The sequence below is a fragment of the Mangrovibacterium marinum genome (assembly GCF_003046625.1).
GTDB lineage: Bacteria > Bacteroidota > Bacteroidia > Bacteroidales > Prolixibacteraceae > Mangrovibacterium > Mangrovibacterium marinum.
Map to the genome: position 1 here is coordinate 173,015 of NZ_QAAD01000002.1, position 56,783 is coordinate 229,797.

Below are 56,783 nucleotides of genomic sequence, written 5' to 3' on the forward strand. Positions count from 1 at the left end.
CTTCCATGCCATATTCGCGGGTGTTAAAGCTCAGGGCGTTATTCGAGATCATGGCTTCCTGCCGCTCCCAGGCACTCTTAAGGGTTACATTCAAAATCTCGGCTCCGTGAAAAAGGTTCAGATGCTGATAATTCAGGTTGCCCGCCACCCCCAGGTTCCCCGACGAATTGGTGCCTTCCACCTCAACCGAGAAACCTTGCCGCGGCGCAGGCGACAGCTGAATATTGCAATCCAGCACCCCTATTGAATCATTTCCCAGGCCAGCTACCGGCTCAAAATTCAGGTTAACCAGCTTAAACTGTTGTATTTGGTTCAACGAGCGAAAAGTCTTCTCAGCATTGCGAAGCGAATAATAGGTGCTGTCCTTCATTCGGTTCAAATTTTCGAGCAACGTGGGCTTGTAGCGCAACTGATCCTTGTAAATAAAAGTGTAGGGCGGCTCAAATATCGTGTCGTAAGCCAACTGTTCGGAGTCGTCCAAAAACTGAGGCGGCACAAAATCGGTATTAAAGCGAAAGTTGCGGAGCACAAATTTCCGATGATGTTTAAGACTATCGGTTTGCTGTTGAAAATCCGCATCAGCAACCTCAATCTCTAAGTCCACTTGTTTATTACTTAAGGCCGTATCGGCCACAAACTGGATATGGTCGCTTGTAAAATTAAAATAGCCGTGATTTTTCAGGATGGTTGCCAGGCGCCGCCGTTCCTTGTTTAGCTGATCAACATCGAAGATATCTCCGTTTTTCACAACTTGCCCGGCGCTGTCGGCATAAATTAAGGGGGCTATTCGCGGATCGTCAATTCGGTAGGTATAGCGCTTAACCCGGTAGGGTATTCCCGCCTCGACCCGGATTTTAAGATCAACTTTTCGTCGCTTTTCGTGCACAATCACCGTGTCCTCAATCACGGCATCGTAATATCCCTTGTTACGCAGATAAACCTTGAGGTACTCAACAGAACGCTGCGCCTGAAACTCCTGATAAACCACCGGAGCTTCACCTATTCGCTTAAACCAATCATTGCTCTTCTTGCGCGACGAAAGATTATACATGGCCAGGTGAAACTTGAAAAAGCCCAGAATGGACAGGTTTTCCTTCTGACGAACCTGCTTTTTCAACTCCTCTTTATTGATTTGCTTATTGTCGACTTTCACATCAACATCATTCAACAAATAGCTTCCCTCTGGCACAAACTTCGTAGCCGAACAAGCTACCAACAAAGCTGCAAGAACCGCAACCAACATCCGTCTGACCAATAACAGCGTTCTACCCTGCATAAAGCGAATCATGTTTTCTGTTTCTCATTCATAAAGTGTCTGCACAACTCCTTACCGATGCCAAAATTCGTTCCTCAACCGCGGTTAAGCTTTTCATGAAGCATGAAGCCACAAGCGGAATTTGCGGAGTATCATTTGAGGCACCCAACAGCACAATTCTTCAAAGATGTGAAGTTTTTTGCAAACAGTGCTTTCTCCGCGAAATATTTGCCGGATTCAGCTCAATACAAAAATAATTACTCTGAAAGGCTAACAAATCTTTCGGGCTTTATATTTTTACCATTCCATTGCAAAATCCAGCCATGCTAAGTAAAAACAAGTTGAAATACATCCAATCGCTGGCCCGCAAAAAGAACCGGGAGGCGGAAAAAGTTTTTTTGGTTGAAGGCGACAAAATGGTTGCTGAAGCCTTACAATCGGGCTTACAGGTGAAACTACTTTGTGCTACAAGCCGTTTTTCAGCTGGTCACCCCGGGCTTTCGGCATCGGCAATGGAGACCATTGAAGTAACCGATGATGAACTGCGCAAACTTAGCCTGCTGCAATCGCCACAAAATGCGCTGGCCGTTGTAGCCATGCCTGTGGTTCCTTTTTCGCAAAAGGAGCTGGAAAATAAATTGAGCCTGGCGCTGGATTTCATTCAGGATCCCGGCAATATGGGCACCATCATCCGGCTGGCCGACTGGTTTGGCATTGAACACCTACTATGCAGCACAACCACCGTCGACTGCTATAACCCCAAGGTAATACAGGCCAGTATGGGCGCTATCTTCCGGGTTAAAATTCACTACGTAGATTTACCACAAACCCTGGCCGAGCTGCAACAACAAGGCCTGCCAACTTACGGCGCATTTTTGGAAGGTGAAAACATTTACAACAAAGCACTCGCGCCCCAAGGTATTTTGGTGATGGGCAACGAAGGCAACGGCATCAGCAAAGATGTAGAGCGGGTAATTAGCGATAAAATTCATATTCCTTCCTTTGCTACAAACGGCTCCGGCAGCGAATCGCTGAATGTTTCCATGGCAACAGGAATTTGTTTATCGGAGTTTCGGAGAAGAAAGTCGTGAGTTCATTAGACACGAAATAGGGATAACGATCACTCTCGTCAGGCTACCCCCAAAAGCGTGAAGTTTTCGCCCATAAACCAAGGATACGATTCCTCGTTCTTCCAATCGTAAATGGTAAATTGCTAAACCGTAAATCCTTTTCCCTTTTAACTTTTGACTTTTAACTTTTGACTTTTCTCTTTCAATCGCTACCCCTTCAGCGTCTCAACCAGTGCATCCGCACAACGTTCGCCATCAATGGCCGACGAAGCAATCCCTCCGGCATAACCGGCTCCCTCGCCGCAAGGATATAAGTTTTTGATACGGATATGCTCCAATGTCTCCTCGTTACGGGGAATACGAACGGGCGACGATGTGCGCGACTCCACACCAACAACCACTCCCTGATCGGTATTGAAACCACGGGCTTTCCGATCCATCTGCTGAATACCTTCGCGCAGACGCGAGCTGATACGTTTGGGTAATTTATCGTGTAGTGCTGATGACACCAAGCCGGGACGATAGGATGTTTCCGGCAAATCGGCCGACTTACGGCCTGCCACAAAATCAGCAATTCGTTGTGCCGGTGCAAACTGGCTGTGTCCGTTTAACTGAAAACAAAGTTGTTCCACCGACTTTTGAAATTCGAGCCCGGCAAAAACACCGTACTGCTGAAACTCGCGCAAATCTTCAGGACGAACCTCAACCACGAGGCCTGAATTGGCAAAGGGCGAATTGCGCTTAGACGGCGACATACCATTCACCACCAGCTCGCCCGGAGCTGTTGCTGCCGGAACAATAAAACCGCCGGGACACATACAAAAGGAGTAAACACCACGATCGTTCACCTGCTCGACAAACGAATAACTTGCGGCCGGCAAATAGGGTCCTCGATTCGGTTGATGGTACTGAATGGAATCGATTAAAGCCTGCGGATGCTCAATGCGAACGCCGACAGCAAAAGGTTTCGACTCCAGATTTACGCCGCTACGGTAAAGCATTTCGTAGATGTCACGCGCTGAGTGCCCTGTGGCTAAAACCACCGCTGCACAATCCACGCGCTGACCGTCGTTCAGCACAACCCCGCGACATTCGTCGCCTTTTAAAATCAAATCCGCTACCCGGCTGTTAAAATGGATTTCACCACCACTAGCGATAATTTGCTCGCGTATGTGTGCAATAACACCCGGTAGTTTATTGGTGCCGATATGCGGATGGGCGTCGATCAGAATTTGAGGATCGGCACCAAATTGAACGAGGATTTCAAGGATCTTAGTAACACTTCCCCGCTTCTTGGAACGCGTATACAACTTCCCGTCCGAGAAAGTTCCGGCACCTCCTTCGCCAAAGCCATAGTTGGAATCGGGATCAACCAAATGCTCACGGTAAATTTTGGCGATGTCGCGCTTGCGATCGTGAACATTCTTCCCGCGTTCGAAAATAACGGGCTTATAGCCCAACTCGATCAAACGCAGCGCGGCAAACAATCCGGCGGGGCCGCTCCCCACAATGCCAACGGGAGTTTTTCCGGCTACGTTTCCGTAATCATAAATCTTCCGTTCGGGCTGTGGCTGTTCACCCAAATAAACAGCAACCCCCAGGTTGATTTTTATTTGCCGCTGTCGCGCATCAATCGAGCGCCGGCGAACAACAATGGCCGTAATTTCTTCAGGATCCACGCCCATTTTCGATGCAATAATCGGGCGGTAATAAACTTCATCGGACGCCTGTTTCGGCGTAAGTGATAAATTGAAATCTTTCCTCATTCAAAATCAAATAACTAAAGCGCAAAAGTAGGATAAATGCTGAACTTTGCCGCTTAAAACTATTCGAAATGAAAGCTCAGTGTAAAAATATGGGAGTAAATACTTTTGATAGCATCGGAATAGTACTCACGTTGTTCCACCGGTTTGTCGCCCACCAGGTTATTCAGGCCCAGGCTAACCTTAAATTCGGTTGAAAAGCGGAAAAAACGCAGGTAGCTGTCCAGCCCAATACCGGCTTCCAGAAACAAGCTGCCACGTTTGGGCTGCAACAAATCTTCCTCGCCTGTTTTCGAAATATCGATCCGATAAGCAAGCCCTCCAATAATGTAAGGCCGCTGATTATTCAGTCGGCTCGATTTGTATTTTATCAAAACAGGAATATCAATATAGGTTGATTTCACACTCACATAGCGCAAATCATTATTTCCGGCATAAACATCGTAGACCGGCAAATATTCGCCGTTTTTGGTATAAACAAGTCGCCTTTCGCCAAAAGAAAGTCCCGGTAAGATCCGAAGGTCAAAGTACTCTCCCAATCGAAAATTGGAGACAACCCCAACGGTTAATCCCGGGTTTAACGAGGCAATATCCGATCGCACCGTATCGGTCTTCACCACTTCTCCGGCACCGGGCATTCCGGGTTCTGCTTCCGAAAACACCGGATTGCGCCCAATAGGCGACCAGTGTGTTAAACGAAAATCCTGAACATTAATCCCCAGCGTAAACCCAAAATGTACTTTCTTATTATCGAAGTTCGTTAAGTGCAGCACATGCGGCTTTTGCCCGAAGCCAGTCAGGCCAAGCATCATAAATACGATGATGAACAGTTGTTTTTTCAAAGGATAAACGTTTGTATTCTTATTCAAAACAAGAATTTGACAAAAATATTGTTCACATTGCCGTGAAATGAAAATTTATTTCTGCCCCAAATAAATCGTTGCAATACCCAAACTAAGGCGCCATTGCCGGCTTTCGGCGAAACCTGTTTTCTTCAGGATATTCAGGAAGTCCTGATCGTCGGGAAAAGCCATCACCGACTCGGGCAAATAGCTGTAAGCCGACGCATCCCTGGAGATCAAGCCGCCCAGACGGGGCAAAATGTGAAAGAAATAAAATTTGTAAAGCTGCTTAAACGGAAAATATTTGGGCTTCGAAAATTCCAGGACAATAGCTACCCCACCGGGCTTCAGCACCCGATAAAACTCCTGCAAGCCTTTCTCCAGGTTTTCGAAATTACGAACGCCAAAGGCCACGGTAATGGCATCGAACGATGCATCGGCAAAAGGCATATTCTCCGAGTCGCCCTTCCGGAAACTAATCAGGTGATCAAGCTTTAGCCTTTTCACTTTTTCGGCTCCCACCTTAATCATCTGCTCCGACAGGTCGAAACCGACAATTTTCTGCGGTGCTATTTTCGATGTTGCAATGGCAAAATCGCCGGTACCACTGGCTACATCCAGCACACTTTGAGGTTTGTAACCACCTAAAATACGAACGGCTTTTTTACGCCACAATTTATCAATACCCAAACTTAAAAAATGATTCAGGAAATCATATTTGGGAGCAATATTGTCGAACATCTGCTCGACCTGCTGCTTTTTATTTTTATCGGAACCCTGATAAGGAGATACAGTCATTTAAGCTAATGGATTCATTTTATCAATAAAACCGAACGATTCATCATCAATCCGGATTTCGCCACGGGTAATATGTCCCAGTGCGAAGAAGGGTATTTTTGTTGTTTGCATATAATCCACAAAATCATCGGCCTTTTCCTGTGGTACCCCTACAATCAGGCGTCCCATGGCCTCGCCAAACAAAAAGGCGTCGCGTCTGATTTCAGCATCGGTGGTGATGTCGAAGCCTAAACCGGCAGGCATACCTGCACGCATCAGGGAGAAGAACAAGCCTCCTTTTCCGACCGGGCTAGCCGAAGTGATCAGTCCTTTCTCAATCAATGCATCCATTGCTTGGTGCAGCTTCACCTCAACGTCGAGATTGAAAACCGGCAGCGGTGAATCGCCTACCTCGTGATAAAACTCCAGATATTCCGACGAGTTGATGCACTCGTGCGATTTGCCCAACACAAAAATATTGTTGCCTTTACTTTTAAAATGATGGGTCAGCACTTTTTCTTTGTCCTTTACACTCCCCATCATACTGATGATAATAGTTGGCAGCACCGGGCCGTGGTTCGAGAAATAGTCGAAACGAATCTTGCGGTCCGACACCTTAATCCCAAACTTTTCCGCTGCATTTTCCAAGCCTTTTTTGGCGCCCGAAGCAATAAACTGCCCGTTTGGATCGGCAATATTAATATGGTACAGGAAAGCACTAACAGCTTGTGGTTTGGCTCCAAAACAAATCATGCGTCGGGCAGCACGACTAATCAAAATTTCGGTTGCTGTCTGCGGATCACGTTCCAGATGATGATGGAATGCATGGGTTGTCATCGACATCAGATCGCCACTGTCGGTGGTGAAAATACCCGAATCATCAGTCTCGTCGCTTGCCAGATTCTCCAATTGAACACCTTCGTCACTAAAATCATTAAAATAGTTGACCGGCGCCAAATTTGGATTCACCATTAGGTTAAAAACAATATCATGAATATCTTTGGGCTCTTCAATCTGATCGATTGAGAATACCTCTTTATTTTCAGTCACTTCAGCCATAATGGTTTTGTTTTAAAGCGTATATAATGAAAACAAAAATAGTCAAGTAGATGATTTTTCCATAACCTTTGGAAGTTTAATTTACCGCTGACCAATTCAATTCAAGTAGATATGACCAAAAAAATTGCCTTAATTACCGGAGCAACAGCTGGAATCGGACTGGAATCAGCCCGGATACTGGCAACAAACAACTTCAACTTGATCTTAACAGGCCGCCGTGCCGAGCGGCTGGAGACCATCAAAACAGAATTAGAAGCCTCCGGGGGGCGGGTTCTCTGTCTGAACTTCGATGTTCGCGTAAAATCGGAAGTTGATGCTGCACTAGAGTCCATCCCTGCAGCATGGCGAAAAATCGATTTATTGATCAACAATGCCGGATTAGCTGCCGGAATAGACCCTGTTGCCAGCGCCGATGTTGCCGACTGGGAACAAATGATCGACACCAATGTGAAGGGTTTGCTCTACATCAGCCAACCGGTATCGAACTGGATGATCGAGCAGCAAAAAGGGCACATCATCAACCTCTCGTCGATCGCCGGGAAAGAAGCCTATCCGAACGGATCGGTGTATTGCGGTACCAAGCACGCCGTTTCGGCCATCAGCAAAGCCATGCGCATTGAGCTGGCACCGCACAACATTAAGGTAAGTACAATATGCCCCGGTGCCGTAGAAACGGAATTCTCGCTGGTACGCTTTAAGGGCGACGAAGCAAAAGCGGCCAAAGTATACGAAGGCTTCGATCCGCTGACGGCCAAGGACATTGCCGAGACCATCTGGTTTATGGCTTCGCGCCCGGCACATGTCAACATCGACGACCTGCTGATTATGCCCACAGCACAGGCCTCGGCCCGCGATTTTGTAAGAAAATAGGAAAAAGTAACAAGTCTCGAGTCGTGAGTCATTCGTAAAGAAAGAAAAGCTGAGGTCATCCAGAACTTGCTATTCGAAAGAAAACAGGGTTTCAGAATCTCACACATTTCGTTTCTCAAGACTCATATCTCACGACTCATGTCTAACATTAAGAAAAATGACGATATCTGCATCATACTTAAAAGAATTTACCAAACAGGTATTTGTAAAAATGGGTTGCCCCGAAGCACAAGCCGAAGTGGCCGCCAACTGTTTAAATCAAGCCGATTTGCGTGGCGTTGACTCGCACGGCGTTGCGCGGCTGAGTGGCTACATTCGCCTGTGGGAACAAAAGCGCCTGAACGCCACCCCCAACATGAAGATTGTGCACGAAACACCTTCAACGGCGGTGCTCGACGGCGACCTGGGCCTTGGCTTAGTTACCGCGCCCGAGGCCATGCGCATTGCGATGGAAAAAGCGAAAACCGCCGGTAGTGGCTGGGTAGCAGTGAAAAACTCGAACCACTTCGGTATCGCCGGATTCCATGCCATGCTGGCGCTGGAGGAAGACATGATCGGCTTTGCGCTAACCAACGCCAGCCCGTTGGTATCGCCGACCTTCTCGCGAAGCCGCTACCTGGGAACAAACCCGATCGCAGTGGCAATTCCTGCGGCCAGCCAACCACCGGTGGTCATTGATATGGCTACCACAACCGTTGCCAACGGAAAGCTGGAAGTGCTGCAACGTAAAGGTGAAGAAATGCCCGTAGGCTGGGCGCAGGATAAAGATGGTAACCCAACCACCGACCCGACCATTCTGAAACAGGGCGGATCGATGTTACCATTGGGCGGCGACCGCCAACATGGCGGACACAAAGGTTACTGTCTGGGCTCGATGGTCGATATTTTCTCGGCTGTTTTGTCGGGTGCCAACTATGGCCCTTGGGTTCCTCCCTTTGTTGCCTTCCTCGATCCTCCGGCCAATCCGGTGGGTGAAGGAATTGGCCACTTTGTGGGTGCCTGGCGCGTTGATGCTTTCCGCCCGGCCGATGAATTTAAAGCACACATGGACAACTGGATCACAACCTTCCACAACGCTGAAGTAGCCGATGGACAGGAACGTGTTTTAGTTCCCGGAGATCCGGAGCGCGAAATGACTGAAGAACGCCTGAAAAACGGTGTTCCCGTTCAGCAAGCAGTGATCGACGACTTGAAATCGCTGGCCGATAAATTCGAGCTGACCTTCGACCCAAAATAGTTGAACACAATCGATAAATCATCAAAAAGGCTTCCTTTACGAGGGAAGCCCTTTTTCTGTTAAAGTCTTACCACGCAAAGGTGCTAAGTCGCAATGCCAATAACTGGTTTTGACTGGAGGAGGAGCGACAACCCGACAACTTTTGAAAACAACGACAACAGTATCGTTGAAAAAATCCTCAACTTTCATTCCTGCACGAATTTCCGCGAAATCGAATCTTGGCTGCTATCGGCTTAGCTCATTGCCAACAACTCCCCGGCACATTTGATAGCGACAAAAACGATTCTCTCCACACAGATCGATATCAATGATCTGCAATCAAAAAATTCAATTAACCCTTCGTTCGAAATATCGTAACTTAGGGGTAGTATCTAAACTTAAATATTCTCTAATATGGACAATCACACACATGCGCATGGCAACGGTGGAGGCAAATGCCCGGTTACCGGTCATGTAGGCACACACACTTCAGGCGGAGGAACCACCAACAAAGACTGGTGGCCCAATCAACTAAATCTGAATATTCTTCGGCAAAATTCGTCGCTGTCCGACCCGATGGGAAAGGATTTTAACTATGCCGAGGAATTTAAGAGCCTCGACCTGGCAGCAGTAAAAAAAGACCTGACCAAACTGATGACCGACTCAAAGGAGTGGTGGCCTGCCGACTTTGGCCACTATGGCCCCTTGTTTATCCGCATGGCCTGGCACAGCGCCGGAACCTACCGCACCGGCGATGGTCGTGGTGGTGCCGGTGCCGGACAGCAGCGTTTTGCACCACTGAACAGCTGGCCCGACAATGTGAGCCTCGACAAAGCCCGCCGCCTGATTTGGCCCATCAAACAAAAATATGGTAAGAAGATTTCCTGGGCCGACCTGATGATTTTGGCAGGGAACGTAGCACTCGAAACCATGGGGTTCAAAACATTTGGCTTCGGTGGCGGCCGCGAGGATGTGTGGGAACCCGAGCAGGATGTATATTGGGGAACCGAAACGACCTGGCTCGACGACAAGCGTTACGAGGGAGAGCGTAATCTGGAGAACCCGCTGGCTGCCGTTCAAATGGGACTGATTTATGTGAACCCGGAAGGGCCCGACGGCAATCCGGATCCACTGGCAGCAGCCAAAGATATCCGCGAAACTTTTGCCCGCATGGCCATGAATGATGAAGAAACCGTTGCGCTGATTGCCGGTGGACACACCTTCGGGAAAACCCACGGTGCCGGCGATGCCGCTCATGTCGGTCCCGAACCGGAAGCAGCCCCGCTCGAAGAACAAGGGCTGGGCTGGAAAAGTAGCTTTGGCACCGGCAAAGGTGGCGACACCATTACCAGCGGACTGGAAGTCACCTGGACCAAGACCCCCACCAAGTGGAGCAACAATTTCTTCGAGAACCTATTTGATTACGAATGGGAACTGACCAAAAGCCCGGCGGGAGCCCATCAGTGGAAACCACGGGGCCAAGCCGGTGCCGGCAGTGTTCCGCACGCCCACGACCCGGAAAAACGAATCGCTCCGGCCATGCTAACGACTGACCTCTCCCTACGCTTCGATCCGATCTACGAAAAAATATCGCGTCGTTTTTATGAGCATCCCGACGAGTTTGCCGATGCCTTTGCCCGCGCCTGGTTTAAGCTGACCCACCGCGACATGGGCCCACGCGCCCGCTATCTGGGGCCCGAAGTACCTGCTGAAGAGTTGATCTGGCAGGACCCTATTCCGGCAGTGAAGCATCAGTTGGTTGATGAAAAAGATGTTGCCGAACTGAAAAAGAAAGTATTAGACTCCGGCTTGTCGGTTTCCGAATTGATCGCTGCAGCCTGGGCGTCGGCTTCAACCTTCCGGGGTTCCGACAAACGAGGAGGAGCCAATGGTGCCCGCATCCGCCTGGCACCCCAAAAAGATTGGGCAGTAAACAATCCGCCGCAACTGGCCAAAGTACTCAGCACGCTCGAGGGCATCCAAAAAGCATTCAACCAATCGGCAAGCGGAGGCAAACAAATATCGCTGGCCGATACGATTGTGCTGGCCGGATGTGCCGCCGTGGAAAAAGCAGCAGCCGATGCGGGGCACAAGATCACGGTGCCATTTACTCCCGGACGGGCAGATGCCTCGCAAGAGCAAACCGATGTCGAATCCTTTGGCGTGCTTGAACCCCATGCTGATGGTTTCCGCAACTACCTGAAAGGAAAATATTCGATTCCGTCCGAAAAATTACTGATCGACAAAGCTCAGTTGCTCACGCTCACACCGCCGGAACTCACCGTATTGATTGGTGGTATGCGGGCTCTGGATGCCAACTTCGATCATTCGAAACATGGTGTATTCACCGACAAGCCCGGCACGCTGACCAACGATTTCTTTGTGAACCTGCTGGATATGGGCACGGTTTGGAAACCAACGTCCCAAGAACGGGACTTGTTTGAAGGGCAGTGCCGCAACACCGGAAAATTGAAATGGACCGCCACCCGCGTAGATTTGGTGTTTGGATCGAACTCGGAACTACGGGCACTGGCCGAGGTTTATGGTAGCGCCGATGCACAGGACAAATTCGTCTGCGACTTTGTTGCTGCCTGGAACAAAGTGATGATGCTCGATCGGTTCGACATTCACTAATTCGCGCTCAGAAAACCCATAAAAGGCTCCGATCTCTTGTCAGACCGGAGCCTCTTTGATTTTGGCAAGCTACACTTCAGTTTGCCTGATAGTCGAAGTAGTCGAAGACAGCCTCATCGCGGCAGGGCTGCCCGTTTCCGGTGGCATACATTCCCACATACACGCCGGTAAACCAGCCCACTGTTTCGGAACTCAGAAAGCGCAGGTTTACCTTTTCCAACGGTACTTCGAAGCCGTCCTGAGTATATGCAAAGGTGAAATCTTCCCCCTGGCAAGCCACCATCAACTGCACAGGCCCGGGCTTCAGGGTCGCAGTTTTGGAACGATAGCTGATATTTCCAAAATGCAGTTCAACGTAAACAATGCGGTCGTTGCCCGACTTTTTCACCAGCAAATCGAAATGCTGGCCATTGTTCACCAAAGTCAGTCCGGCTGTTTCATTCTCGGTTTGGGGGTCGAACTGAAGGCTGCTGCTGGCCGTAAACTGCAAGTCCTGCAGCCGCCGGCCTACAAAAGCCGATGCACCGAAAGTGCTAATCTGCTGTGGCAATCCGGTCAGATGCAGGGCTCCGTCTTTCAACCTGAAAAAAGGAGCATCAGCCGTTGGTGGCTGAATAAAGTTCCAATCCGCCCCAAGTGTCGCAGCATCAAACTCGTCGCGGGTTGGCTTGGCCACAACCGGCTTTAACGGCAATGTGGGACAGCTCATAGCCACCGTTACGGTGCCATTTCCATTAACCACCGGCCAACCGTTCCGGGGCCACACCACCGGCGCCAGGCAGGTTTCGCGCCCCAGGATATGATGAGCCGGATAACCAACCGATTTGCGGTAACCATGAAAGACCATCCACCACGATCCATCGTGCGCCTGGATGATATCGGCATGGCCAACACCTTGAATCAAGCTGTTTTGCCCGGCAGCATTGGCGTGTGCCAAAATCGGATTAGCCGGATTCCCCACATAAGGCCCCCAAATTGAATTACTTCTGGCAATACATTCCGAATGGGCTTCCTCGGTGCCACCCTCCGCCGTCATCAGGTAATAAAAGCCATCCTTTTTGTACAGGTGCGGCCCCTCAGCATAACGCCCGCCGTTTCCGTACCAAACTTGTTTGCCTTCGGTCAACAGTTCGCCCGATTGCAGATCGATCCGGAAAAGCTTAAACTCGGACGAAATCACATAAGTCTTGCCATCCTCATCGAAGAACAGATCCGGATCGATGCCGGGCACGTCAATCCAAACCGGATCGGACCAGGGGCCTGCCGGGTTGGTGGCTGTAAGGTAAAAATTGCCCCCTTGCCCCGTATTGGTCGTTATCAGGTAGAAGGTGCCTTTGTGGTAACGAAGCGTTGGCGCAAAAATATTGATGCCCCGCGGCAGTTGCGAAGGCCGGTCGATGCCATGGCCAATCTGCTCCCAATGGATCAGATCCTGACTGTGGAAAACCGGAATACCCGGGAAATATTCGAAGCTACTTGTCGCCAGATAATAGTCGTTGCCAACACGGCACACCGTGGGGTCGGAATAGAAACCGGGAATAACCGGATTGCGATAAGTAAGCTGTTCGCCGGGATTGGCAGCGGCCGCAAACGGATTGGGATTGGGATTGATCTGGGCATGGAGCCCAAGGCTGCAACAAAGTAGTAGCCAAAGGATGTGTCGTTTCATCGGTGTTGGGTTTGTTATGTTTTCGATGCCTAAAGCTAACGAATTTGCCCGAGCTGATGCTGCCCTTTAACCCATGATACCCCGTTTGGAAACAAACAGCCCCCTGTTTCCTTGCCTAAGCCGAACGCTTATTCATCTTGGTTCACCTGTTTCGTACGCCGGCATCCCCGCAACTTTTGCTTTTGTGCCTTTATTCTTTCAAGCGAATGGCCAGCATCTCGCCGGTTGCGCAAAGGGTGCCATTGGCGGTCAGAGTCATGTCGATCCAGGCTTTGCGACCTTGGAGACTGCGAAGCTTGCCTTTCAATTCCAGTTCGACACCCATGGGAGTCATCGCTTTGAAGTCGACTTTTAGCGAAGCAGTCACACAACGAACCGGAATTGGAGCTTGCAGAGGAATATTTTCGGCCTGACAGATAAAAGCAGCTGCCGATCCGGTTCCGTGGCAATCGAGCAGCGAGGCAATTAAGCCCCCGTACACACTGCCGGGAATCGCCGTATATTGCTCACCAGGCGTAAAGTGAGCGATGGTTTCGTTGCCCTCGAGGTAAGTTTTTAACTGAAATCCGTTCGGATTATTCTTGCCGCAGCCGTAGCAGTGCGCCAAATTTTCGGGATATAAATCCTGTATTGCTTGTGCCATTGGTTGTTCGTTTACCCACAAAACTAGGAAAATTGACATTCAGAAAAAACATTCATGATTCCGGGGAATCACCAACAGGAATGAAAATTTAGGATTTTCCGACGATACTGTTATCGTTGTTGTCACGGGTTGTCGGGTTGTCATTCCACATAGCATCAATGCCGCTTGATAATCCGGCCGCCCTTTATCGAAGGTGAGAAGTAAAACGCAAGCTCAAAGCAATCCCGGAGGGATGACATTTGGGTAGCTTTAGTATGTCCGTGGGCAAAATTCCGTCCCTACGGGACGGTACAATCTACCTCAGATCTTTAGTGCTACCTAAACATAATGGCTAAAGCCATTGCTGAGAAGAAATGACCCCCCGTCCGGTAGGACAAAATATCCTCTTTTATACAAATTAGAATTGACAGAACACTCGCTTAAGCGTCGAAAAAGGAACTTTCATAAAAAAGCTCCGGCCTTTCTCCAAGACCCGAGCTTTTTCTGCGCACTCGTTTATTCGAATATTTCAACGCTTCGATGCTAGCGATCCACCGTGTGTATTTTTCCGGTAAAGGCCAGCAGTTGCTCATAGCTGGGGTAACCTTCACTATCGCCACGCACCAGGGTTGCCATGGCTCCCACTCCGTTGGCATAGTCGCCCGCTTCCTGAATCGACAAACCTTTCAGACGGCTGCTCAGGTAGCCAGCGGCAAAACCATCGCCGGCGCCAACGGTATCCTCCAGTTTTTCGACAATATAGCCGGGGACAAACTCGCGTTGTGTTCCATCGGACACCATGCAGCCCTTCTTGCCTAATTTAAGGGCAATCTCGCTCACCCCCATCGCATGAAAGGCCTTAAAAATCTCGTCGGTATCGGTAGTTCCCAGCAACAGTTCCGACTCATCGATTCCGGGAAACAAGATATCCACCTCCTTACAAATTTCGAGGATGGTTGCCTTGGCCTGCTCGGCACTCCACAGTTTCAGCCGTATATTCGGGTCGAAGGACACCTTCACTCCCGCAGCTTTAGCAATCCGAATAGCCTCGAAAACGGTTGCCCGAGCCGACTCGCTGATGGCCGGAGTAATGCCGGTCAGGTGCAAAATCTGAGCTCGCTGGATGTATTCCCGATCCAGGTCGGCGGGTGTCAGGAAGCTGGCCGCCGAGTTTTTGCGATAGTAATACACATTGGGGTTCACGTGCTCGAACAGTTCTTTAAACAAAAGCCCGGTTTGATGATCCGGATCTTCAATCACCCGCGACACGTCGACCCCCTCGCCACGAACCATAAACTGAATGTAGCGCCCAAACTCGTCGTGCCCTAGCTTGGAAAACCAGCCCACCCGGTGGCCCAGGCGTGCCAGGGCAATAGCCACATTGGCTTCGGCCCCTGCAATCGATTTTGTAAAGTTATGAATGTGCCGCAAGGGGCCTTTATCGCCCGGACTAAACAGCACCATTGATTCACCAAATGTAATTACCTCCAGATTCTTATCCATTTTTAGCTACTCCTCCGTTTTAATTTTCAATAAGCAGATCGGTTCAGTTTGCTCCAATTTCGGAGGGTAAAGCTAAGCGATATTTCAGAAAAATGGTGCCGAAACGAGTTGTTATATAACAGAACGGTAACGTTAACGAAATAGGTAAAACAACGATTACCGCGTTTACTGTACGCTACAGCCCCAATCGTCGAAGCAGCTATTTCATCCCTTGGTGTAAGCCCTTGGAACCAATTTCGGAACATTTATTTCCTTAACAAATCAGGCGCTTTATTTAGCTTTTCTCCTTAATCTCCCCTGCCCGTTTAAGCGACATCCGCGAGGCAATGGGGCCAATAATTTCATGAATCAGGGCCGCACCAATGACAATGCCCATAATGGTTGATCCGGTATCGGCAAAAGCAGGTTCGTTGGTCAACAACAGCGCCAGACCAATCACAATTCCGCCTTGAGGCAGCAAGCCTCCGGCTGTGTAGCGTGTTACCTTCCGATCCATCCTGAAGAACAACGTTCCGGCGTAAATACCGGCAAATTTCCCCATGCCTCGCGCCAGAATATAGATGCCGATCAGCAGGGCACTTCCCCCGAGCGAAGCCAACTGAAGATGCAAACCCGAGAGGGTGAAAAAAATCACAAAGATGAGCTCGTCGGTATAGCGTTCGATCAATTTGAAAATCTCATCAGCAATCGGATTCCAATTGGTCACTACCGCTCCCAATGCCATAGTTGCCAGTAACGACTCGAAGCCAAAATATTCGGAAATGCCGTAACTCAGACTAACCAAGCCAAAGGTCAGCACAATAAGCGTTCCTTCGGGCTGCCGGGGAAACAAACGCACAATCCAGCCAAATCCCCAGCCCAACATAGCGCCAATGGCCAGGGCTCCTCCCATATTGGTCAAAAGCTGCAGGATGACTTTCCCGATATCGGGTTCTCCCTGCCCCACAAAAAAAACGGCAAAAGCGGTGACCAGCGTGTAAATCATGATGCCCACCAAATCGTCGAAAGCAGCAATTTCGAGCATAGTCGAGCTAACTGCTCCCCGAGCTTTGTACTCGTGAATAACCGCCAAAGTGGCCGACGGATCGGTTGGAGCAGCCAACGAAGCCAGAACCAGGCTCACGGCCAGACTGATGTTCACCGAGTGGAACAAAGGCAGAAAAAAACGCAGACTCAAAAAAACCAAGGCAAAAACCAATACAAAAGCAAACAGCGATTCCAACAAAGTTAAGGTCAACAGCTTGCCTCCGGTTTTTCGCAATTGGGCTGCCGAAAGCGATCCGCCAATAGAAAAGGTAATAAAAGATAGCGCGATCGTTAACAGCGGATCGGTATGTTCAACAAAGGAACTGGACATGATGCCGGATAAGTCGGGGTTGAGCAGAACTCCAGCCAAAATGTAACCCGATATTTTCGGCAGCTTGATTTTGGAAACCAGCTCGCCCAGGATGTAACCGGTAAAAATTAAAATTCCGATACTTAGAATGATGTTCATAGCATAAACTCCTTCTGTTGATTTCAACACGACTAAAGTTAGCCAGCAGGCATGACAAAGAAAAACTGAACACCAATTATTTACCGTCGAATGCAAAAACCTTCGTCCCCAAAACAAGTATCTTTAATTAAAAAGCAAACGGTATTAACACGGAACGAATGGCAAACAGTCTGGCAACCGAATACCTGCGACACAGCCGGCGCTTTCTGAAGTACCTGGATTACTGCCGTAGCAGGTTGAATGAAAAAAATATTCATCAGCTGCGCACCAGCCTCAAACGCCAGCTTTGCTTTGTGAAGTTTTATGGCTTGATGGCGCAACAGCCCGATGTGCTGGTCGAAGCAAAAAGTGCGATTGCAGGCATCTACAAAACGGCTGGTGCCATCCGCGAACAGCAGCTTAACAGCCAGCTCAGCCAACGCCTGCTTGCCACAACCGACAAAGCTTACCTCCGGCAACTGGAACAAGCAGAACAGCTGTATCGGGAAGCGATGAAGCAGGAGCTTGCAGCCTTTGACACCACCAGCTACCGAAAACAGCTTAGCCGAATGGCCCGAAGGATGAGGTCTGCGTCGGAAGCCCTGCTCTGCCGGCAGGCTCAGGCTTTTGTCGGGCAAAAAGTTGAAAAAATTAACCAACTGCTCAGTTTCCGCACCGACGATGAGCGGTATCATGCCTGCCGGAAACACCTGAAACAAACAGCTTTCATGATTCTATACCTGGGCAGTGCTCACGGCTGTATGCCGCTGCCCGATTGGGGAGATCGCTTCAAAAAAATCGACTTGCTGATCGGCCATTGGCACGACTGCCAGCAATTTCAACACAGCTACAACCAAGCCATGCGGACTCATCGCCAGCCCCACAAGCCAGCGCCCGTTTTAAGGGCCATGCGAAAACTGAAACGGTCCAACGCCAAGCGGATTGCGGCCTTGCACCGGCAGCTAAATCGTTTGCTACCAGCACTGGCTCAGGCTTACCGCACAGCTTAACAAACATCAAGGCGGCTGCGGGGTTCCGGCAGCCGCTTCCAGCCAGGGACGGATACGAAAACAGGGACTAACCCGTAGTCCCCGTCGTCTAACAAATAATTGCTGCATGGCACTTATCGCCAGCTTCTTTTGTGTCTATTTGAGTCAACCGATGTGCAAACAGTTTTTAGGTCCAGTCTGTCGACAAAGGCTTTTGTCATCGTCCCCACCGCCTTGCTTCATCCTGTTTGGCCTATACAATTTACAACATCGCTAGCTAATGACCATGATTTTTTCGAAAAATTAACGAACGATTATTGCCTCGAGAAAAGAACAAATGCTTGCTCGATACCAGGGTTCTACCTTCGAACAAGCGATACAGAGGCCCCCTCGGGCTATAAACAAGAACTACGGGTAAAAAAATAGCATCGGCCTTCAGAAAAGCACACGTCATTGCAGCGAGCGGTTGAGAATAAAAGCAATTCGGTCGGCCACCTGCTTTACGCTAATGTACTGCATACAGCGTACATCGCCGTAGATACATTTTTTATTGCCAAAAACCGAACAGGGTCGGCAAGCAATGTCGGGACCATTGTACTGAATCAGATTATCGTCCGACTGGTGATACGGAGCAAAGCCCAGCGAAGGATGTGTGCCTCCCCATACCGAGACAACAGGAACACCAGCCATAGCAGCCAGGTGCATATTAGCCGAATCCATCGACAGCATTACATCGAGATGAGGCAGCACTTGCAACTCTTCAGCAAAGTTGATATGATGGGCTGCCACCAGGCAATGGTCAAATTCGGCAGCCAGCGAATCGAGGATCTCCATCTCTGCTTTACCGCCACCAAAGAGCACTACTTTCGCTTTTGGAACCTGCCGAAGCACTCCTAACAGCTCGCGAATTTTATCGACGCCCCACACCTTCTGCCGGTGCTTGGCAAACGGAGCAATACCGATCAAGGTTTCTACCTTGGCAGCATCCAGCGTTAAGAGTTGAAGCGCCTGCTCGCGCGGCGTTGTGCGGAACAGCGGCGGTTGCGGCAAGATAAAGCGGTAGCCCGCTTCAGAAAAAGCAGCGGCATAACGGTCGATGGTGGAGGGCAACTGCCGATGTGATTTGTTTTTTACAGCCTGCCGTTTTTCGACACGCCCTTTCCGAAAGGCGTGAACCTTCACTCCTCCCGCCCTAAAATAACTGTTCAGGATGAAAGTCCGCAAAACCTGGTGCAGGTCGAACACTTCGTCGGGATTAATCTCGCTCTTCAGCCTTTTGTACAAACGGAACAAACCAGTCACCCCCTTGTGCTTTCTTTTTAAATCGGAGGTAACGGGATACAACCGCTCAATGCCCTCAAAAACCGGGAACAAAAATGGCTGGGTCAACAAATAGATCTCCAGGTCTTTGTTGGATTCCAAAACACCTTTCAGAACCGGAAGCAACCGCACGATTTCACTAAGACCTGCATAGCTATAAACCAAGATTGTTTTCATGCCTACCTCCCATCTGAAATCACCGACTTCCTTTTCTACCTTACATTAAACATGTTCATCTAAAAATCGGGTCAATTTTGCTTTGAATAATTTAGGTTCAAGTAAGTTGTAATAGGCCACATTGCGTTTCGCCATTGTACTCTTTGCCTTGTCTTTAAACAACTCCGGATAGAAATCCTCCAAATGAATGGCGATATGGTTCTTTTCCGAATTTGAGCTCCACCCCGCTTTATCAGTCATTGGCGCAAAAACACATAAGGTTGGAATCCCCAATGCCTTTGCCATATTCACGGCTCCACCTTCATTACCGATTAAAACTTTACATTGTTTCAAAACCGCCAGAAAATCCCGCATTGACCTTGCAAATACGTCGAACCGAATACATGACTTACTACCTGCATTACATAACTCATAGACTTTCTGGGCTTGTTGCTTTTGAGAAGGAATATAATTGAACAAAACAATCGGATTCACTAGCTCTTCACAAACCTGGTCTATCATTCTTGCCATAAATAGATCAGGATAGGACTTACTTTTACTACTTCCCAAGACACTAACCATGATCAATTTGGAATTATCTTCAATGTTATTTATTGAAAGGAAATTACTTGCTTGTTCTTTTTCATCTTCCGAAATAAATATTGAAGGTTGCGTTACGATCCGGTGTTCGCTCAACCCGAAAGGCTCTAACAACTGCAACCTGTTTTTAATAGCCAACCGCATTTGCGGATCCGGCTCCGAAAAACGCACATAGGTCAAATCATAGACCCACCTGGAATACCATTTCCTCATCGAAATTTTTCGGGGTGAATTCGCGAACAGGGAAATTAAATTGCTCTCTATTTTGCAATATGCGTCAATTACAGCATCATATTTTACTTTACCAATGATTTTTAAAAACCGGTATAGTTCCTTTTTTTTACGGTAATCTTTTTTAAAGACAATTATATGATCAATGCTGGGATGATTTTCAATTACACCAACAGTCTGCTCATTAACAACGTAATCGATCACACAGTCGGGATATTTAATTTTTAAATTATCGCAGATAATGGTGCTAGTCAGTACATCTCCGATCATTTTCTGCTGTATTACCAGGAACCTCATACTATTTAATTCAATTGCTATTAAAAACTCACTATTTACATCTGTTTTTAGAAAGCCCGATTCATCAAGCCGTGCAAAACAACATAAAACTACCCGATTATTTGCTTTTGCTTCAATGAATGAGAAAGGGGGGCTCCAACCAACAAACAGGCAAGCAATTTCCAATACCTCGGCTTAACAATACTGACGACAAAATATCTAAAAATTAAAAGATATTTTAGCGCGATGTAGAACAAAAATCCGTTATGTTTTCTGATGACATATAATAGTGAAATTCTACGTTCTATTTTGATGTCTATCGACTTCTGCGTACTTCCCCCCTCGTAATGAACGTAGCTGGTTTCAGGCAGTAAGTAGGTTTTGTAACCTTTGGCTGCCGAAATTCTTTTGCACAAATCAGATTCTTCATAATACAAAAATATGTTCGTATCAAATCCACCAACCTGATAGAAGGCATCGGCACGTACAAACATGAAACTCCCTTTCACACAATCGACAATCGTTGGGAGCTCAAAAACTCCTTTATTCGGAGGATATTTCTTCGGAAAGAGAAACTCCAACACATATCGCCCTAGTAGTTCGCGTGAAATTGATGTATAATGATCAAACGAACTCACCGGCTTTCTTTCCTCATTTACAATTATTGGTGCACAAACTCCTGCCTGTACCGTCCGTTCCATAAACTTAAAACAACTATGAAGAGAGTCCTGAACAAGAACGGTATCATTATTAATAAACGCCAGATATTTAGAAGGTTGTGCGTTTTGAACCCCTATCATGTGCCCTCCTCCAAAACCCGTATTAATTTTACTTCTTACCACAGTAATACGGGGGTCACTTAAGCTATCAACATAATTGGATAGTAAATGATAATCATCAAGATCTGAAGCATTGTCAACAACAACAATATGAAACGCTAAAGCTTTAGATGTATTTTTCAACAGCGATTCAATGCAGCTTTTTGTATATTCTGCGGTGTTAAAATTTATTATAATAACGCTAATATCTAACATACACAACTTTTGATAATGTAAAAAGGCAGCTCCCGAAGGGGGGAGACTGCGCAAATCTGATCTTGGATTTGACTCCTTGGTATTCAACCTGAACATAGAAATTCCCCCAATCAATTTCCGGGTTCAGATAACTTCTTTCTTAAAAAACACAACGACGTCGAAAACCAAAAGCGAACTATGATATTGCTAAAATGATCTACCTCCAATAATCAGCGATCCACTTTGCAGGTCGTACATACCGGTACCACTTTCCCCGGCCTCCTTTGATGGCTTTGTGTGGATTTAACTCGCCATGAAATATAATGATTTTAGCACCGTGCGGAATAATTGGCTTTTTCCAAACTGCCAACGGAAACCGTGAAATACAGTCATATTTATAACTGGGACACCATTCTTTCGGCCAATATTTTAAGATTCCTTTCTCGTTGACAGCCCATGATAAATACTCTTGTTCGTTACGATGCTCGGAACGAATATTCTCGAAATTCTGAATAAAATAGTCATACACATAACCGTGTTTCCCAATCTCAAATCTATACACCGATGAATTTCCGGTAATTCGCCATTGCTTCCGATAATCCTTAATAATCATAAATGGATTCTCATCTTCAAAAAAGCAATCAATATTATCGACAACAACAACGTCTAAATCTAAAAACAACGCAGTTCCTTCCAATCCGTAAAGATCTTCTTTAAAGGTGGTTAGCTTTTTCCACATTCGTTCTGGAAGATTTGAGTCCAATTGCACCTCTGGGATTGGGAAACATTTTATTGCTTTATCTATTCCTTCTTCATTATCTGTAAAGCATACCATTTCGAACGGGTAGGTCAGATTTCGCTTTACCATACTGAAGAGCCGATTAACATACGAAGCATCATACAATGTGCCCCATTTCATACAGAAAATCTTGATATCTTTTTTCATTTCTTAAATATTCAGCAATTGCATGCAATCACGTTAAAACACTCAGGCATAATATCTATGATCCTAGGCATAGTCTTCGTACGACTTCTCCTCAATTAAATCAGATCCCGTTAACTCATTGATTTGTCGCTTCACATCAGAACGTTTGTCATTTGTGAAGTACACCGATCGGGCAACATCAATAAATCCAGGACCAAAATCTTTTGCTTTTTCCAATTCACGGATTCGATCTTCGATATCCCACAATTGCTTGTTGATGGTTAAAAGCTCCAGATAAAGCGGATGATCTTTGGCGATAATCTTACTTACAGCTTCATCCAAAACATTGAACTCGTTTCTCAAGTTAGACAGCTTTTTTTCGTCCTTGATATTATCCAGTTTGATTTCAATAATGGTCAACTTATCGGCGATTTCGCCATTTGATACTTCAATTTTCATATTATTTAAGTTTATGCTAATTTTCAAACAAAGGTAACCAATTCAATATTCTCACAAACTACAGCTCTCAATCCTCCTCATGTATAATAGACAAAACTAGTTAGTATAAACAGATTACATTCAGAAAATTGAAAATATTTGCTACAAAACATAGGATTCTCCCAGAATACTCGGATGACACTCAACTCCACATACAAGCTAGGTCTAAACAAGATATTTCGAAGCCTCCCTTCGAATCACGATATCGCGGGCTACCTCCTACTTCCTTCGCTCTGATTGTAAGCTCAGATTGGATCTATAATAGTTAATCCGGAGTCAAAACCAACACTTCCCAAAGAGCGTATATCATCACATTCAAAAATTCACCAATCCCCCATAAAAAAAGCCAACCTTCCGGTTGGCTTTTTAAATATGATAAGGTTTTGTAAATCCTTATTCTGCTTTTGCTTCTTCAGTAGCATCAGCGGCTGGAGCTTCAGTAGTTTCGGCAGCAGGAGCTGCTTCAGCTTTTTTGCTACCACCACGACGTGAACGACGTGATTTGGTTTTTGTTTCTGTAGCAGCCAACATGTTTTCGTTGAAGTCGACCAATTCGATGATACACATTTCTGCGTCGTCACCCAAACGGTTTCCGGTTTTCAGGATACGAGTGTAGCCTCCGGGACGTTCGCCCACTTTAACAACTACTTCACGGAACAACTCAGATACAGCTTCTTTGCTTTTCAAGTAGCTGAATACGATACGACGTGAGTGTGTTGTATCGTTTTTTGCTTTTGTAATAAGCGGCTCAACATACATCTTCAGTGCTTTCGCTTTAGCGGTAGTCGTGCTAATTCTCTTATGGAAAATCAAAGAGTTAGCCATATTTGACAACATCGCCTTACGATGAGCACTTTTTCTTCCCAGATGGTTGAATTTTTTATTGTGTCTCATTTTGTGCTTATTCCTTGTCTAATTTATACTTAGTAATATCCATTCCGAAAGTCAAATTCATCGCATTCAGCAGGTCGTCTAACTCTGTCAATGATTTTTTACCGAAGTTACGGAACTTCAACAAGTCGTTACGGTTGTACTGTACCAACTCGCCCAAAGTTTCCACATCGGCAGCTTTCAAACAGTTTAGTGCACGTACTGAAAGGTCCATATCTACCAATTTTGTTTTCAGAAGCTGACGCATGTGCAGTACTTCTTCGTCGAACTCTTCGTTGGCAAATTTTTCGTCTGAATCCAAGGTGATTTTTTCATCAGAGAAAAGCATAAAGTGATAAATCAGAATTTTTGCAGCTTCTTTCAGCGCATCTTTCGGATGAATTGAACCATCGGTGGCGATGTCCAAAACCAACTTTTCGTAGTCGGTTTTTTGTTCCACACGATAGTTTTCCACTTCATACTTTACGTTACGAATGGGTGTAAAAATTGAATCAATCGGAATTAAACCAAACTCAGCATCTACCGGCTTATTTTCAGCGCCAGGTACATATCCACGACCTTTGTTAATGGTAATGTCGATGGTCAGTTTCACATCAGCTTCCATGCGGCAAATTACCAATTCGGGGTTTAATACCCGGAAACCGGTCATAAACTTGTTGATGTCGCCGGCAGTAAATGTTTCCTGTCCGGTAATAGTGATAGATACTTTTTCACTGTCCAGATCTTCGACTTCTTTTTTGAAACGAATTTGTTTCAGATTCAGGATGATTTCGGTTACATCTTCCATCACCCCTTTAATGGTAGCAAATTCGTGGTCTACGCCTTCAATCTTCATTGTAGTGATGGCGTAGCCCTCCAAAGATGATAACAGAATTCTGCGCAGGGCATTACCGATTGTAATACCATAGCCAGGTTCCAATGGACGAAATTCGAATTTACCGAACCGTTCATCAGATTCTACCATTATTACTTTGTCAGGTTTTTGGAACGCTAATATTGCCATAATTAAATACTGAGTAATTTTATTATTTAGAATACAACTCGACGATCAGTTGTTCTTTAATGTTTTCAGGAATTTCTTCCCGTTCCGGACGATTCAGGAATTTACCAGACATTGCTGCATCATCCCATTCCAACCACGCGTATTTGTTGTAACGGTGCGAAGTCATTGAGTCGGCGATAATCTCCAATGATTTTGATTTTTCGCGAACACCAACCACATCACCGGCACGCAACTGGTATGAAGGAATGTTTACGATCTCACCGTTCACGGTAATGTGTTTGTGAGATACTAACTGACGGGCAGCAGCACGGCTACGCGCTAAGCCTAAACGGAAAACAACATTATCTAAACGAGCTTCCAACAACTGCAACAATACTTCACCGGTAATACCTTTCGAAGCAGAAGCTTTGCTGAAAAGACGGGCAAATTGTTTTTCCAATACACCGTAAGTGTATTTTGCTTTTTGTTTTTCCTTCAGTTGCAAACCGTATTCTGATTTTTTACGACGACGACTTGCTAAACCGTGGAAACCCGGAGGATAGTTTTTCTTTTCCAGAACTTTATCCGGTCCGAAGATTGGTTCTCCGAATTTACGGGCGATTTTTGATTTTGGTCCTCTATATCTAGCCATTATTCTACCAAATTAAAAAGATTAAACACGTCTTCTTTTTGCCGGACGGCAACCATTGTGTGGCAATGGAGTAACATCAACGATTTCGTTTACCTGAATACCTACGCTGTTGATGGCGCGGATAGCAGACTCACGACCGTTACCTGGTCCTTTAACGAAGACTTTTACTTTCCGGAGTCCAAGATCATATGCAGTTTTTGCACATTCTTCGGCAGCTACCTGGGCCGCATAAGGCGTGTTTTTCTTTGAACCTCTAAATCCTTTTTTACCAGCTGATGACCAAGAAATAACTTCTCCGTTATTATTAGTCAATGAGATAATGATATTATTGAATGAGGAATGAATATGCGCCTGGCCAGTAGCTTCCACGTTAACGACTCTCTTCCTAGTAGTTCCAGTTTTTTTTGCCATAACTTAACTATCGATTATTTAGTGGCTTTTTTCTTATTAGCTACAGTTTTCTTCTTACCTTTACGTGTACGAGCATTGTTTTTAGTGCTTTGTCCACGTACCGGAAGGCCAATACGGTGACGGATACCACGGTAGCAACCGATGTCCATCAAACGTTTAATGTTCAACTGATTTTCTGAGCGAAGTTCGCCTTCAACTTTGAAACTTTCGCTGATTACTTTACGAATAGCAGCGAATTGATCATCGTCCCATTCGGCAACTTTTTGGTCTACAGAAACACCAGCTTGTTCGAGGATGTAGCGGGCACGACTACGGCCAATACCGTAAACGTATGTCAAGGCTACTTCACCTCTTTTATTATCAGGAATATCAACTCCAACAATACGAGCCATATAAAAAAAATTTTACAAAGTTAATTAATTATCCTTGACGCTGTTTGAACTTAGGATTCTTTTTATTGATCACGTACAAACGGCCCTTTCTGCGAACGATTTTACAGTCGGCGCTGCGTTTCTTAATGGATACTCTTACTTTCATGATTCCTTTATTAGTTTTTATATCTAAAAGTAATTCGTCCTTTTGTCAGATCATAAGGTGACATTTCAACTTTCACCTTATCTCCAGGAAGAATTTTGATATAATGCATACGCATTTTACCTGAGATATGCGCAGTTATCACGTGACCATTTTCAAGTTCGACCCTGAACATGGCATTTGATAACGCTTCAATGATTGTTCCGTCTTGTTCTATTGAGGCTTGTTTTGCCATAATTTCTATCTATCTTTTTAGTTGTATAACCGATACAGTTTCCTGTACCGGTTTATGTATTTCTAAAGAAAAAGATGTCAGACTTATTAATACATTGCCGCACCACCTCCGGTACGTCCTTTAATGCGGCCTGATTTCATCAAACCGTCATAATGACGCATCAACAAGTGGCTCTCGATTTGTTGTAATGTATCAAGTACAACACCTACCAAAATCAACAGCGAAGTACCGCCATAGAAATAGGCGAACTGGGTGTTAATTCCGGCCATCATGGCAAAGGCGGGCAGAATTGTTACAATTCCCAGGAAGATTGATCCGGGAAGGGTAATGCGAGACATTACTGTATCCAAAAACTCAACGGTTTTCTTTCCGGGTTTAACACCGGGGATAAAACCGCCGTTTTTCTTCATGTCTTCAGCCATCTGCACAGGGTTTACTGTAATGGCGGTGTAAAAGTACGTAAACAAAACGACCAATACAAATTGAGAGAAATTGTACCAAAATCCGGTGTGATTGGACATTGCCGCAGCAAAGCCGCTCAAACTTTCAGATTGGGCAAATTGGGTCAATGTAAGTGGAACAAACATGATAGCCTGGGCAAAGATGATAGGCATTACCCCTGCTGCATTCACTTTCAACGGTATGTACTGACGTACGCCCCCGTATTGTTTGTTTCCGACAATTCGTTTGGCGTATTGAACCGGGATCCGCCGAGTACCTTGTACCAGCAGGATGCTTCCCATAAACACAACGAATAAGAAAACAAACTCTAACAGGAACATCACCATTCCACCACCTTGCTGCTCGATGCGAGAAACGAATTCTGCCGCCACAGCAAATGGCAGACGGGCAATAATACCGATCATAATAATCAATGAAATACCGTTACCTATTCCTTTATCGGTGATGCGCTCGCCTAACCACATAATAAACATCGAGCCTGCTGTTAAAATAATTGTTGATGTCAGTTTAAACATCCAGCCGCTAACAGCGAAGGCTTCCGATGGCAATTGAAATGTTAAATTAGCCAAATACGCAGGTGCCTGGAATAAAAGAATCAACACGGTCAGATAACGGGTTATCTGGTTGATTTTTCTTCTTCCTGATTCCCCTTCTTTTTGCAAACGCTGGAAGTATGGAACGGCTATTCCCAACAGCTGAATGACAATTGAAGCAGAAATGTAAGGCATAATCCCTAAAGCAAATACGGATGCGTTTGAGAATGCACCCCCCGAAAACATATCCAATAACCCCAGCAACCCATCTGAAGTCTGTTGTTTAAGTTGACCCAGTTGTGCAGGGTCGATTCCCGGTAAAGCTACATACGATCCTAATCGATAAATTAACAGAAGAAATAAAGTTAATCCCAAACGGGCTCTCAAATCTTCGATTTTATAGATATTCTTTAGGGTTTCGATAAATTTTTTCATTTCGGTTTAGAGTATTTCAGTGGTTCCTTCTAATTTTTCGATGGCCTCTTTTGCAGACTTTGAGAATGCGTGGGCTTTAACGTCCAATTTTAACGTTAAAGTTCCATTTCCCAAAATTTTTACACGGTCATTTTTTGAAGCCAGACCTGCATCAACCAAAGTTTGAACATCAACAGCTGACAAAGATTTGCTCTCTGCCAGTGTTTGAATGGTTTCCAGGTTGATTGCTTTATATTCTACCCTGTTCACATTTTTGAATCCGAATTTAGGAACCACACGTTGCAAAGGCATTTGACCACCTTCGAAACCACGTGTGCGGCTGTAACCTGAACGTGATTTGGCTCCTTTGTGTCCGCGGGTAGATGTACCACCACGTCCGGAACCTTGACCACGACCAATACGCTTCACCTTTTTAACGGATCCTGCTGCAGGTTTAAGATTATTTAATTCCATAATTGCAATCTTAAAATATTTTAAATTTCTTCGATTTTCACTAAGTGTTTCACTTTGTTTACCATTCCCATGATAGCTGGTGTAGCTTCATGTTCAACAGAGTGATTCAACTTTTTAATACCCAGAGCTTCTACTGTTCTTTTTTGGCTCTTGTCGGAACCAATGATGCTCTTCACTAAAGTAACTTTAATTTTAGCCATAGTTCCTATCCTTTAAATACTTTTTCCAATGAAACTCCTCTGTGTTGAGCTACCGTATAAGCATCGCGCATTTCGAGCAGTGCGTTAAAGGTCGCTTTTACCAAGTTGTGTGGGTTTGACGATCCTTTAGACTTGGCCAGGATGTCGTGTACACCAACGCTCTCGAGTACAGCACGCATCGCACCACCGGCTTTTACTCCGGTACCGTGAGAAGCAGGCTTCAGGAATACGTTTGCACCACCGAATTTTGCAACTTGTTCGTGCGGAATTGTACCTTTATTGATAGGAATTTTCACCAAATTCTTTTTGGCAGCGTCAATACCTTTCGCAATGGCAGCAGTTACTTCGCTGGCTTTACCAAGACCCCATCCTACGATGCCGTCTTCGTTACCAACCACTACAATTGCTGAAAAGCTGAATGTTCTACCCCCTTTGGTTACTTTAGTAACACGGTTAATAGCAACTAACCGGTCTTTCAATTCTATGTCTGTCGTCTTGACTTTTTTGATATTTCCTGACATAATTCTTAAAATTTAAGGCCGCCTTCGCGAGCAGCATCAGCTAATTGTTTAACTCTACCGTGATACAAATAACCGTTCCGGTCAAATACAACTTCTGCTACACCTGCTGCAAGTGCTTTTTCGGCAAGTGCTTTACCAACTAAAGCCGCTTTTTCGCTCTTGTTACCAGCAACAGCAACGATTTCTTTATCCAATGAAGAGACAGACAACAAAGTTGCGCCAGAGAGGTCGTTCACCAATTGGGCATAAATTTGTTTGTTGCTGCGGAATACGCTCAAACGAGGTCTTTCGGCAGTTCCGGAAACGATTTTCCGGATTCTCTTTTTTATTCTAAATCTTCTTTCTTGTTTCGTTAAAGCCATGGTTTCAAATTTTACTATTTAGCACCTGCAGATTTACCGGCTTTGCGACGCAATTGTTCACCAGCGAACTTAATACCTTTACCTTTGTATGGTTCAGGAGCTCTCAGTGAGCGAATTTTTGCGGCTACCTGGCCAATAAGCTGTTTGTCACAGCTTTTCAAAGTTACTGTTGGGTTGCTACGCTTGTCGGTAACAGCTTCAACTTTCACTTCTGCCGGAAGTTCCAAATAAGTGTGGTGAGAGTAACCCAGCACCAAGTCCAATAACTGACCTTGGTTTTCGGCACGGTAACCTACACCGACTAATTCTAATTTAATTTCGTAACCTTTAGAAACACCTTCTACCATGTTGCAGATCAACGAACGATACAGTCCGTGCAGCGCACGGTGACGTTTTTGATCGGTAGGGCGTTTAACCACGATTTGGCTTTCTTCTACGGCTACTTCAATCTCAGGGTCTACCTGTTGCGAAAGCTCGCCCAGCTTACCTTTAACAGTTACCAGGTTTTCTGGTGAAACGTTAATAGTTACGCCGGCTGGAATTTCGATTGGTAATTTACCTATCCGTGACATTGTTTTTCCTCCTTAATTAATAAACGTAACATAAAACTTCACCACCTACTCCCTGTGTTTGAGCTTCTTTATCGGTCATTACACCTTTTGAAGTAGATAGAATTGCAACTCCTAATCCGTTCAATACGCGAGGAATGTTATCGCTGTCGCAGTATTGTCTCAAACCAGGTTTTGACACCCGTTTGATTGACTTGATGGCCGGAGTTTTAGTCTCAGGGTGATATTTCAGGGCGATTTTAATGTTGCCCTGGTAGTTCACCTCATCTTCGAATTTGTAGTTCAGGATGTAACCTTTTTCCTTCAGGATTTTGGTAATTTCCTTTTTTATGTTTGAAGCAGGAATATCAACTACGCGATGTTTGGCTTTTTGAGCGTTACGAATGCGTGTCAAATAGTCTGCTATTGGGTCTGTAATTTTGCTCATTACTTTTCGATTATTGGATTACCAACTAGCTTTTTTAACTCCCGGAATCAATCCTGCAGAGGCCATCTCGCGGAAGTTGATACGCGAGATACCAAACTGACGCATGTAACCTTTAGGACGACCGGTCAATTTGCAACGGTTGTGCACACGTACCTTTGATGAGTTCTTAGGTAGTTTTTGCAAACCAATGTAGTCACCTTCTGCTTTAAGTTGTGCCCTTTTTTCTGCGTATTTTTCAACAAGTGCTGCGCGTTTTACTTCGCGGGCTTTCATTGATTCTTTTGCCATAACTTAGTTCTTTTTTACGTTTTTAAAAGGTAAACCTAATGACTTCAACAAAGCGAATCCTTCTTCGTCGGTGTCAGCAGAAGTCACGAAAGTAATGTTCATACCGTTGATACGGTTTACTTTGTCAATGTTGATTTCCGGGAAGATGATTTGTTCCGGGATACCCAGGGTGTAGTTTCCTTGGCCATCCATTTTGCTTTCGATCCCTTTGAAGTCGCGGGTACGAGGCAATGAAACGTTAATCAAACGATCCAGGAATTCAAACATACGCTCTTTACGGAGTGTAACACGCACCCCGATTGGCATTTTCTTTCTTAACTTGAAGTTAGAAATGTCCTTTTTTGATTTGGTTTGGACTGCCTTTTGACCGGCGATCATTGTCATTTCTTCGGTAGCAACTTCAATGATTTTTTTGTCGGCAATTGCAGCTCCAACTCCTTGGTTCAGGACGATTTTTGTCAATTTCGGAACCTGCATTACAGATTTGTATCCAAACTCTTTAACCAAAGCTGGTACAACTTCTTCCGAATATTTCTTCTTAAGTGTTGGTGTATAAGCCATTACTTAATCTCCTCTCCAGATTTTTTTGAATAACGTACTAATTTACCGTTGTCGCCGAGCTTCCGACCGATGCGTGTACGTGATCCTGTTTTCGGATCAACCAACATCAGGTTAGAAATATGGACTGGCGCTTCCTTTTCAACAATACCACCCTGTGGGTTTTCCGCATTGGGTTTGGTATGTTTTTTTACCATATTAACGCCCTCCACAATTGCTCTGTCTTTGTCGCGGATTACTTCCAGGACTTTACCTTGACGGCCTTTGCTGTTACCGGCGGTCACGACAACTGTGTCTCCTTTTTTGATATGTAATTTCTTCTGCATTTGAATTCTTTTATGCATTAAAGTACTTCTGGTGCAAGTGAGATGATTTTCATGTTTTTCTCACGAATCTCTCTCGCAACAGGTCCGAAAATACGGGTACCGCGCATTTCGCCAGTATTGTTCAACAACACAACAGCGTTGTCGTCGAAACGAATGTAAGAGCCGTCCTGACGACGTACTTCTTTTTTCGTGCGAACAACGATAGCTTTTGACACAGTTCCTTTTTTCATATCACTACTTGGGATAGCGCTTTTTACAGTCACTACCACAACATCGCCCAGAGATGCGTAGCGCTTTCTTGTACCGCCTAATACGCGAATACAAAGCACTTCTTTGGCACCGCTGTTATCGGCTACTGAACATCTTGATTCCTGTTGTATCATGATTACTTAGCTCTTTCAATAATTTCAACTAATCTCCAACGTTTGCTTTTACTCAAAGGACGAGTTTCCATGATTTTCACAGTATCGCCAACGTTGCTGTCTTGTTTTTCATCGTGAGCGTACAATTTTGTCGTTTTGTTAACGAATTTACCGTAGATCGGATGTTTTTCTTTCATCTTAACGGCAACGACGATGGTTTTTTCCATCTTATCGCTAACAACAACCCCGATACGCTCTTTTCTCAGATTTCTTGTTTCCATTAATTACACAAATTAATTTTGTTTTAATTCCCGTTGACTTAACACAGTCTTCAGGCGTGCAATATTTCTCCGGGCAACCTTAATTTTTGTCGGGTTGTCCAGAGGTGATACAGCGTGGTTCATTTTTAGACGTACCAAGGCTTCAGTTTCCAACTGAATTTTCTCGATGATTTCCTTGTCTGTTAACTCTTTAATTTCTGAAGTCTTCATTTTTAGTCTTCTTTTTCAGTTTCAACATAATCACGTCTAACAACGAACTTCGTTCTTACCGGTAATTTTTGAGCGGCCAAACGCAAGGCTTCTTTTGCCATTTCGAATGGAACGCCTTCAGCTTCGATCAGAATGCGACCTGGGCTTACCGGAGCAACGAATGCTTCAGGAGCACCTTTACCTTTACCCATACGTACTTCCGCAGGCTTTTTGGTAATTGGTTTATCGGGGAAAATGCGGATCCAAATTTGACCCTGACGTTGCATGTGGCGAGTTACGGCAACACGGGCAGCTTCAATCTGGCGTCCTGTGATCCAGCACTCATCCAACGTCTTTATTCCAAAAGTACCGAATGCCAATTGGTTCCCGCGTTGTGCGTTCCCTTTCATCCGGCCTTTTTGGACTCTTCTAAATTTTGTTCTTTTCGGCTGTAACATCCTTTTTTAATTAAAAGGTTTTCGTATTATTTTCTTTTCTTTTTGAAGCCGCCGCCTCTGTTACCACGTCCACCAGGAGCGTTAGACTTTTGTCCAACATTTGGAGACAGATCGCGTTTTCCGTAAACTTCGCCTTTACAGATCCAAACTTTAACACCTAACAAACCTGTTTTTGTTAAAGCTTCAACCAAAGCGTAGTCGATGTCAGCACGTAAGGTGTGCAATGGAGTACGACCATCTTTGTACATTTCGGAGCGTGCCATCTCGGCACCGTTCAAACGACCGGAAACCATGATTTTGATTCCTTGTGCTCCCATTCTCATTGTTGAGGCGATTGCCATTTTCACAGCACGACGGTAAGCGATTTTACCTTCAATTTGACGTGCGATATTGTTGGCAACGATACGGGCGTCGAGTTCAGGACGTTTAATTTCAAAGATGTTGATCTGAACTTCTTTGCTGGTGATTTTCTTAAGCTCTTCTTTCAGCTTATCAACCTCCTGACCACCTTTACCGATAATAATACCTGGGCGTGAGGTGTGAACAGTGATGGTAATCAGCTTCAGGGTACGCTCAATAATGATCTTTGAAATACTTGCTTTGGCCAAACGGGCGTTCAGGTATTTACGGATCTTTGTGTCTTCAACCAGCTTATCACCATAATCGTTTCCACCGAACCAGTTGGAATCCCATCCACGGATAATTCCTAAGCGATTTGCGATTGGATTAACTTTTTGTCCCATGTATTACTAATTATGCGTTTTCGGTTTCAATATTCTTACTATCGAGGCGAAGCGTTACGTGGTTGGAACGTTTGCGAATGCGGTGTGCACGGCCTTGAGGGGCCGGACGAAGACGTTTCAATTGACGTCCTGAATCCACATTGATTCCACTTACATATAAATTGCTTTCCTCCAAACGAGATCCTTCGTTTTTAGCCTGCCAGTTTGCAATGGCTGACATTAACAGTTTTTCAACTTTTCGAGAAGCTTCTTTCGACGAAAACTTCAGTACATCAAGAGCGCGGTTTACTTCCATTCCACGTACCATGTCGGCAACAAGGCGCATCTTACGTGGTGAAGTAGGGCAATCTTTCAATACGGCGAAGTATTGGGTCTTTTTGGCCTCTTTAAGTTCGTTTGCTTTATTTCTTTTTCTAGCACCCATCGTAAATTCTTTTAATAGTTAATTCGAAACTAAAGTGTTACCTTTTGTTTCCGCCATGTCCCCTGAATGTTCTTGTAGGTGCAAATTCGCCTAATTTATGGCCAACCATGTTTTCAGTAACATAAACGGGGATAAATTTATTCCCGTTATGCACTGCAATTGTGTGCCCTACAAAGTCAGGAGAGATTACTGATGCTCTGGCCCAAGTCTTAATCACAGACTTTTTTCCTGCTTCATTTTGCGCCAAAACTTTTCTTTCAAGTTTATAAGCGATGAAAGGGCCTTTTTTTAATGAACGACTCATACTCTACTCCTTTAATTATTTCTTGCGTCTTTCTACAATATACTTATTGGAAGCTTTTTTCTTAGCGCGGGTTTTGTAACCTTTTGCTAACAAGCCTTTGCGTGAACGTGGGTGTCCACCTGACTGGCGGCCTTCACCACCACCCATTGGGTGATCAACCGGGTTCATTACAACACCACGAACGCGAGGTCTGCGTCCTAACCAGCGTGAACGACCAGCTTTACCTGAACGTTCGAGGTTATGCTCAGTGTTACCAACAGTACCAACAGTAGCCTTGCAAGAAACAAGTACCATTCTGGATTCGCCGGAAGGTAATTTTACGATAGCGTACTTTCCTTCTCTTGAGGTCAATTGTGCATAAGTTCCTGCACTACGTGCCATCACGCCCCCTTGTCCAGGGTGAAGTTCAATGTTGTGTACTAAAGTACCCAGAGGAATTTCGGAAAGTGGAAGGGCGTTGCCAACTTCAGGAGCAATTCCTGAACCGCTTAAAACAGTTTGTCCTGCTACCAAACCATTTGGAGCAAGCATGTAACGTTTTTCACCGTCGGCATAAACCAACAATGCAATACGAGCCGAACGATTCGGGTCATATTGAATTGAATCAACACGTGCAGGAATACCGTCTTTCTCGCGTTTGAAATCGATCACACGGTATCTCTTCTTGTGCCCACCACCTATATACCTCATTGTCATGCGTCCTTGGTTGTTACGACCGCCGGACTTTTGAACGGGCTTCAACAATGATTTTTCAGGCGTTGATGCAGTAATCGTATCAAAGGCACCGATAATTTTGTGCCGTTGACCCGGAGTAACTGGTTTTAATTTTCTTACTGCCATTTCTATTTATTATATATTACTATAAAAATCAATTGCTTCACCTTCAGCTAATGTCACAACCGCTTTTTTAAACGAGTTTGTGCGACCACTGATAACACCACTTTTTGTATAACGGCTTTTGTTTTTACCGCCATAAACCATGGTATTAACAGCAGCTACATTAACATCATAAAGTGCTTCAACTGCTTTTTTAATTTGTTGCTTATTGGCATCTCTTCTGACGATAAAACCATAACGGTTCAGGCTTTCGCCTTGCGCCGTCATCTTTTCCGTCACTATGGGTTTAATTAAAATATTCATTTTTTATCCCCCTTAAATCTTAAATTGTTCTTCAATCTTACCAACAGAACTCTCCATGAAGATGACCTTTCCGGCGTTCATGATTTGATAAGTAGTTAACTCAGAAGCAGTTACAACAGATACTCCCTCTAAATTTCTGGAGGACAAATATATGTTTTTATTTTGTTCCGGTAAAACGAAAATCAACTTTTTATCATTAATTTTCAGGTTGTTGCTAATTGCTACAATTTCCTTTGTTTTCGGAGCTTCCAGAACAAAGTCTTCCAACACCACGATGTTGCTGCCTTGAGCTTTGTAAGTCAATGCTGATTTACGAGCCAATGCTTTTACTTTCTTGTTCAATTTGAAGTCGTAGTTGCGCGGACGAGGTCCGAATACGCGACCACCACCACGGAACAATGGCGATTTGATGCTACCGGCACGAGCACCACCAGTACCTTTTTGTTTTTTGATCTTTTTGGTACTACCGGCAATTTCACCACGTTCTTTTGCTTTGTGAGTTCCCTGACGTTGCGCTGCCAAAAATTGTTTTACATCCAGGTAGATCGCGTGGTCGTTGGGCTCAACACCGAAGATCGTTTCGTTCAGAACTACTGATCTTCCGGTTTCGTTTCCGGCTGTATTTAATACTTTAACTTCCATTACTGATAAATAATTACGGTTGAACCTTTAGCTCCCGGGATTGAACCTTTAACGATTAACAAGTTAGATTCCGGGATTACTTTCAATACTTTCAGGTTTTGAACTGTTTTGTTAGCGCCACCAGTGCGACCAGCCATACGCATACCTTTGAATACACGTGATGGGTAAGAAGATGCACCAAGAGAACCGGGAGCTCTTAAACGGTTATGCTGACCGTGTGTAGCATCACCCACACCACGGAAGTTGTAACGTTTAACAACACCTTGGAAACCTTTACCTTTTGTAACGCCTGTGATATCCACCCAGCTTTCCGGGTTAATCACATCTACTGTAATGGTGTCACCGAGTTTATACTCGCCGTCAAAGTCACGAAACTCGACTACGTCACGTTTTGGTTCAACGCCGGCTTTTTGAAAGTGGCCGAACTCAGCTTTTGTGGTGTTTTTTTCTTTCTTATCACCAAAGCCTAATTGAACTGCTTCGTAACCATCGGTTTCTGCCGTTTTCACTTGTGTTACAACACAAGGACCGGCTTCGATCACAGTGCATGGAACATTTTTCCCTTCAACACTGAATACGGAAGTCATTCCGATTTTTTTACCGATTAATCCTGTCATTTTTTCTTTTTTTACAGGTTATCAAACTTTAATTTCTACTTCAACGCCACTGGGTAATTCTAATTTCATCAGGGCATCGATTGTTTTTGCTGTTGAGCTGTAGATGTCGATCAAACGTTTGTAAGAAGACAACTGGAATTGTTCGCGTGATTTTTTGTTCACGAATGTAGAACGCAATACTGTGAAAACACGTTTGTGTGTAGGGAGCGGAATAGGTCCGCTCACTACAGCACCAGTAGTTTTTACAGTCTTTACGATCTTTTCAGCTGACTTATCAACTAAGTTGTGATCATACGATTTCAGCTTAATTCTGATCTTTTGACTCATAATGAGATAAATAAAATTATATTACAATAATTCAACTTTTCCTTTCAATTCTTCCAATACCGAAATCGCCAATTGACGAGGTACTTCTTCATAATGTGAGAAGGTCATTGATGAAGTTGCACGACCGGAAGACAATGTTCTCAGGGTAGTAACATATCCGAAGATTTCAGACAGAGGCACCGTTGCTTTAATTACACGGGCACCTGATTTTTCTTCCATACCGGCTACGTTACCACGACGACGGTTCAAGTCACCGATAATGTCCCCCATGTATTCTTCAGGAGTAACGATTTCAGCTTTCATGATCGGCTCAAGCAGTTTAGGACCAGCTTGCGATGCAGCTGATTTGAATGCCTGACGAGCACAAATTTCGAACGACAACTGGTCGGAGTCAACTGCGTGGAATGAACCATCCAACAGTTCAACTTTCAAGCTATCCACTTCGAAACCGGCCAACGGACCGTTTGACAAGGCTGATTCGAAACCTTTTTGTACTGAAGGGATGAATTCGCGAGGAATACGTCCACCAGTTACCGAGTTGATGAAAGTTAAGCCCTCTTTACCTTCGTCGGCAGGACCAACTTTAACGATGATGTCGGCGAATTTACCACGACCACCGGTTTGCTTTTTATAAGTCTCGCGCAGCTGTACTTCCTGGCTGATTGATTCTTTGTAAGCAACCTGAGGTTTACCTTGGTTACATTCAACCTTAAACTCGCGTTTCAAACGGTCGATGATAATTTCGAGGTGAAGCTCACCCATACCGCGAATTACTGTTTGACCAGTTTCTTCGTCCGTATTTACCTTGAAAGTAGGGTCTTCTTCGGCCAATTTAGCCAAACCAATACCCAACTTATCCATATCTTTTTGAGTTTTTGGCTCAACGGCAACACCGATTACCGGTTCCGGGAAGTCCATTGATTCCAGGGCTACCGGGTGATCCAGGTCAGACAAAGTATCACCTGTACGGATATCTTTGAAACCTACCGCAGCACAGATATCACCGGCTTCGATAAGCTCTTTCGGGTTTTGTTTGTTTGAGTGCATCTGGAACAAGCGAGAAATACGCTCTTTTTTACCGGTACGTGAGTTGTAAACTGAATCACCAGCATTCAACACACCTGAGTAAATACGCACAAAACACAAACGACCTACATAAGGGTCAGTTGCAATTTTGAAAGCCAAACCTGCCAAAGGCTCATTAACATCGGCATTACGGATAATATCCTCACCTGTTTTAATGTCGGTACCTTTAATTTGACCTTTGTCAAGCGGGCTAGGCAAGAACTCACAAACAGCATCCAACAAACGTTGAACACCTTTGTTTTTAAATGCCGAACCACACATCATCGGAACGATCAATCCTTCGATTGTTGCTTTGCGGATAACCGGGATCAAATCTTCAGCAGTAATTGAATCCGGATCTTCAAAGAAACGTTCCATCAAGCCTTCGTCCAATACGGCAACTTCTTCAATTAAGTTTGCGCGGTATTCGGCAGCTTGTTCTGCTAAATCAGCAGGAATATCTTGTACTTCGAATGTAGAACCGTGGTCACCCTGATCGGTATAAACGATTGCTTTGTTTTCCAACAAGTCAATCACCCCTAAGAATGCTTCTTCAGCACCAATAGGAATTTGAACAGGAACCGGGTTTGCACCCAATTTATCTTTCACTTGTGATACAACATCGAAGAAATCGGCACCTGAACGGTCCATTTTGTTCACGAAACCGATACGGGGAACGCCATACTTTTCAGCCTGACGCCATACTGTTTCCGATTGAGCTTCCACTCCACCAACAGCACAGAACAAGGCAACAGCACCATCCAGGATACGCAATGAACGCTCAACCTCTACGGTAAAGTCAACGTGTCCCGGAGTATCGATGATGTTAATTTGGTGTTGCACGTCCTCATACTTCCAGAAAGTAGTTGTCGCAGCAGAAGTAATGGTAATACCACGTTCCTGCTCTTGCTCCATCCAGTCCATGGTAGCAGCACCGTCATGCACCTCACCAATACGGTGAGTCAAACCTGTATAAAACAGAATCCGCTCGGTCGTTGTTGTCTTACCGGCATCGATGTGAGCCATGATACCGATATTCCTTACATATTTTAGATCTCTAGCCATGATTACTATTTCTAATCTTGATTATTATTAATTATTCCGCCCGCTATTAGAAACGGAAGTGAGCGAATGCACGGTTTGCTTCGGCCATACGGTGGGTTTCTTCTTTTTTCTTGTAAGCACCACCTTCTTCGTTGTACGCGGCTTGAATTTCAGCAGCCAATTTATCAGCCATTGATTTGCCTGAGCGTTTACGTGCGAATAAAATCAAGTTTTTGATTGAAATTGAAACTTTACGTTCCGGACGGATTTCCATAGGAACCTGGAAAGTAGCACCACCTACACGGCGGCTTTTCACTTCGACGGCTGGAGTTACATTCTCCAAGGCTTTTTTCCACACATCAAGTGGAGCAACTTCGTCGTTCTTCATACGGTTTTCAACGATCGTCAAGGCATCGTAGAAGATTCCGTAAGCGATCGATTTTTTACCATCGATCATCAAGTCGTTTACAAAACGTGTTACAAGAACGTCGTTAAATTTTGGATCAGGAAGAGTGATCCGCTTCTTTGGTTTTGCTTTTCTCATTGCAATTTTTTCTAGTGTTATTCGAATTGGTTGTGACTAAAATTGAGCTTCAATTCCCTCAGCCTCTGCTGAGATCATTTACTCAACCAAACCACTAAAACTCTACTCTATGTCTTATTTCTTCGGACGTTTCGCTCCGTATTTAGAACGACGCTGTGTACGGTTAGCCACACCGGCTGTATCCAATGCACCGCGAATCAAGTGATAACGTACCCCTGGTAAGTCTTTCACACGACCACCACGTACTAATACAATAGAGTGCTCCTGAAGGTTATGACCTTCACCCGGAATGTAAGCATTCACTTCTTTTCCGTTTGTCAAACGAACACGAGCTACTTTACGCATTGCCGAGTTCGGTTTTTTAGGAGTTGTAGTGTACACACGCACACATACGCCCCTTCTCTGCGGGCAAGAATCCAATGCAGGAGATTTACTCTTTACTACATTTGATTGTCTCCCCTTTCTAACTAACTGCTGAATTGTAGGCATACAACTATTTAATTTATAATTATAAGTTTCATTTTTAATCAACTATAAACGCATTGATCTGCTGATAAATACGAATACAGCCCTAGTCGGTTTTGGATAGAACACTCCAAAAACGGTTGGCAAAAGTACTAATTTTCAACAAAGAACAATAGCTTTTGCGTCTGTTTTTTAATATTTTTTCGAAAAATTTGATTGAAAATCAGACTAGTCCGAAACTTTGGACTTCAACAAGGATTTTATCGGGTTGAAAAAGCGCTGAATCAATCGCAGGTCATCGGTAATAATTTCGGCATCGCCCTTCATTTCCTGACTAAACACCAACGGAATGTGGTAGTTGGTCTCCAGGTTTTGCGGCAGTTCAACTTCAGCAATGTAATTATCGTTGGAAGGCACCAGCGAGATTGATTTCACCGAAGCCTTCACCATACCATATTCCATATACGGGAAATTGTCGAAACGAATATTCACACACTGCCCCTGCTTCACCTTGCCAGCACCACGCAGGGGCAGGTGAACACGGCCTATAATTTTACTCTCGTGAAAAGGAACAACCGTAAAAACAACCTCATCGGCCTTCACCTGCTGGTTCTTACTCCAGTAGTTGGTAAAAGTCACTTTACCATCAATCGGTGTTTCCAGCACGAAGGTCTTAAACCAGTAATCCAGGCGACTTTTTAAGATATTGTACGATTCAATCATCTCGCTTTGAAGCTTCAACTTTTGATCTTCGTACTCTTTTTGCGCGCCAACCACTTCCTGTTCCAGCTCAATGATCTCTTTCTGCGTTTCGGCCAAGTCGGTTCGCGACTCGTTAAAACTAAATTTCTTCTGCAACATGGCCGACTCGGAGTTTTTGTACTCCACCAGCGACAGCACATCCTTTTTAAACAAGGACGAATCGCGCCGAAATTGCTCCATGGCGATATGATACTCATTCTCGAGAATCTGCCGCTGACTCCACAAGCGGTCGTAATAAATACGCTGCATGTGCACCTGCTGCCCGAGCGACTTCACCTTTTGCGGATAAAAGCCCAGGCGAATAAAACTGATGTAATTATTATACAGCCGCAAAAACGATGAATAATCGGACTGAATATCTCCCAGCCGGTAATCAGCTGTCAGTACCTTATAATATAGGGTATCGAACGAGATCAAAAAACGGTCAACATCGCTCAGGCTTTGTTGCAGTAAGACCACATCGTCGTAATTAGCGGCATTTTCCAAAATTGCAATTACATCGCCGCGCTGCACCGTGTCTTTGTCCGCCACCAGCAGATGATCGATCCGCCCCGTGGTACGCGCCACGATATGTGCCGGCGGATTTTCGGTATAAACCGTCACCCGGGCACTAATAATATCGGGATAATGAAACAGCCAACTTCCCAACAGCAACAACACCACGAAGATCAGCAAAGCCGTTTGACCGCTTCGCAATAACCAAGAGGGCGATTTCCCGATGATCTCCTGCACCTCTTCACTACGATTAATATGACCTTCTCTTTGTGGCATGTTTTTTTTTCTTTAGACGCTGATTGTTATGATTTCATCTGCGTCAATCGTAAAAATCATACAAATCCGCGTCTCATCCTATAATTTCTTTCAACTTAGACGCTGATTTCGCTGATGATTCATGATCGTTATGATTTCATCCGCGTCAATCTTAAAAATCATATCAATCTGCGTCTAACTCTATATTTTCTTTCAACTTTGACGCCAATTCCGCTGATGGCTTATGATCGTTATGATTTCATCTGCGTTCATCTTCATAAATCTGCGTCTCAAACCTTAACTCGCCATTTTAACTTCCCAGCTCCAACTGGTTCTTCACCAAGTTATAATAAGCACCGCGCTTAGCGGTTAGTTCTTCATGCGTGCCCAGCTCCACGATTTCGCCGCGCTCAATCACCACAATCTGGTCGGCATTTTTCACCGTGCTCAGGCGGTGGGCAACAACAATAACCGTTTTCCCCTGGTAAACCTGATTCAGATTCTCCATGATTACCTTCTCATTATTGGCATCCAGAGCATTGGTTGCTTCATCGAAGAAAAGGTAGTCCGGATTCTTATAAATCACCCGGGCAATCAGGATCCGCTGCTTTTGCCCCTGGCTGAGGCCATGGCCATCCTGACCAATCTTCGTATTAAAACCTAACGGTAAGCCTTCAATTAAATCCATAAGATTAGCCATTTTAGCCGCAAACAACAAACGCTCCTTATCGAGCCGCTCAACCCCCACAGCGATGTTCGACACAATCGTGTCCGAAAAGATAAAACCATCCTGCATAACGGCGCCCACCTTGGTTCGCCACCATTGCTGCGAGAAATTCTGAAGGTCGGTTTCGCCCACCCGAATCTTCCCGCTTGCCGGTGGATAAAAGCCCAGCAGCAGCTTCACCAGCGTCGTCTTTCCGCTACCACTGGTTCCGACAATAGCCGTAATCTTCTTTTCCGGAATCGTCAGGTTGATATCTTTCAGCACCTTGGGCGAATGTGGCCCTTCATACTGAAACACCAGATTTTCGATATACAGGCTTCTATCCAAAGGCATGGTGTTCAGTAGCGGTTTATCCTTATCCCCTTCCTCTTTCTTATTATGAATTTCACCTAAACGCTCCAGCGATATCTTCGCCTCCTGCGCCAGGTGCATAAAGTTGATGAGCTCACTCAGCGGGCTATTCATCTGACCAATGATAAACTGTACCGCCAGCATCATCCCCAGGGTCATTTCGCCATTCAACACAGCCATTGCCGCCACAACGGTGATCAGGATATTTTTGGTTTGGTTGACAAATACCGATCCCGCCTGCTGATATTGGTCGACCGAGAGATTCTGCACGCTCACGCGAAACAGGCGAGCCTGAATACGCTCCCATTCCCAGCGCTTTTGTTTTTCGTAGTTGTTCAGTTTAATTTCCTGCATCCCGGTAATCAACTGAATCAACATACTTTGATTATCCGATCGATGCGAAAACTTCTTATAATCCAGCTCGCGGCGTTTTCGCATGAACAACCACACCCAAACCACATACACAGCCGATCCAACCAGAAAGATCAACAGGATGGTCGAACTGTAAATGGCCAAAACAACGGCAAAAACCGACAAGCTAACCACCGAGAACAACACGCCCAGCGTTTGGGTGGTGAGGAATCGTTCGATGCGCCGGTGATCCTGAATGCGCTGCATGAGGTCGCCAATCATTTTGGTGTCGAAAAAACCAATGGGCAGCTTCATCAGCTTAATCAGGAAGTCGGATATGATGGAAATATTAATTCGCGTTGAAATATGCAGCAGGATCCAGGAGCGAATAAACTCGATGGAGGTTTGACCGACAAAAAGCACCATCTGCGCAACCAACACCAGATAGATAAAATTCAGATCCTGGTTATTGATCCCCACGTCAACCAAACTTTGAGTCAGGAAGGGGAAAATGAGCTGAATCAGGCTGGCAGCAACAAAGCCAATGAACAACTGCCCCATCAACCGGCGGTGAGGCCGCAGGTAGCGAAACAGGAACGAGAACCCACCCTTAGGCGGCTTCTCATCTTCGCGCTCGTAAAAGGCCGGCGTAGGTTGCAACATCAGGCAAATCCCTTTGCTCACGCCCTCCTTGGCCGTAGCCAGCCAGTGCTGCTTAAACTCGGCATCGGTATATTTGACCAAGCCAAAGGCCGGATCGGCCACCTCCATTTTGCCTTTGCGGGCCTCGTACAGCACCACAAAGTGATTCTGATCCCAATGCACCACACAGGGCTTGGGTACATCGTTCACCAACTGCTCGAACGATACTTTGGTCCCCATTGAACGCATGCCGATGGCTTCGGCCGCATCGCTGATTCCCAACAGGGAAACCCCTTCGCGCGAAATATGAGATTGATCCCGAAGGTAATCCAGGGGAATGCTTTTGCCGTAGAATTTAGCAATCATGCGCAGGCAAGTGGGCCCGCAGTCCATGGCATCCGGTTGTTTAAAATGAGGAAATCGGGACATACATACACAGTTGATGCAATAAATATAGGATGAAAACGGCCCGCCACAACAAGCTCCCGATACAATTTATCCACAACAAGCCGTTAATAGCTTCCCCAAAAACTCAGTTTTGGATTGAGTAGACGCGGATTGTTTAAATACGAAACGCAGATTCTTCTGATTGCTTATGATCATGGCGGATTCTTGAATCCTGATTTTGATAGAAAATCATAAACAATCAGCGCTATCTGCGTCCATTTACATCTGCGTCTACTAATATTATTCAGAATAGACCACCTCGTTCACCAGCTCCTTACCTGCAAAATAGTCGGTAATATTATCGAGTGTGACGCCCGCAATATTCATTAACGCCTCGCGGGTAAAAAAGGCCTGATGCGACGTGATAATCACATTATTAAAGGTGAGTAGCCGCGCCAGAGTATCGTCGAACAACACGCGGTCGGACAAATCCTCGAAGAAATATTCACTCTCCTCTTCGTACACATCCAAGCCGGCAGCACCCACCTGGCCCGATTTCAGTCCATCAATCAGATCCGAAGTACGGATCAGCTTCCCCCTGCCGGTATTGACAACCATCACGCCTTGTTTCATCATCGCAATGGCATCCTTATCAATCAGCCATTTGGTTTCGCGGGTGAGCGGGCAGTTCAGCGAAATCACATCCGACTGCCGCAACAGCGAGTCCAGATCAACATATTTACACCCCACCGAACGGGCAAATTTGTCATCAGGATAGGGATCGTAAGCCAACACCTGCATATCGAAACCTTTAAGGATTTTCACCAACGCTTTCCCGATTTTTCCGGTTCCGATCACGCCGGCCGTTTTTCCCTGCATGGTAAAGCCCATCAATCCGTTCAGGGTAAAGTTGGCATCGCGGGTTCGGAAATAAGCCCGGTGAATCTTGCGGTTCAGTGTCATCATCAAGGCCACCGTATGTTCGGCAATGGCATTGGGCGAATAAGCCGGCACCCGCACAATGCGCAATTTCCCGCTTGCATATTTCAGGTCGACGTTGTTAAAGCCCGAGCAGCGCAAAGCAACCAGCTTCACCCCAAAATCAGCCAACTGATCAATCACACTGGCCGAAATAATATCGTTCACAAACACCACCACAACATCGGCATCCTTGGCCAGAATGCAGTTATCGGGCGTGATGTGGTATTGAAAATACTTTATGCGGTAACCGTAGTTTTCATTCAGCTGATTAAACACTTCCCGGTCGTAGGGCTTCGTATCGAAAAAGGCGATTAGGGGTTGTTTTTTTTCTTCTGTCGTCATGCGTCAATATCAATTTTGATGTAAGCCTTAAAAACAGCCTGCAAGCCTGAAAAGTTCGGAGCTATGGCATAAACGACCAGCAAAAACAGCAAAAGCTATCACCCGAAACCAACAGCAAGACAAAGCACAACAGTACAGGCGTTTTATTTACTGAAAGCAATCGACTTAAGCAAATAAAGCCGCCATTTTCAACAGCATTTCAATAACATATTTTAACGCCTGCGAAGTTGACTAATGTTAAGATATTATTATTAAATTTGAGATCAACCAAACAATTCCAAACCAGAACAAAACGTGTTTCAAACCAATAAAATCAGCAATTATGAAAGTATATAAGACTGATGAAATCCGGAACATTGCGCTAATCGGCAATGCCGGCACCGGGAAAACCACCCTTGCAGAGGCCATGCTGCTTGAGGGTGGAGTAATTAACCGCCGAGGCGAAGTAACGGCCGGTAATACGGTATCGGACTATCAGCCCATTGAGCAGGACTATGGCAACTCCGTGTTTTCCACCGTGCTTCATGCTGAATACAACAACAAAAAAATCAACATCATCGACACACCGGGAATGGATGATTTCCGAGGTGCTGTAATTAGCGCCCTCCACGTTGTGGGCAGCGCTGTTATTGTCATCAACAGCCCCCAGGGCATGGAATCGGGCACCGAATCGGCCTACCGAATCACGGCCAATGCACACAAACCCGTAATTTTCCTTTTCAACCACCTGGACCACGAAAACGCGCATTACGAGCAAACCCTGGAACAAGCCAAGGCACTCTACGGCAATAAAGTCACCCCGGTGCAATACCCGGTGAATGCCGGCCCGGGCTTCAACACCATCATCGATGTGCTGACGATGAAACAATACAAATACCCCCTCGACGGCGGCCAACCCGAAATAAGCGACATCCCCGAAAGTGAAAAAGAACGCGCCGACGAACTACATAACGAATTAGTGGAGATGGCTGCTGAAAACGACGAAGGGCTAATGGAGCTTTACTTCGAGAAAGGCAGCCTGACCGAAGACGAAATGCGCCAGGGCATCAAACTGGGCATGATTGAACGCAGCCTGTTCCCCGTGTTTTGCGCCGGTGCAAAACAAGCTGTCGGCGTAAGCCGCCTGATGGAGTTCATCACCAACATCACCCCCTCGCCGGCCGAAGCCGTGGAAGTACCCGAAATTAACGGTAAACACCCCAAGGTCGATCCTTCCGAGTCGCCCTCACTCTTTGTTTTTAAAACAACCATCGAGCAACACGTGGGCGAAATCACCTTCTTCAAGGTCATGAGCGGAACCGTAAAAGAAGGACAGGACCTGATCAACTCGAAATCGGACAACAAAGAACGCGTCTCGCAAATCTTTGTCAATGCCGGCAAAAACCGCACCAAGGTTCCCGAGATGATTGCCGGCGACATTGGCTCAACGGTCAAACTCCGCGAAACCAAAGTGAACCACACCCTGAGCGAAAAGGTAGCACATTACCAGTTTAAGCCCATCGAATTTCCCCCATCGCGGCACACCGTTGCGCTTTATGCCGTAAACGAGGCCGACGAAGAAAAAATTGGCGAAATGTTTGCCAAGATGCACGACGAAGACCCCACTTTTGTGGTTGAGTACTCCAAAGAGCTGAAGCAAATGCTGGTACATTGTCAGGGCGAATATCACCAAAACGCCCTGCACTGGTACTATAAAAATGTTTTCAAAATTGATGTCGAGTTTAAGGCCCCGAAAATCCCCTACCGCGAAACAATTACCAAATCGGCGCAGGCCGACTACCGCCACAAGAAACAATCGGGCGGTGCCGGACAATTCGGCGAAGTACACCTGGTGATAGAGCCTTACGAAGAAGGCAGCGAGCCGCGCAACTCCTTCAAGATGGGCGACAAGGAACAGAAGCTTTCGGTTCGCGACACCCAGGAACACCCCCTGCCATGGGGCGGCAAACTGATCTTCCACAACTGTATTGTTGGCGGATCGATTGATGCCCGCTTTATGCCGGCCATCCTCAAAGGCATCATGGAAAAAATGGAAGAAGGCCCGCTCACCGGCTCGTATGCCCGCGATATTCGGGTTTACGTTTACGACGGCAAGATGCACCCGGTGGACAGCAACGAGATTTCGTTTAAGCTGGCAGGCCGCAATGCCTTTTCGATGGCCTTTAAACAAGCAGGGCCCAAAATTCTCGAGCCCATCTACAACCTCGAAGTGATGGTTCCGAGCGAACGCATGGGTGACGTGATGAGTGACCTGCAGGGACGCCGGGCCCTAATTATGGGCATGGGCAGCGAAAAAGGCTACGAGAAAATCGAAGCCCGTGTACCATTGAAGGAGATGTACAAATATGCCACTTCCCTAAGTTCAGTCACCCAGGGACGGGGCCGTTTCAACATCAGCTTTAATGGCTACGAAAAGGTACCGCAAGAAGTGCAAGATGAACTTCTGCATTCGTACGCTGCCGAAATGATTGAAGAATAGTACTGTTTATTACAATTTCACAAACGCAAAAGGCCCGGGTCGAAAGAGCCGGGCTTTTCTATGCTGCTTTCAGCAATAACTACTTTGAACGGAAAAGATGAAAGAACCCGGACTTATGCCACTTCCGGTCGTCGCGCCCTCTTCCTTCCACCACATAATAATAAACGCCGGGGCTTGCCATCCGCCCACCAATGCGACCATCCCAGGCCAGCTCCTCGCCATCACTATTAAAGGTTCCCAAATTGTTGCGGCTAACGCCATACACGCGTTTTCCCCACCGATTGAAAATCTTAATGTCGATACTTTTCATGGAACTGAAATATACCTTAAACTTATCGTTGGTGCCATCGCCATTTGGGGTGAAAAAGTTCGGCGCATCAATATACGAAGTATCTACCTTGATGTAATAATCCAGGTAGAGTGTATCGTGACAGACTAACTCTCCGGACTGCTTCGTCGCCACCATTTTCACCTTGTACTCACCCGAATTTTCGTAGGTATAAATTGGATTTACATCCAGCGCAACATCCATGATACTATCGGCTACGCTCCCCTCCGATGCTGCCTCAGCCCGAATTTCGGCAATATCGCGAAAGAAAAACCACTCATACTCGTCGGCATTCTGCGACTGGTTACTAAAGCTCACCTCCAGCGGAGCTTCACCACTTTCGGGACTGGCTGTAAAATCAGCTTTGGGCACAACCGACTCGTAATAAACGCTGGTTGTTGCCGAACAGCCCAAATCATCGTAAACGGTCAGCTCATAGGTTGTATTCGAACTTGGCGGGTAGTAAATTGTCGGGCTCAACAGCGTACTCAACGCCTCCGATCCACTCTCCCAGCGAGCCTGCACAATCTTCTGCACCGGAAAATCCGTCCCTGCGCCTGCCAAATCGGTATATTCCAAAACCGCCTGATCGGTAATCTCCCCGGTAATCCGGAAATAATCACAAGTTACTTCCGAAATCTCGGCGCTCAGCACATACCAGCTATTCAACACCCAAGCGGTGTAAGTCTCCGTCTGCCCTCCGGCGGTGACCTTCACCCGGTAGCAGCCATCCTCCAACCCGGGAGCCGTTGATGCCACAACTGCCGACTGGTCAAATTCAGCTCGCGCTTCAAACAAACCGGTCTGCGAATTATATTGAAACCACTCGAAGTCGGCCGTTTCGCCCGTTGAAAATTGTGCAGTCAAACTCCCCGAAGGCACTCCCTGTTGTCCACAAAAAATGTAAATCAGATACTGATCGCCCGAAGGATAATTGGTCATTGTTTGACCGCTGGCTGTGATGGTGGTGATTTGCGCACTGCACTCAGCCACGTAGCCGATGAATAAAAACACAATAAAAACTGAAAATAAATGCTTCATCTGCAACAGAATCAGGTTTTGTTTTTGGAATTACACAATATTAACGCATAAAATTCATTTATCTTTTGCGCCAGACTTATTTTTATTGCCGAAATTTGTGTTTTCGTCTGTTGTTGAAAACTATGCCGGTGCGAAACAATGAATCCCGGAAATAGGTTTTACTTTTGAGCCCCGGAGCGCACTTCACCCCACACACGCGTGCCGGCTCCGGATGATATAAAACGAACGATATTCGCGATAAGAACAACTCTTATCCCAAAAGATTTGATTAAGCATGAGTTATTTGGACGGATTAAACGATGCCCAACGCCAGGCAGTTATAAATATTGAAGGACCATCGCTGGTTATTGCCGGTGCTGGCTCGGGCAAAACCCGGGTGTTGACATTCAGAATTGCCCACCTGCTGCAAAAAGGGGCCAAACCGGGCAACATTCTTGCCTTGACCTTTACCAACAAAGCAGCCAAGGAAATGAAAGAACGGATTGCCACCATTGTTGGACAATCCACCGCCCGCTACCTGTGGATGGGCACCTTCCACTCCATTTTCGCACGCATCCTGCGTACCGAAGCTGAAGTGCTGGGCTTCCCGTCGAATTTCACCATTTACGATTCCGCAGACTCCAAAAGCCTGATCAGAACCATTCTCAAAAGCATGCAGCTCGACGAAAAGACCTACAAGCCCAACGTTGTGGCCAGCCGCATATCGTCGGCTAAAAACAGCCTGATAACACCGCCGGCCTACCAGCAAAATGCGCAAATCATGGAGTACGACATGAGCATTCGCATGCCCCGCATTGCCGAGATCTACAAAGAATATGACAAGCGGTGCAAAATTGCCGGGGCCATGGACTTTGACGACCTGCTGCTTAAAACCAACATTCTGTTTCGCGACCACAAAGACATTTTGGCCAAATACCAGCAAAAGTTCGACTACCTGCTCGTTGACGAGTACCAGGACACCAACTTTTCGCAATATCTGATCATTAAAAATCTGGCGGCACAGCATCATAATCTTTGCGTGGTTGGCGACGATGCGCAAAGTATTTATTCGTTCCGCGGTGCCCGAATCGAAAACATTCTCAATTTCCAGAAGGACTACCCCAAACATCAGGTTTTTAAGCTGGAGCAAAACTACCGTTCCACACAAACCATTGTGAATGCAGCCAACAGCGTGATTGCCAAAAACAAGCGACAGCTGCAAAAAAATGTTTTCTCTGAAAATAGTGGCGGTAACCGCATCAAGGTATTTTCGGCTTTAACCGACAACGAAGAAGGCTACCTGGTGGCTAACGAGATTAGCGAGACACAAATGCGCAAGCACTATCGCTTTCAGGATTATGCCATCCTCTACCGTACCAATGCCCAGTCGCGTATTTTTGAAGAAGCCTTGCGCAAACGCAACATTCCCTACAAAATTTACGGAGGGTTGTCGTTCTACCAACGCAAGGAAATCAAAGACCTGCTAAGCTATTTCCGACTGGTTATCAACCCCAAAGACAATGAAGCTCTGAAACGGGTGATTAACTACCCGGCACGCGGAATCGGGGCAACCACCCTGGCCAAGCTGGAGCAGGCTGCCGTAGCGCGTACGGAATCCATCTACGAAACCATCCAAAAGTCGCCCTATGAAAATGCGGCCGGTCTGAACAAAGGAACCCTGGCCAAACTGACTGCTTTCAGCGAAATGATCAGTCAGTTTCAGGAGAAAACGCTGACAGCCGATGCTTACGAGCTGGCCAACTATATCGCCACCCAAACCGGCATCATGAAGGATCTGTACCGCGATCAAACCCCCGAAGGCTTAAGCCGTTTCGAAAACATCCAGGAATTGCTGAACGGGATCCAGGAGTTTACCATCAACGCCCGGGAGGAAGGCACAGCCAATGCCCTGGGGAATTATATGGAAGATGTGGCTCTGTTGACCGACCAGGACGGCGAGAAAGACGAAGATCTGGACAAGGTTACCCTCATGACCGTCCACTCATCCAAAGGTCTGGAGTTCAAAAATGTGTTTATCGTCGGTATGGAAGAAAACCTTTTTCCATCGGCCCCCAAGGGAGGAGCCAATCCGAGCATTGAATCGTTTGAAGAAGAACGCCGTCTGTTTTATGTTGCCCTGACAAGAGCAGAGGAAAACGCCTATCTGAGTTTTGCCAAACAACGCTATCGCTGGGGAAAACTGGACTTCTGTAATCCCAGTCGCTTCATTTTGGAAATCGACGGACGTTATTTGGATATGCCCGAAGAAAACGGGATGGGCTTCGAACGTGAGTCTCCGCAAACCGGTGGCTATGCCGGATTCCGAAAGCCACAAGCCCAAGAGCCACCGCAAACGCCCGCTGCCAGCCGGCCGGCCAATGCCAATCCGCAGCTGATGAACCAAAAACTGATGCAACTGCGGGAAGCCAAGAAGCAAAATCAAAATTTTGACGGCGATGACCCACGCGACATCCAGGCAGGCATGACCGTTGAACATCAACGCTTTGGCAAAGGTAAAGTACAACAAGTCGACGGCACGTTCCCCAACTTGAAAGCCACTGTCTTCTTTCCCAATGCCGGGCAAAAACAGCTCTTGCTGAAATTCGCAAAATTGAGGATTGTCCACTAAAGAAAGCCATAAGGGAATCAGCAAATTACAAGATTTACAAACAAAAGATTTGGCTGTGAAATTATTTCAACTAGCTTTGTAAGCAAAGAATACACTTCACAACTGATAATCAGAATTATTACCCGATTGACTCAACCCTGTTTAGTTGAATTCAGTTTTTTATTAGAACATTTTTTAGATGGATTACAATTCAAATCGAAAGAAAATGCCCCTTCCGGAGTATGGGCGTAATTTACAAAATATGGTCGATCATATTATGACCATCGAAGACCGGGACGAAAGAAACCGTGCTGCCCGAACCATCGTTGACATCATGGGAAATATGTACCCCTACCTGCGCGACATCAACGATTTTAAACATAAACTATGGGATCACCTGGCCATCATGTCCGACTTCCAATTAGACATTGACTATCCCTACGAGCCACCCCGCCGCGAAACGTTTAACGAACCACCGGCACGTATTCCATACAGCACCGGGCGCATCAAAAAACGCCACTATGGCAAAATTCTCGAAGAGCTGATCGACAAAGCGAGTGTTTACGATGCGGGCGACGAAAAAGAAAACCTGATTAAGCTCATCGCCAACCACATGAAAAAAAGCTACCTCTCCTGGAATAAAGATGCGGTAGATGATGAGAAAATATACGAAGATCTGGAAATCTTGTCCAAAGGAACAATCAAACGATCTGATTTGGGCTTGACTGAAACCAAGGAATTGCTGCATACCAAACCCCGCAAAAAACAAAGCACCCAAAGCAACCGCGGGCAAAAGAAACATCGCCGGTAAACGGCTAAAAACACATTACTCCGGAGATGGCAACATTTCATATTGAAGGGGGCCGGAAACTTCACGGCACATTAACGCCCCAAGGTGCAAAAAACGAAGCACTACAAATTATTTGCGCCACCTTACTGAGCGCTGAAAAGATTACAATCAGCAACATCCCCGAAATCCGGGACGTCCTTAAGCTCATTGAGCTCCTGGGCGACTTAGGTGTAAAAACCGAAAGGATACGCAAAGGTACATTCAGCTTCCAGGCTGATGAAATCAACATCGATTATCTCCAAAGCGAGAACTTTTCCAGGCAAGCCATCAGCCTGCGCGGATCCATTATGATCGTAGGGCCTCTGCTGGCCCGCTTCGGGCAAGCTTACATTCCGCAGCCCGGTGGCGATAAAATCGGCCGCCGCCGGCTGGACACTCATTTTGTAGGCCTGCAAAAACTGGGGGCATCCTTCCGCTTCGATGCTGAAAAACACTATTTCAGCGTAGAGGCCAAGCAGCTTACCGGCTCCTATATGCTACTCGACGAAGCTTCGGTTACCGGTACAGCCAATATTTTAATGGCTGCCGTGCTAGCCCAGGGAACAACAACCATCTACAATGCCGCCTGCGAACCCTATCTGCAACAACTTTCCAGAATGCTGGTCAGCATGGGAGCTCAAATCAGCGGCATCGGTTCAAACTTACTGACCATTGAAGGTGTTTCCTCGCTCACGGGCTGCACACACCGCATTCTGCCCGACATGATCGAGGTGGGAAGTTTCATTGGATTAGCAGCAATGACCGGATCAGACATTACCATTCCAGATGTGGGCATCAAACACCTGGGAATCATTCCTGACTCTTTCAAGCGGCTGGGAATAAAAATGGAAATCATTGGCGACACAATTCACATACCGGCGCAGGACGAATATGAAATCGAAACCTTCATCGACGGTTCCATCATGACCATTGCCGATGCTCCGTGGCCCGGATTAACCCCCGACTTGTTAAGCATATTCCTGGTTGTGGCAACGCAGGCTAAAGGCAGTGTACTGATCCACCAAAAGATGTTTGAAAGCCGCTTGTTCTTTGTCGACAAGCTCATCGATATGGGCGCACAAATCATTCTTTGCGACCCCCATCGTGCAACCGTTATCGGCTTGAACAAAAAGGTGCAGCTACGAGGCACCACCATGAGTTCTCCCGACATTCGTGCCGGCGTAGCCCTGTTAATTGCTGCACTTTCGGCTCAGGGCAACAGTAAGATTTCAAATATCGAACAAATTGACCGAGGATACGAAGCAATCGATCAACGCCTCAATGCCATTGGTGCGTCGATAACACGCATCGGCTAAGGCACGAACTTTGTTAACTTTTGTGAACAGAATAAACAAAAAACGCTTTTCGACTTTTATAAGAGCGTACAATTTATCAACGCAATAATTTAACACGTTATGAAAAAGATTTTGATGATCGCCGTTCTTTTTACGATCGCAATCGTTGCGCCCAAGCTTGCCGACGCGCAACAGATCGGACTCAATATCGGGAATAAAGCCCCCGAGATTGCAGAAAAAACGGCCGACGGCTCCGAACTAAAACTTTCCTCACTCAAAGGACAATATGTATTAATCGACTTTTGGGCTTCCTGGTGTGGTCCCTGCCGCCGCGAAAACCCGACCGTTGTAAACGCCTATAAAAATTACCAAAACAAAAAATTCGAAAACGGTAAGGGATTTACTGTATACAGCGTATCGCTCGACAAATCGAAAGATGCCTGGCAAAAAGCAATTGCCGATGACTATTTGGTTTGGGACAACCATGTGAGCGACCTCAATGGATGGAGTGCCAAGTACGCAGCGATCTACGGGGTACGTAGCATCCCAAGCAATTTCCTGATTGACGGCGATGGTGTGATTGTGGCCAAAAACCTTCGTGGCCCGGCGCTTGAAGCTAAACTAAAGGAATTAATCCGCTAACAAACAAACCGAAACAACACCCCAAGGGTTTGGAGAAGAAGCAAATGAAATAATTGCTAAATAAGCGATAATCACCAGAGGCAGTACCGACGTACTGCCTTTCTTTTTCTAATTTTGTCAGCCCTTATTGAAAACGAATGCCAAAATGTCCCGCCAATTTCAGATGGCAGCATTTTTGTGCCATAACAGTCGAAAAAATAAAACAGAAATAAATATGGCAGAGGAAAAAGTTGTAAACGAGCAAGAAGTGAGTGCTGATGAGGTGAAAAACAACCCCAAAGAGGCACAAACAGAAACTGCTAAAAAAGAGCATAAGCACGACAAAAAGTCAAAAAAAGATAAACAGGACGAAATTCAGGAGCAAATCGAAAAATTGCAAAACCAGCTTGCCGACATGAAGGATAAACACGTACGACTGCAAGCAGAGTTCGACAACTTCAGAAAACGCACCTTGAAGGAAAAAATGGAATTAATGAAATCGGGCGGCGAAGGTGTCCTGATGAATATCATTCCGGTTATCGATGATTTGGAACGCGCTCTTGCTGCATTTAGTGACGTTGAAGATGAAAATCCGCTGAAGCAAGGAGTGACTTTGATTTATACCAAATTTCAGGAATTCCTGAAACAAAATGGCATCAAAGAAATTGACGCCAAAGAAAAAGACTTTGACACCGACCTCCACGAGGCGATTACTAAAATTCCGGCCCCATCGGAAGAACTGAAAGGCAAAGTAGTTGATGTGATTCAGAAAGGATACCTGTTGCACGAAAAAGTTATTCGCTTTGCTAAAGTTGTAATCGGCGAATAAACCAGAAAAAAAATCCACAAGGAGCATGGCAAAAAGAGATTATTACGAAGTTTTAGGTGTTAGCAAAAGCGCCACTGCTGAGGAAATTAAGAAAGCATATCGCAAAAAGGCGATCCAATATCACCCGGATAAAAACCCGGATAATAAAGAAGCTGAGGAAAAATTTAAAGAGGCAGCCGAGGCCTACGAAGTTTTAAGCAACCCGCAAAAAAAACAGCGCTACGACCAGTTTGGTCATGCCGGCATGGGCGGCGCTGCCGGTGGCGGCTTTGGTGGTCACGACATGTCGATGGATGATATTTTCTCCATGTTCGGCGATATTTTCGGCGGCAGCGGCGGTGGCTTTGGTGGCTTTAGCGGCTTTGGTGGCTTCGGCGGTGGTGGCCGCAGCCAGGGACGGCGCGTTCACCGGGGATCGGACTTGCGCGTGAAAGTTACGCTGAGCATGAAAGATGTCGCAAACGGGGTTGAGAAAAAATTGAAACTCAAAAAATACGTCAGCTGCGACAGCTGTCACGGCTCGGGCGCTGAAGGTGGATCCGATTACGAAAGCTGCTCAACCTGTCACGGTAGCGGACATGTAACCCGGGTTACCAACACCTTGCTGGGACAAATGCAAACCACATCGGCCTGCCCCACCTGCGGCGGCGAAGGCCAGATCATCAAGAACAAGTGTAGCAAATGTCATGGCGAAGGAATCGTCAAAGGAGAAGAAGTTGTCAGCTTCAAAATCCCCGCTGGTGTTGCTGAAGGCATGCAGCTAAATGTATCAGGCAAGGGGAATGCCGGACGCCGCGGCGGCGTAAACGGCGACCTGCACGTGATTATCACGGAAGAACAACACCCGGATCTAATCCGCGATGGAAACAACCTGATATACAATTTATTTCTATCCATGCCCGATTTCGTATTAGGCACAACAGCCGAGATTCCGACCATCGACAGCAAGGTGAAGGTGAAAATTGAAGCCGGCACACAGCCTGAGAAAATCCTTCGGCTGCGCGGCAAAGGCCTTCCCGAGGTCAACGGCTACGGACACGGAGACCTGCTGGTACGCATCCACGCCTGGACCCCGAAAAAGGTTAGCTCGGAAGAGAAAAAATTGCTCGAAAAACTGCAGCAATCACCAAACTTTCAGGCCACCCCATCATCGGGCGACAAAAATTTCTTCGAAAAAATGAGAGACATTTTCGACTAAATAAATAAATAAATAAATAAATAAAAAACCTCCCCCTCCGGGAGGTTTTTTATTTTCCGAAATCCTACAACCGAATA

At 45.9% G+C, this 56,783-nt stretch carries 62 protein-coding genes (1 of these 62 cut by a window edge); 12 read left to right on the forward strand and 50 right to left on the reverse strand.

The annotated features are described in order from the left end of the window. Window positions 1-1,288, reverse strand: partial view of a translocation and assembly module lipoprotein TamL gene (gene tamL / locus C8N47_RS02490; RefSeq protein ID WP_107820936.1) — the 5' portion only. The gene continues 1,061 nt to the left of window position 1, outside the view; the window shows 1,288 of its 2,349 coding nt (coding positions 1-1,288); its start codon is at window positions 1,286-1,288; its stop codon lies off the left edge, out of view. Window positions 1,289-1,578: 290 nt separating this feature from the next. Between tamL and C8N47_RS02500 the strand changes: the two genes are divergently transcribed. Next, entirely contained in the window at window positions 1,579-2,346 is a 768-nt protein-coding gene (locus C8N47_RS02500) for a TrmH family RNA methyltransferase (protein WP_107820938.1), read from the forward strand. A 188-nt stretch (window positions 2,347-2,534) separates the two neighbouring features. On the opposite strand, the gene C8N47_RS02505 is transcribed toward C8N47_RS02500, so the two are convergent. The 4 genes from C8N47_RS02505 to C8N47_RS02520 form a co-directional block, all read right to left on the reverse strand. Beyond that, a complete protein-coding gene (locus C8N47_RS02505; RefSeq protein WP_107820939.1) occupies window positions 2,535-4,091 on the reverse strand; it encodes an NAD(P)/FAD-dependent oxidoreductase in 1,557 nt (518 codons plus the stop codon). A 59-nt stretch (window positions 4,092-4,150) separates the two neighbouring features. Continuing rightward, entirely contained in the window at window positions 4,151-4,930 is a 780-nt protein-coding gene (gene porT, locus C8N47_RS02510; protein WP_146161412.1) for a type IX secretion/gliding motility protein PorT/SprT, read from the reverse strand. 75 nt (window positions 4,931-5,005) lie between these two features. Next, window positions 5,006-5,728, reverse strand: coding sequence for a bifunctional demethylmenaquinone methyltransferase/2-methoxy-6-polyprenyl-1,4-benzoquinol methylase UbiE (ubiE, locus tag C8N47_RS02515; protein ID WP_107820941.1), 723 nt, complete (start codon window positions 5,726-5,728; stop codon window positions 5,006-5,008). After that, complete coding sequence (locus C8N47_RS02520) at window positions 5,729-6,766, reverse strand: AIR synthase-related protein (protein ID WP_107820942.1); 1,038 nt, start codon at window positions 6,764-6,766, stop codon at window positions 5,729-5,731. Window positions 6,767-6,877: 111 nt separating this feature from the next. Here C8N47_RS02520 and C8N47_RS02525 point away from each other — a divergent pair, with 111 nt between their 5' ends. The 3 genes from C8N47_RS02525 (at window position 6,878) to katG (ending at window position 11,486) form a co-directional block, all read left to right on the forward strand. Continuing rightward, window positions 6,878-7,636, forward strand: coding sequence for an SDR family NAD(P)-dependent oxidoreductase (locus C8N47_RS02525; RefSeq protein ID WP_107820943.1), 759 nt, complete (start codon window positions 6,878-6,880; stop codon window positions 7,634-7,636). Between the two features lie 157 nt (window positions 7,637-7,793). Continuing rightward, complete coding sequence (locus C8N47_RS02530; RefSeq protein ID WP_107820944.1) at window positions 7,794-8,873, forward strand: Ldh family oxidoreductase; 1,080 nt, start codon at window positions 7,794-7,796, stop codon at window positions 8,871-8,873. Between the two features lie 393 nt (window positions 8,874-9,266). Beyond that, entirely contained in the window at window positions 9,267-11,486 is a 2,220-nt protein-coding gene (katG, locus tag C8N47_RS02535; RefSeq protein WP_107820945.1) for a catalase/peroxidase HPI, read from the forward strand. 76 nt (window positions 11,487-11,562) lie between these two features. On the opposite strand, the gene C8N47_RS02540 is transcribed toward katG, so the two are convergent. The 4 genes from C8N47_RS02540 to C8N47_RS02555 form a co-directional block, all read right to left on the reverse strand. Further along, a complete protein-coding gene (locus C8N47_RS02540; RefSeq protein ID WP_107820946.1) occupies window positions 11,563-13,155 on the reverse strand; it encodes a glycoside hydrolase family 43 protein in 1,593 nt (530 codons plus the stop codon). Window positions 13,156-13,345: 190 nt separating this feature from the next. After that, complete coding sequence (locus C8N47_RS02545; RefSeq protein ID WP_107821102.1) at window positions 13,346-13,798, reverse strand: PaaI family thioesterase; 453 nt, start codon at window positions 13,796-13,798, stop codon at window positions 13,346-13,348. 522 nt (window positions 13,799-14,320) lie between these two features. Next, complete coding sequence (locus C8N47_RS02550) at window positions 14,321-15,280, reverse strand: sugar kinase (protein WP_211316017.1); 960 nt, start codon at window positions 15,278-15,280, stop codon at window positions 14,321-14,323. Window positions 15,281-15,554: 274 nt separating this feature from the next. Next, window positions 15,555-16,775 carry a cation:proton antiporter gene (locus C8N47_RS02555; protein WP_107820947.1) on the reverse strand — a complete coding sequence of 407 codons (1,221 nt, stop codon included), beginning with the start codon at window positions 16,773-16,775 and terminating at the stop codon, window positions 15,555-15,557. A gap of 158 nt (window positions 16,776-16,933) precedes the next feature. Here C8N47_RS02555 and C8N47_RS02560 point away from each other — a divergent pair, with 158 nt between their 5' ends. Next, window positions 16,934-17,764, forward strand: coding sequence for a CHAD domain-containing protein (locus C8N47_RS02560; protein WP_107820948.1), 831 nt, complete (start codon window positions 16,934-16,936; stop codon window positions 17,762-17,764). A gap of 429 nt (window positions 17,765-18,193) precedes the next feature. On the opposite strand, the gene C8N47_RS02565 is transcribed toward C8N47_RS02560, so the two are convergent. The 40 genes from C8N47_RS02565 to C8N47_RS02760 form a co-directional block, all read right to left on the reverse strand. Then, the gene (locus C8N47_RS02565; RefSeq protein WP_107820949.1) at window positions 18,194-19,240 is read right to left on the reverse strand and encodes a glycosyltransferase family 9 protein; all 1,047 of its coding nucleotides are present in this window, start codon (window positions 19,238-19,240) and stop codon (window positions 18,194-18,196) included. 45 nt (window positions 19,241-19,285) lie between these two features. Continuing rightward, complete coding sequence (locus tag C8N47_RS02570) at window positions 19,286-20,512, reverse strand: glycosyltransferase family 9 protein (protein ID WP_170111265.1); 1,227 nt, start codon at window positions 20,510-20,512, stop codon at window positions 19,286-19,288. Further along, the gene (locus C8N47_RS02575; protein WP_107820951.1) at window positions 20,437-21,360 is read right to left on the reverse strand and encodes a glycosyltransferase family 2 protein; all 924 of its coding nucleotides are present in this window, start codon (window positions 21,358-21,360) and stop codon (window positions 20,437-20,439) included. The genes C8N47_RS02570 and C8N47_RS02575 overlap by 76 nt, the downstream gene beginning before the upstream one ends. 196 nt (window positions 21,361-21,556) lie before the next feature. Then, the gene (locus C8N47_RS02580) at window positions 21,557-22,285 is read right to left on the reverse strand and encodes a glycosyltransferase (RefSeq protein ID WP_107820952.1); all 729 of its coding nucleotides are present in this window, start codon (window positions 22,283-22,285) and stop codon (window positions 21,557-21,559) included. 63 nt (window positions 22,286-22,348) lie between these two features. Further along, a complete protein-coding gene (locus C8N47_RS02585) occupies window positions 22,349-22,723 on the reverse strand; it encodes a DUF6165 family protein (protein WP_107820953.1) in 375 nt (124 codons plus the stop codon). A 432-nt stretch (window positions 22,724-23,155) separates the two neighbouring features. Continuing rightward, window positions 23,156-23,656 (reverse strand): 50S ribosomal protein L17, encoded by a 501-nt coding sequence (gene rplQ / locus C8N47_RS02590; RefSeq protein ID WP_107820954.1) that lies wholly within the window; start codon window positions 23,654-23,656, stop codon window positions 23,156-23,158. A gap of 7 nt (window positions 23,657-23,663) precedes the next feature. Further along, window positions 23,664-24,656, reverse strand: coding sequence for a DNA-directed RNA polymerase subunit alpha (locus C8N47_RS02595; protein ID WP_107820955.1), 993 nt, complete (start codon window positions 24,654-24,656; stop codon window positions 23,664-23,666). A gap of 22 nt (window positions 24,657-24,678) precedes the next feature. Then, window positions 24,679-25,287 (reverse strand): 30S ribosomal protein S4, encoded by a 609-nt coding sequence (rpsD, locus tag C8N47_RS02600; RefSeq protein ID WP_107820956.1) that lies wholly within the window; start codon window positions 25,285-25,287, stop codon window positions 24,679-24,681. A 21-nt stretch (window positions 25,288-25,308) separates the two neighbouring features. Further along, entirely contained in the window at window positions 25,309-25,698 is a 390-nt protein-coding gene (gene rpsK, locus C8N47_RS02605; RefSeq protein WP_107820957.1) for a 30S ribosomal protein S11, read from the reverse strand. Window positions 25,699-25,712: 14 nt separating this feature from the next. Next, a complete protein-coding gene (gene rpsM, locus C8N47_RS02610) occupies window positions 25,713-26,090 on the reverse strand; it encodes a 30S ribosomal protein S13 (RefSeq protein WP_107820958.1) in 378 nt (125 codons plus the stop codon). Between the two features lie 28 nt (window positions 26,091-26,118). Continuing rightward, window positions 26,119-26,235 carry a type B 50S ribosomal protein L36 gene (gene ykgO, locus C8N47_RS02615; RefSeq protein WP_081782363.1) on the reverse strand — a complete coding sequence of 39 codons (117 nt, stop codon included), beginning with the start codon at window positions 26,233-26,235 and terminating at the stop codon, window positions 26,119-26,121. 10 nt (window positions 26,236-26,245) lie between these two features. After that, a complete protein-coding gene (infA, locus tag C8N47_RS02620) occupies window positions 26,246-26,467 on the reverse strand; it encodes a translation initiation factor IF-1 (RefSeq protein ID WP_107820959.1) in 222 nt (73 codons plus the stop codon). A gap of 86 nt (window positions 26,468-26,553) precedes the next feature. Continuing rightward, window positions 26,554-27,897 carry a preprotein translocase subunit SecY gene (secY, locus tag C8N47_RS02625; protein WP_107820960.1) on the reverse strand — a complete coding sequence of 448 codons (1,344 nt, stop codon included), beginning with the start codon at window positions 27,895-27,897 and terminating at the stop codon, window positions 26,554-26,556. 6 nt (window positions 27,898-27,903) lie between these two features. Further along, window positions 27,904-28,350 carry a 50S ribosomal protein L15 gene (gene rplO / locus C8N47_RS02630; RefSeq protein WP_107820961.1) on the reverse strand — a complete coding sequence of 149 codons (447 nt, stop codon included), beginning with the start codon at window positions 28,348-28,350 and terminating at the stop codon, window positions 27,904-27,906. A gap of 20 nt (window positions 28,351-28,370) precedes the next feature. Beyond that, on the reverse strand, window positions 28,371-28,550 hold the full coding sequence (gene rpmD, locus C8N47_RS02635) for a 50S ribosomal protein L30 (RefSeq protein ID WP_107820962.1): 180 nt from the start codon (window positions 28,548-28,550) through the stop codon (window positions 28,371-28,373). 5 nt (window positions 28,551-28,555) lie between these two features. Beyond that, a complete protein-coding gene (gene rpsE, locus C8N47_RS02640; protein WP_107820963.1) occupies window positions 28,556-29,071 on the reverse strand; it encodes a 30S ribosomal protein S5 in 516 nt (171 codons plus the stop codon). A 5-nt stretch (window positions 29,072-29,076) separates the two neighbouring features. Continuing rightward, window positions 29,077-29,433 (reverse strand): 50S ribosomal protein L18, encoded by a 357-nt coding sequence (rplR, locus tag C8N47_RS02645; protein ID WP_107820964.1) that lies wholly within the window; start codon window positions 29,431-29,433, stop codon window positions 29,077-29,079. 14 nt (window positions 29,434-29,447) lie between these two features. After that, window positions 29,448-30,005, reverse strand: coding sequence for a 50S ribosomal protein L6 (gene rplF, locus C8N47_RS02650; protein WP_107820965.1), 558 nt, complete (start codon window positions 30,003-30,005; stop codon window positions 29,448-29,450). Window positions 30,006-30,021: 16 nt separating this feature from the next. Beyond that, window positions 30,022-30,420 carry a 30S ribosomal protein S8 gene (gene rpsH / locus C8N47_RS02655; protein ID WP_425436616.1) on the reverse strand — a complete coding sequence of 133 codons (399 nt, stop codon included), beginning with the start codon at window positions 30,418-30,420 and terminating at the stop codon, window positions 30,022-30,024. A 27-nt stretch (window positions 30,421-30,447) separates the two neighbouring features. Continuing rightward, on the reverse strand, window positions 30,448-30,717 hold the full coding sequence (gene rpsN / locus C8N47_RS02660) for a 30S ribosomal protein S14 (protein WP_107820967.1): 270 nt from the start codon (window positions 30,715-30,717) through the stop codon (window positions 30,448-30,450). A gap of 3 nt (window positions 30,718-30,720) precedes the next feature. Further along, entirely contained in the window at window positions 30,721-31,278 is a 558-nt protein-coding gene (gene rplE / locus C8N47_RS02665) for a 50S ribosomal protein L5 (protein ID WP_107820968.1), read from the reverse strand. Next, window positions 31,278-31,601: a 50S ribosomal protein L24 gene (gene rplX / locus C8N47_RS02670; protein WP_211316018.1), complete on the reverse strand. Its 324-nt coding sequence runs from the start codon at window positions 31,599-31,601 to the stop codon at window positions 31,278-31,280. The genes rplE and rplX overlap by 1 nt, the downstream gene beginning before the upstream one ends. A 17-nt stretch (window positions 31,602-31,618) precedes the next feature. Beyond that, window positions 31,619-31,984, reverse strand: a complete 366-nt coding sequence (gene rplN / locus C8N47_RS02675) for a 50S ribosomal protein L14 (RefSeq protein ID WP_107820970.1) — start codon at window positions 31,982-31,984, stop codon at window positions 31,619-31,621. Between the two features lie 2 nt (window positions 31,985-31,986). Further along, entirely contained in the window at window positions 31,987-32,244 is a 258-nt protein-coding gene (gene rpsQ / locus C8N47_RS02680) for a 30S ribosomal protein S17 (protein WP_107820971.1), read from the reverse strand. Window positions 32,245-32,256: 12 nt separating this feature from the next. Beyond that, on the reverse strand, window positions 32,257-32,454 hold the full coding sequence (gene rpmC, locus C8N47_RS02685) for a 50S ribosomal protein L29 (protein ID WP_107820972.1): 198 nt from the start codon (window positions 32,452-32,454) through the stop codon (window positions 32,257-32,259). A 2-nt stretch (window positions 32,455-32,456) separates the two neighbouring features. Then, complete coding sequence (gene rplP, locus C8N47_RS02690) at window positions 32,457-32,891, reverse strand: 50S ribosomal protein L16 (protein WP_107820973.1); 435 nt, start codon at window positions 32,889-32,891, stop codon at window positions 32,457-32,459. A 26-nt stretch (window positions 32,892-32,917) separates the two neighbouring features. Continuing rightward, the gene (gene rpsC, locus C8N47_RS02695) at window positions 32,918-33,634 is read right to left on the reverse strand and encodes a 30S ribosomal protein S3 (RefSeq protein WP_107820974.1); all 717 of its coding nucleotides are present in this window, start codon (window positions 33,632-33,634) and stop codon (window positions 32,918-32,920) included. A 10-nt stretch (window positions 33,635-33,644) separates the two neighbouring features. After that, on the reverse strand, window positions 33,645-34,058 hold the full coding sequence (rplV, locus tag C8N47_RS02700) for a 50S ribosomal protein L22 (RefSeq protein WP_107820975.1): 414 nt from the start codon (window positions 34,056-34,058) through the stop codon (window positions 33,645-33,647). A 37-nt stretch (window positions 34,059-34,095) separates the two neighbouring features. Further along, window positions 34,096-34,362, reverse strand: coding sequence for a 30S ribosomal protein S19 (rpsS, locus tag C8N47_RS02705; protein ID WP_107820976.1), 267 nt, complete (start codon window positions 34,360-34,362; stop codon window positions 34,096-34,098). A 15-nt stretch (window positions 34,363-34,377) separates the two neighbouring features. Continuing rightward, a complete protein-coding gene (gene rplB / locus C8N47_RS02710) occupies window positions 34,378-35,202 on the reverse strand; it encodes a 50S ribosomal protein L2 (RefSeq protein ID WP_107820977.1) in 825 nt (274 codons plus the stop codon). 9 nt (window positions 35,203-35,211) lie between these two features. Next, window positions 35,212-35,502 carry a 50S ribosomal protein L23 gene (rplW, locus tag C8N47_RS02715; RefSeq protein WP_107820978.1) on the reverse strand — a complete coding sequence of 97 codons (291 nt, stop codon included), beginning with the start codon at window positions 35,500-35,502 and terminating at the stop codon, window positions 35,212-35,214. A 12-nt stretch (window positions 35,503-35,514) separates the two neighbouring features. Continuing rightward, entirely contained in the window at window positions 35,515-36,144 is a 630-nt protein-coding gene (gene rplD, locus C8N47_RS02720) for a 50S ribosomal protein L4 (RefSeq protein ID WP_107820979.1), read from the reverse strand. Next, window positions 36,144-36,761 (reverse strand): 50S ribosomal protein L3, encoded by a 618-nt coding sequence (rplC, locus tag C8N47_RS02725; protein ID WP_107820980.1) that lies wholly within the window; start codon window positions 36,759-36,761, stop codon window positions 36,144-36,146. The genes rplD and rplC overlap by 1 nt, the downstream gene beginning before the upstream one ends. Window positions 36,762-36,782: 21 nt before the next feature. Then, entirely contained in the window at window positions 36,783-37,088 is a 306-nt protein-coding gene (rpsJ, locus tag C8N47_RS02730) for a 30S ribosomal protein S10 (RefSeq protein WP_027472457.1), read from the reverse strand. A gap of 21 nt (window positions 37,089-37,109) precedes the next feature. Then, on the reverse strand, window positions 37,110-39,218 hold the full coding sequence (gene fusA, locus C8N47_RS02735) for an elongation factor G (RefSeq protein WP_107820981.1): 2,109 nt from the start codon (window positions 39,216-39,218) through the stop codon (window positions 37,110-37,112). 46 nt (window positions 39,219-39,264) lie between these two features. Next, window positions 39,265-39,741: a 30S ribosomal protein S7 gene (rpsG, locus tag C8N47_RS02740; protein ID WP_107820982.1), complete on the reverse strand. Its 477-nt coding sequence runs from the start codon at window positions 39,739-39,741 to the stop codon at window positions 39,265-39,267. A 114-nt stretch (window positions 39,742-39,855) separates the two neighbouring features. After that, entirely contained in the window at window positions 39,856-40,230 is a 375-nt protein-coding gene (rpsL, locus tag C8N47_RS02745; RefSeq protein ID WP_107820983.1) for a 30S ribosomal protein S12, read from the reverse strand. Window positions 40,231-40,434: 204 nt separating this feature from the next. Next, window positions 40,435-41,739, reverse strand: a complete 1,305-nt coding sequence (locus tag C8N47_RS02750; protein WP_107820984.1) for an HlyD family secretion protein — start codon at window positions 41,737-41,739, stop codon at window positions 40,435-40,437. 289 nt (window positions 41,740-42,028) lie between these two features. Next, on the reverse strand, window positions 42,029-44,218 hold the full coding sequence (locus C8N47_RS02755) for a peptidase domain-containing ABC transporter (protein WP_107820985.1): 2,190 nt from the start codon (window positions 44,216-44,218) through the stop codon (window positions 42,029-42,031). Between the two features lie 258 nt (window positions 44,219-44,476). Then, window positions 44,477-45,499 (reverse strand): 2-hydroxyacid dehydrogenase, encoded by a 1,023-nt coding sequence (locus tag C8N47_RS02760; RefSeq protein WP_107820986.1) that lies wholly within the window; start codon window positions 45,497-45,499, stop codon window positions 44,477-44,479. Window positions 45,500-45,821: 322 nt separating this feature from the next. On the opposite strand from C8N47_RS02760, the gene C8N47_RS02765 reads away from it, so the two are divergent. Next, complete coding sequence (locus C8N47_RS02765) at window positions 45,822-47,978, forward strand: elongation factor G (protein WP_107820987.1); 2,157 nt, start codon at window positions 45,822-45,824, stop codon at window positions 47,976-47,978. Window positions 47,979-48,057: 79 nt separating this feature from the next. On the opposite strand, the gene C8N47_RS02770 is transcribed toward C8N47_RS02765, so the two are convergent. Next, on the reverse strand, window positions 48,058-49,347 hold the full coding sequence (locus C8N47_RS02770; protein ID WP_107820988.1) for a T9SS type B sorting domain-containing protein: 1,290 nt from the start codon (window positions 49,345-49,347) through the stop codon (window positions 48,058-48,060). A gap of 274 nt (window positions 49,348-49,621) precedes the next feature. On the opposite strand from C8N47_RS02770, the gene C8N47_RS02775 reads away from it, so the two are divergent. From C8N47_RS02775 to dnaJ, 6 genes are all read left to right on the forward strand, one after another. Next, on the forward strand, window positions 49,622-51,955 hold the full coding sequence (locus C8N47_RS02775; RefSeq protein ID WP_107820989.1) for an ATP-dependent helicase: 2,334 nt from the start codon (window positions 49,622-49,624) through the stop codon (window positions 51,953-51,955). A 178-nt stretch (window positions 51,956-52,133) separates the two neighbouring features. Continuing rightward, window positions 52,134-52,745, forward strand: coding sequence for a DUF4290 domain-containing protein (locus C8N47_RS02780; RefSeq protein ID WP_107820990.1), 612 nt, complete (start codon window positions 52,134-52,136; stop codon window positions 52,743-52,745). Window positions 52,746-52,771: 26 nt separating this feature from the next. Beyond that, on the forward strand, window positions 52,772-54,079 hold the full coding sequence (gene murA, locus C8N47_RS02785; RefSeq protein WP_107820991.1) for a UDP-N-acetylglucosamine 1-carboxyvinyltransferase: 1,308 nt from the start codon (window positions 52,772-52,774) through the stop codon (window positions 54,077-54,079). 99 nt (window positions 54,080-54,178) lie between these two features. Then, window positions 54,179-54,700, forward strand: a complete 522-nt coding sequence (locus tag C8N47_RS02790) for a TlpA family protein disulfide reductase (RefSeq protein WP_107820992.1) — start codon at window positions 54,179-54,181, stop codon at window positions 54,698-54,700. A 214-nt stretch (window positions 54,701-54,914) separates the two neighbouring features. After that, window positions 54,915-55,508 (forward strand): nucleotide exchange factor GrpE, encoded by a 594-nt coding sequence (locus tag C8N47_RS02795; RefSeq protein ID WP_107821104.1) that lies wholly within the window; start codon window positions 54,915-54,917, stop codon window positions 55,506-55,508. A 25-nt stretch (window positions 55,509-55,533) separates the two neighbouring features. Further along, complete coding sequence (gene dnaJ, locus C8N47_RS02800) at window positions 55,534-56,706, forward strand: molecular chaperone DnaJ (RefSeq protein ID WP_107820993.1); 1,173 nt, start codon at window positions 55,534-55,536, stop codon at window positions 56,704-56,706. The last annotated feature ends 77 nt before the right edge of the window (window positions 56,707-56,783 follow it).

What these genes read in the sequence shown, in the direction of transcription:
- ykgO (WP_081782363.1), bottom strand. Translation starts at nt 26,235, where the DNA reads ATGAAAGTAAGAGTATCCATTAAGAAACGCAGCGCCGACTGTAAAATC.
- C8N47_RS02560 (WP_107820948.1), top strand. Translation starts at nt 16,934, where the DNA reads ATGGCAAACAGTCTGGCAACCGAATACCTGCGACACAGCCGGCGCTTT.
- C8N47_RS02780 (WP_107820990.1), top strand. Translation starts at nt 52,134, where the DNA reads ATGGATTACAATTCAAATCGAAAGAAAATGCCCCTTCCGGAGTATGGG.
- C8N47_RS02545 (WP_107821102.1), bottom strand. Translation starts at nt 13,798, where the DNA reads ATGGCACAAGCAATACAGGATTTATATCCCGAAAATTTGGCGCACTGC.
- rplN (WP_107820970.1), bottom strand. Translation starts at nt 31,984, where the DNA reads ATGATACAACAGGAATCAAGATGTTCAGTAGCCGATAACAGCGGTGCC.
- C8N47_RS02775 (WP_107820989.1), top strand. Translation starts at nt 49,622, where the DNA reads ATGAGTTATTTGGACGGATTAAACGATGCCCAACGCCAGGCAGTTATA.
- C8N47_RS02505 (WP_107820939.1), bottom strand. Translation starts at nt 4,091, where the DNA reads ATGAGGAAAGATTTCAATTTATCACTTACGCCGAAACAGGCGTCCGAT.
- dnaJ (WP_107820993.1), top strand. Translation starts at nt 55,534, where the DNA reads ATGGCAAAAAGAGATTATTACGAAGTTTTAGGTGTTAGCAAAAGCGCC.
- rplD (WP_107820979.1), bottom strand. Translation starts at nt 36,144, where the DNA reads ATGGAAGTTAAAGTATTAAATACAGCCGGAAACGAAACCGGAAGATCA.
- rplE (WP_107820968.1), bottom strand. Translation starts at nt 31,278, where the DNA reads ATGGCTTATACACCAACACTTAAGAAGAAATATTCGGAAGAAGTTGTA.
- rplF (WP_107820965.1), bottom strand. Translation starts at nt 30,005, where the DNA reads ATGTCACGGATAGGTAAATTACCAATCGAAATTCCAGCCGGCGTAACT.
- rpsC (WP_107820974.1), bottom strand. Translation starts at nt 33,634, where the DNA reads ATGGGACAAAAAGTTAATCCAATCGCAAATCGCTTAGGAATTATCCGT.
- C8N47_RS02595 (WP_107820955.1), bottom strand. Translation starts at nt 24,656, where the DNA reads ATGGCAATATTAGCGTTCCAAAAACCTGACAAAGTAATAATGGTAGAA.
- C8N47_RS02530 (WP_107820944.1), top strand. Translation starts at nt 7,794, where the DNA reads ATGACGATATCTGCATCATACTTAAAAGAATTTACCAAACAGGTATTT.
- C8N47_RS02585 (WP_107820953.1), bottom strand. Translation starts at nt 22,723, where the DNA reads ATGAAAATTGAAGTATCAAATGGCGAAATCGCCGATAAGTTGACCATT.
- secY (WP_107820960.1), bottom strand. Translation starts at nt 27,897, where the DNA reads ATGAAAAAATTTATCGAAACCCTAAAGAATATCTATAAAATCGAAGAT.
- C8N47_RS02755 (WP_107820985.1), bottom strand. Translation starts at nt 44,218, where the DNA reads ATGTCCCGATTTCCTCATTTTAAACAACCGGATGCCATGGACTGCGGG.
- C8N47_RS02770 (WP_107820988.1), bottom strand. Translation starts at nt 49,347, where the DNA reads ATGAAGCATTTATTTTCAGTTTTTATTGTGTTTTTATTCATCGGCTAC.
- C8N47_RS02575 (WP_107820951.1), bottom strand. Translation starts at nt 21,360, where the DNA reads ATGTTAGATATTAGCGTTATTATAATAAATTTTAACACCGCAGAATAT.
- rplX (WP_211316018.1), bottom strand. Translation starts at nt 31,601, where the DNA reads ATGCAGAAGAAATTACATATCAAAAAAGGAGACACAGTTGTCGTGACC.
- rplV (WP_107820975.1), bottom strand. Translation starts at nt 34,058, where the DNA reads ATGGGTGCTAGAAAAAGAAATAAAGCAAACGAACTTAAAGAGGCCAAA.
- C8N47_RS02555 (WP_107820947.1), bottom strand. Translation starts at nt 16,775, where the DNA reads ATGAACATCATTCTAAGTATCGGAATTTTAATTTTTACCGGTTACATC.
- rpsE (WP_107820963.1), bottom strand. Translation starts at nt 29,071, where the DNA reads ATGTCAGGAAATATCAAAAAAGTCAAGACGACAGACATAGAATTGAAA.
- C8N47_RS02760 (WP_107820986.1), bottom strand. Translation starts at nt 45,499, where the DNA reads ATGACGACAGAAGAAAAAAAACAACCCCTAATCGCCTTTTTCGATACG.
- rpsG (WP_107820982.1), bottom strand. Translation starts at nt 39,741, where the DNA reads ATGAGAAAAGCAAAACCAAAGAAGCGGATCACTCTTCCTGATCCAAAA.
- C8N47_RS02565 (WP_107820949.1), bottom strand. Translation starts at nt 19,240, where the DNA reads ATGAAAACAATCTTGGTTTATAGCTATGCAGGTCTTAGTGAAATCGTG.
- rplO (WP_107820961.1), bottom strand. Translation starts at nt 28,350, where the DNA reads ATGGAATTAAATAATCTTAAACCTGCAGCAGGATCCGTTAAAAAGGTG.
- rplB (WP_107820977.1), bottom strand. Translation starts at nt 35,202, where the DNA reads ATGGCAGTAAGAAAATTAAAACCAGTTACTCCGGGTCAACGGCACAAA.
- C8N47_RS02520 (WP_107820942.1), bottom strand. Translation starts at nt 6,766, where the DNA reads ATGGCTGAAGTGACTGAAAATAAAGAGGTATTCTCAATCGATCAGATT.
- rplW (WP_107820978.1), bottom strand. Translation starts at nt 35,502, where the DNA reads ATGAATATTTTAATTAAACCCATAGTGACGGAAAAGATGACGGCGCAA.
- rpsS (WP_107820976.1), bottom strand. Translation starts at nt 34,362, where the DNA reads ATGAGTCGTTCATTAAAAAAAGGCCCTTTCATCGCTTATAAACTTGAA.
- ubiE (WP_107820941.1), bottom strand. Translation starts at nt 5,728, where the DNA reads ATGACTGTATCTCCTTATCAGGGTTCCGATAAAAATAAAAAGCAGCAG.
- C8N47_RS02540 (WP_107820946.1), bottom strand. Translation starts at nt 13,155, where the DNA reads ATGAAACGACACATCCTTTGGCTACTACTTTGTTGCAGCCTTGGGCTC.
- rpsJ (WP_027472457.1), bottom strand. Translation starts at nt 37,088, where the DNA reads ATGAGTCAAAAGATCAGAATTAAGCTGAAATCGTATGATCACAACTTA.
- C8N47_RS02580 (WP_107820952.1), bottom strand. Translation starts at nt 22,285, where the DNA reads ATGAAAAAAGATATCAAGATTTTCTGTATGAAATGGGGCACATTGTAT.
- C8N47_RS02765 (WP_107820987.1), top strand. Translation starts at nt 45,822, where the DNA reads ATGAAAGTATATAAGACTGATGAAATCCGGAACATTGCGCTAATCGGC.
- C8N47_RS02790 (WP_107820992.1), top strand. Translation starts at nt 54,179, where the DNA reads ATGAAAAAGATTTTGATGATCGCCGTTCTTTTTACGATCGCAATCGTT.
- infA (WP_107820959.1), bottom strand. Translation starts at nt 26,467, where the DNA reads ATGGCAAAACAAGCCTCAATAGAACAAGACGGAACAATCATTGAAGCG.
- fusA (WP_107820981.1), bottom strand. Translation starts at nt 39,218, where the DNA reads ATGGCTAGAGATCTAAAATATGTAAGGAATATCGGTATCATGGCTCAC.
- rpsD (WP_107820956.1), bottom strand. Translation starts at nt 25,287, where the DNA reads ATGGCTAGATATAGAGGACCAAAATCAAAAATCGCCCGTAAATTCGGA.
- C8N47_RS02750 (WP_107820984.1), bottom strand. Translation starts at nt 41,739, where the DNA reads ATGCCACAAAGAGAAGGTCATATTAATCGTAGTGAAGAGGTGCAGGAG.
- rpsL (WP_107820983.1), bottom strand. Translation starts at nt 40,230, where the DNA reads ATGCCTACAATTCAGCAGTTAGTTAGAAAGGGGAGACAATCAAATGTA.
- C8N47_RS02795 (WP_107821104.1), top strand. Translation starts at nt 54,915, where the DNA reads ATGGCAGAGGAAAAAGTTGTAAACGAGCAAGAAGTGAGTGCTGATGAG.
- murA (WP_107820991.1), top strand. Translation starts at nt 52,772, where the DNA reads ATGGCAACATTTCATATTGAAGGGGGCCGGAAACTTCACGGCACATTA.
- katG (WP_107820945.1), top strand. Translation starts at nt 9,267, where the DNA reads ATGGACAATCACACACATGCGCATGGCAACGGTGGAGGCAAATGCCCG.
- rplP (WP_107820973.1), bottom strand. Translation starts at nt 32,891, where the DNA reads ATGTTACAGCCGAAAAGAACAAAATTTAGAAGAGTCCAAAAAGGCCGG.
- rpsK (WP_107820957.1), bottom strand. Translation starts at nt 25,698, where the DNA reads ATGGCAAAAAAAACTGGAACTACTAGGAAGAGAGTCGTTAACGTGGAA.
- C8N47_RS02500 (WP_107820938.1), top strand. Translation starts at nt 1,579, where the DNA reads ATGCTAAGTAAAAACAAGTTGAAATACATCCAATCGCTGGCCCGCAAA.
- rpmC (WP_107820972.1), bottom strand. Translation starts at nt 32,454, where the DNA reads ATGAAGACTTCAGAAATTAAAGAGTTAACAGACAAGGAAATCATCGAG.
- rpsQ (WP_107820971.1), bottom strand. Translation starts at nt 32,244, where the DNA reads ATGGAAACAAGAAATCTGAGAAAAGAGCGTATCGGGGTTGTTGTTAGC.
- rpsN (WP_107820967.1), bottom strand. Translation starts at nt 30,717, where the DNA reads ATGGCAAAAGAATCAATGAAAGCCCGCGAAGTAAAACGCGCAGCACTT.
- rpsM (WP_107820958.1), bottom strand. Translation starts at nt 26,090, where the DNA reads ATGGCTCGTATTGTTGGAGTTGATATTCCTGATAATAAAAGAGGTGAA.
- C8N47_RS02525 (WP_107820943.1), top strand. Translation starts at nt 6,878, where the DNA reads ATGACCAAAAAAATTGCCTTAATTACCGGAGCAACAGCTGGAATCGGA.
- C8N47_RS02550 (WP_211316017.1), bottom strand. Translation starts at nt 15,280, where the DNA reads ATGGATAAGAATCTGGAGGTAATTACATTTGGTGAATCAATGGTGCTG.
- rplQ (WP_107820954.1), bottom strand. Translation starts at nt 23,656, where the DNA reads ATGAGACACAATAAAAAATTCAACCATCTGGGAAGAAAAAGTGCTCAT.
- rplR (WP_107820964.1), bottom strand. Translation starts at nt 29,433, where the DNA reads ATGGCTTTAACGAAACAAGAAAGAAGATTTAGAATAAAAAAGAGAATC.
- rpmD (WP_107820962.1), bottom strand. Translation starts at nt 28,550, where the DNA reads ATGGCTAAAATTAAAGTTACTTTAGTGAAGAGCATCATTGGTTCCGAC.
- rplC (WP_107820980.1), bottom strand. Translation starts at nt 36,761, where the DNA reads ATGACAGGATTAATCGGTAAAAAAATCGGAATGACTTCCGTATTCAGT.